A 57159-nucleotide genomic window follows, 5' to 3' on the forward strand; every position below is an offset into this window, starting at 1 on the left:
ACGGTGCCGAAATCGGTGTGCGGGCCGATGCGGAACTGGCCGGGTTCGGGCGGGCCGACTTCGGTCAGCGGCGGGTAGTGGTTGATATTGCAGGTCCAGGTGGGGCGGCTCGCCAGATCCTGGAAAGGGTTGTGCGGCAGGTCGAGTGCGGCGGCGAAGAGGGCCAGTAGTTCGTCGGAGAGGGTGCGCATGGCCGCGGTGTAGGCGAGGAACAGCTCGCGCAGTTCGCTCACCTCGGCGGGCCACACGTTGTCGAGGAACCACACGTCGTCGACCAGGGCGTCGCCGGTGCGGGTGTCCGCGCCGATCGCGAAGGTCTCCTTGAGATCGGGTGGGGTCGGCGTGCCCTCGGCGTAGCCGTTGGCCTCCAGGCCGGGACCGATCCAGCCGCGCCCGCCGACGGAGACCGCGTAGTGCTGCTTCACTTCCGGCGGCAGCGCGAAGAACCGGCGGGCCGCCGCGCGCAGGTCGGCCGGAAGTCCTTCCGGCACACCGTGTCCGCGCACCAGCAGGAAGCCGGCCCGCTGCATGCCGGCGTCCACCTCGCGCAGCACCCGGGCGGCGGAGGCCCCGCCTGCGCGCCACTCGTTCAAATCGACGGTCGCGATCGCGTTCATTGCGCCACTCCGCTCACTCCGCCACCCCGATGTCCTCGTTCCACAGCTCCGGTCGCTCCGCGATGAAGCGGGTCATCATGTCGACGCAGGCCGGATCGTCGAGGACGGTGATCGAAACACCGTGCGCGGCAAGCCAATCGTGGCCGCCGGTGAAGGTGCGGGATTCGCCGACGATGACCGCGCCGATGCCGAACTGGCGGACCAGGCCGCTGCAGTACCAGCACGGGGACAGCGTGGTGACCATGATGGTGTCGCGGTAGTCGCGGCGGCGGCCGGCATTGCGGAAGGCGTCGGTCTCGGCGTGCACGCTGGGGTCGTCGTTCTGGACCCGGCGATTGTGGCCGCGGCCCAGCAGGTTTCCGTCGCTGTCGAACAGGGCCGCACCGATAGGGATGCCGCCCTCGCGGAGTCCCAGTTGCGCCTCGTCGTAGGCGGCGACCAGCAGATCCTGTGCATTGATCATGCCGATCATGCTGCCACCGCCTGCTTGGAAATCCGGGAGCGGTTGAGCAGCAGATAGCCCGCGCCCGCGAGCAGGAAGCCGACGAAGAAGGTGATGTCACCCAATTGCGGCAGCGCCTTGGCGACCGGGCCGACGAACTTCTCCTGGTTGGAGAACAGCACGACCGACACCACCAGGCCGAACACGAAGGCCGCCAGCCCGCCCCAATTGGTGTGCGTGCGATCGTAGAGCAGGTGGTCGACGCGCTGCCCGCGGCGCAGGTACTCGTCGGCGAACACCACGCCCAGCCACGGGCCGATCCAGTACGCGACGATGAGCAGGAAGCCCTCGTAACTGGCCGCCGCGTCCGGCAGCGCCCACCAGGCGACCAGGAATCCGAGCACCCCGAAGGCCGCCGACACCATGGCGCGCTGGGTGCCGACCGAGAATTTGAAGCCCATGGTCACGAATGCCATCGCGCCGGAATACACATTGAGCGCGTTGGCGGCCACCGCGCCGACCGCGATGGCCAGCAGGGTCAGATCCTTCAGCGGCGTGGGCAGATTCGCGGTGAACACGTCGGTGGGGCTGCCCTGCGCGGTGCCGGTCACCGTCGCCGAGGCCGCGCCGACTACGGTCAGCCAGAAGCAGGACAGGAACAGTCCGGCCGAGGCGTAACCGCCGGTCGCCAGGCGGGAGGCGGAGGCGGGCAGATAGCGGGAGTAGTCCGCAGCGTAAGGATTCCAGCCCGCGGCGTAGCCGAACGCGGTGCCGACGGTCAGCAGGAATCCGCCCATCCCGCCCACGCCGCCCGCGGGTGCGGGCGCGCCCAGCTGCGCCTTACTGAAGATCACCACGGTGACGATGGCGAACACGATCGCCAGCAGCGGGAAGGCGATGCGCTCCACCGCCTGCACCAGGTTGTGGCCGAAGAACGCGAACGCGGTCTGCACCACCACGATCACCAGCAGGGCGGTCAGTTTCGGCATGCCGGTCAGGGAGTTCAATGCGAACGCGCCGCTGACCGAGTTGGTGGCGAACCAGCCGACCCCGCACATCACCGACATGAACGCCGCGGGCAGCGCATTGCCGCGATAGCCGAAGGCCAAGCGCCCCAACACCATTTGCGGGACCCCGTGCAACGGGCCACGCGCGGAGAGCAGATAGTGCGCGACCGCGCCGATCGCGGTGCCGACGGCCAGACCGAGCGTCGCCTGCCAGAAGTTCATGCCGTAGGCGGTGACGGCGAGCACGCCGACGAAGACGGTCGCGAACTCCATGTTCGGAGACATCCACGTCCAGAACAGTTTTCGCGGAGTCCCGTGGCGGGCGTCCTCCGGAATGTAGTCGTCGCCGCCGGGCTCGACGGCGATCACGCGATCCCCGTAGGCCGACCGGGTGTGCGTCTCGGTCATGGGAGGAATTGTGGGGTCCGGAATGTTGCCGGGACATCAAACCGCGTTACCACTGGATACCAAGTGCGCGAACCGGATCTGGCTTCAGTTCGCTGAACTCAGCGGCTAGGGTGGGGTGCATGGACAATGCGTTCGCTCGCGACATGTGGCGGGTGCTGGAACCGCTGCACGCCGTCACCTACTTCGCCGCCGACTGTACGGCCGCCAACAAAGCCGTTGGCCTGCGCGGATATTGGATGGGCTACTTCGCGGCGCGCTCGGCCCCGCTGGGGGCGGTGGGGCCGTCGGTGGTGGAGGCCACCTTCTACAACTTCCACCCGGCGATGATCCGGCGCGCGATTCCCGACGCCTGGGGGTTCGCCACACCCGACGCGGTCATCGCGACCCGCACCATCGCGGCCGCCGCGGTACTGCGCACCGTGGTGCCCGATATCGCGACCGTCGCCGCGCGAGCCGTCCCGCACCTGCGCGCGGCCATCGACGCCGCGCCCGCGTCGGGCCGCCCGCTCTTCGCCGCCAACCGCGACCTGCCCACCCCCGGCGATTCCGTGCACGCACTCTGGCAGGCCGCCACCACCCTGCGCGAGCATCGCGGTGACGGGCACGTGGCATGCCTGCTCTCGGAGGGCATCGACGGCTGCGAAGCGCACGTCCTGTTCTCCGCCTCGACCGGCACCCCCGAACAGCTCTGGCGCGACAACCGCGGCTGGAGCGACACCGACTGGCAGGCCGCCCGCGACCGCCTCACCCACCGCGACCTCCTCGACAGCAACGGCGTCACCGAATCCGGCCGCGCCCTGCGCGACCACATCGAATCCCGCACCGATGCCCTCGCCATGACCGCCTACCGCGACCTCCCCGGCATGGTCGAAACCCTCGCCGTCCTCACCCCCGCCGCCCGCGCCGTAGTCCGCGCCGGCGAAGTCCCCTACCCCAACCCCATGGGCGCCGACCCCGCCTGACTCAGTAGAGGCCGGGGACCAGGCGTTTGGTGGTGTGGCGGTAGGTCTCGTAGGGGGTGCCGAGGGTTTCGAGGAGGGTTTGTTCCTCGAGGCGGATGCGGCGGAGGAAGGCGTAGGTCGGGATGATCGTGGTCAGGAGGAGGGAGGGGTAGTTGGCGGAGGCTATGCCGAAGCCGATGGTGATCATCAGGACGCCCGTGTAGGAGGGGTGGCGGATCCAGTGGTAGGGGCCGTTGCTGATGACGGGCTGGTCGGCGTCTACCTCGACGGTGGTGCGGAAGTGCTTGCCCAGGACCGTGATTGCCCAGACGCGAATCACCAGACCGGCCCACATGAGCGCGATACCGGCGACCTGCCAGGGGACCACGGGGCCGGGGAAGCGTAGGGGGCTGTCGGCCGGGAGGAAGATTCCGGTGAAGCTGGCCACCGTCATGGCGGCCGCTACCAGCAGCATGATGGCGAGCCTGGTGCCGCCGTCGCCCGCGGTCGAGCCGGTGCCGCGCACTCGATCCCGCACGCGCAGGGCGATCTCGAATGCCAGCCACACCCAGGTGGTGTACACGGCGATAGTCACGTCGGCCGTCCTTCCCGCTCTACTGTCCGATTCGTTGAGATTTCCATCCAACGGCACGGGCGCACATCCGGGATCCACCCGGAGAATGAGAACCCGCCGCCCCGGGTCAACCCCGGGGCCGAGCTCGGGGAGCACTCAGTACGTCTGAAGTCGAATGGCGTTGGCGGCCTTCTCGATCGGCTTGATGATGGGGCGCAGCGCCAGGCCCTTCCACGGCATCCAGCGCAGCATGCGCATCATGGTCAGCTGCATCTTCAGCGCCTTGGCGTCACCGGCGACCATCTGGGTGGCATTGTTCCAGCCCAGGGTGAGGTTCTCGTGGACGTAGTCACGCATGCGCTCCTGGTAGGCGGGGAAGGCGACCCGGTGATCGCCCGCGGCGGCACGCAACTCGCCCGCCAGCACGTACGCGCCGACCAGCGCCATGCTGGTGCCCTGACCCGAGAGCGGAGACGGGCAGTAGGCGGCGTCACCGACCAGCGCGACGCGGCCCGAGGACCAGTGCTCGAGGTGGATCTGGCTGACGGTGTCGAAATAGAAGTCCGGCGACTCCGGCATGGCGGCCAGCAGATCGGGGACCACCCAGCCGCTCTCGGCGTAGGCGTCGGCGACCAGACGCTGCTGCGCGGCCGTATCGCGGCGGTCGGGCAACTGCTCGGGGGCCGGGAAGATGAACTGCGCCTTGGCCGCCGAACGGTGCGTGCTGTACACCTGCGCCACCTTGCCGGGGGCCGCGTGGATGAGCTCCCAGTGATCGAGGTGCAGGCTGTTGGGCACCGAGATGACGCAGGCGGCCATCCCCGTGTGGCGGGCGAACTGCTCCTCCGCGCCGAATACGCTGCGGCGCACCGTGGAATGCATGCCGTCCGCGCCGATCACCAGATCGAACACCTGGGGCGCGGCATGGCGGAAGTGGACCTCGACGCCGTCGGCGTGCTCGATGAGCTCGGTGATCGCGTCACCGAAACGGTAGTCGACACCGAACTTGGTGGCGTCGAACAGGATCCGCGCCAGATCGCCGCGCAGCACCTCGTCGTCACCGGGCGAACGCATGCCGATCAGGTCCGGGCCGAGGGTGGCGACGGCCTTACCCGACTCGTCCACCCAGGAACCGCCGCGCATATCGGTGGAGGCCTTGCGGACCTCGTCGCTCAGGCCCATCCGGTCGATGACTTCCATTGCCACACCCCGGATATCGACCTTGTAGCCACCCTCGCGCAGGGCCGGAGCCTGCTCGACGACGGTGACGGTGAAGCCGTACTCCCGCAGCCAGAAGGCGAGAGCCGGGCCGGCGACGCTGGCGCCGGAGATGAGGACGGTCTTGTTGGCAAACTGCTGTGTGCTGGTCATGACACAAACCTTCGCCGGAGGCCCTCACCAAACCCTCACCGTCCCCTCACCACCCCTCACCGAGGCCCAGACCTGCGATATCGCCGGGTTCAGGCGTTTCCCAGCAGTGCGAGCCCGGCGTGTGCGCGCTCGTGCGCCTCGAGAACATTGGGTGAGCCCGCAGCCGGGATCTCCAGGACGGCGGCGTAATAGCGACGCGCTGCTGCCGGATCCTCGGCCCGCGCGACATCACCCAGCCCACGCAACGCACCGGCGTACATGTCGATCGCACCGGTGGATCGTGCCAGGTCGGCCGCCCGCTGATAGTCCGCGCGCGCCGCCTCAGTATCTCGGCCCTCAGCCCCGAGGAGGATGTCGCCGCGGCGAGTCAGTAGGTCGGCCATATCTGCGGCCCAACCTAATTCGGCGTTCACCGCTACGGCCTCGTCTATGAGGGCCAGGGAGGTGGTGTGGTCACCGCGCTGCTCGGTGACGGCGGCCAGTTTGTCCAAGGTGGCCGCGATGGCCCACCGGTCCCCGATAGCGCGGAAACCCGCCAAGGCGGCGGTGAACTCGGGCTCGGATTCCTCGGCGTGGCCGGACATGAGCAGCCCCATGCCGTCGCCCATCCGGAGGAACGCCTGCGACCAGGCATCAGGGCCGAACAGGCGGCGCAGATCCGCGGGCTCGCCGGGCAGCATGCCGCCTGCCATGGCCAGCAGCAGCACCAGATGTGGCTGCCGCAGTGGGGATTTCAGCGCAACGATCCCCGCTGCCGCGCGCTCGGCCTCCGCGACGAGGTCGCTCCGCCCGCGCGCCGCCACGGCGACACACAGGGCATACCGCTCCGGGTCGCCCCCTCTCCCCACCATGGCGGCGGCAACCGCCGGGTCCAGTTGCGGCAGTACGTGGCTGGCGAGGGCCGAGGCGTCGCCGGGGCGGCCGGTGAGCCACCAGTACCAGGCTTGGGCGGCGATCAGGCGGGCCGCCAGGTGGGGGTCGGCGGTGGCGGACCAGTGCAGGGCGGATTGGAGGTTGTCGTAGTCGGCGGTGAGGAGGTGCAGGTGGTCGAGTTGAGTTGCGGTGCGCAGCAGGGGGTCCGAGGATTCGGCGAGGGCGGTGAAGTATTCGGCGTGGGCGCGTTGGGTTTCGGCATGGTCGCCGGACTCCAGGGCGCGGGTGCGGGCGAATTCGCGGATGGTCTCGAGCATGCGGTAGCGGCCGCCGGTGACGTCGAGCAGGGACTTGTCGGCGAGATCTGCGAGGAGGTCGTCGATATCGTCCAGAGCGCCATTGCCATCCTCAGCGTGGCGGCCGTCCGGGCCGCAGACGTACCGGGCGGCGGCCGCTGTCGCACCACCGGCGAAGACCGAGAAGTGCTGGGCCAGTCGCTGTTCGGCGGGGTCGAGGAGGTCCCAACTCCACGCGACCACGGCTTGGAGAGTTTGGTGGCGGGGTTGGGCGGTGCGGTCGCCGCGCGCCAGCAGGCGGAAACGGTCCGACAGGCGGGCGTCGATCTCGGGGAGGTCGAGGGTGCGCAGGCGGGCAGCGGCGAGTTCGATGGCGAGCGGCAGACCGTCGAGGCGGGCGCAGATGCGCGCGACCACCGCGATGGTGCCCGCGTCGACGGCGAAGCCGGGGCGGACGGCGGCGGCACGGTCGGCGAACAGCCGGATCGCGGGGGCCGAGAGCTGTTCGGCCAGGGTCGAATCCGTGGGGGCGGTGGGTAGTTGCGGGACCGGGAACAGCGTTTCGCCGGTGACGCGCAGCGCTTCCCGACTGGTGGCGAGAATCCGCAGCCCGGGGCAAGCGGTGAGAAGCCGGTGGGCAAGACGTGCGATGCCGAGCACGACGTGCTCGCAGTTGTCGAGAATCAGCAGCATCGGGCGGTCGGCCAGCATCGCGATCAGCTGAGATTCGGGGTCGCGTGGACCGCGCTCGGATGGCTCACGGCCGCCGAGGGCGGCCGCGACAGCCGAGACCACCTGCGTATCGTCCAGCAGCGCGGCCAATTCGACGAAGCACACGTCGGTGCGAACCCGGCCGCCGGCGGCGAGCGAGAGCCGGGTCTTGCCGGTGCCGCCCGGTCCGATCAGCGTGACGAGCCGGGATTGCGCGATCAGCGGGACCAGCCGCGCCAACTCGTCCGCACGACCCACGAAGCTGGTGAGTGGGGTCGGCAGCCGCCGATTCGATGCTCCCGCAACCTCATCCGCACGCAGGATCGCCAGATGGGCTTCCATCAACTCGGCGGAGGGATCGGCCCCCAGCTCATCGGCGAGCAGCCGCCGCCCCTCCTCGAAGCATTCCAGCGCCTCGGCCTGCCGCCCCGCCGCGTACAGCCCGCGCATGAGCAGCGCCCGCGCCCGTTCCCGAAGTGGCTGCGCCGCAACCAATTCCGTCAAGGCCGCCAGCACCGATTCCGGCTCCCCCACCGCCAGAGCGGCTTCGGCCCGATCCTCTTCGACGGCCGAGCGCGCCTCGGCCAGCCGCGCCGCCGCTTCCTCGGCGAACGGCGCATCCCGCACATCCGCCAGCGCCGGACCCCGCCAGAGCCCGAGCGCCTCTTCCAGCAATGTCACCGCCGCGGCGGGATCCCCCTCCCGCAACGACTTCCGGCCGAGCTCGGCCAGTCGCGCGAACCGCAGCGCGTCCACCGACTCCGCCGCGACCGCCAATCGATATCCCGCACCGCCAGATTCGACGAACTCCCCGTCCGCGCCCGCGTTCCGCAACGCCCGCCGCAACCGCGAGACCTGCGACTGCAACGCGTGCCCCGCATCCCCCGGCGCGTCCTCCCCGTACAACTCGTCGATCAGCCGCTCCCGCCCGACCACCCGGCTCGCGTCCAATGCCAACGCCGCCAACAGGGCCCGCACCTGCGGCCCACCGACCGGAAACGGACTCCCATCCGCCCGCCGAACCTCAACAGGCCCCAACACCCCGAACTCCACCCCGCCAGTATGCCCGCCCCCAACGCTCCTCAGAACCGCCGACGTCTCCGCGAGAATGCGCGGGTGCACAGGCCCTCTCGGCGTATGCCTGCGCCAGTGCATTCTCGGCGGGGTGTATATCCGGCCGATCGCGAGCGCGCGACACCGCCCGATCAGCGGCCGGCTAGGGGCGGGGTGCGAGGAGGTCTCGGATGAGCAGGGCGGTGTGGAGGGAGGTTCGGGTTTCGCCGTCGTCGAGGTCCACGGCGAGGATGCGTTCGATCCGGGCGAGGCGGTCGTAGAGGGTGGGACGGCTGATGGTGAGGCGTTTTGCCAGTTCGGTTTTGTTGCCTGCCAGGTCGAGGTATTGACGCAGGGTGGTGGTGAGGTCGGTGGAGTTGCGGATGTCGTGGCGTAAGAGGGCGCTGAGTTCGGTTTCGGCGAAGCGTTGGACGCCGGGCTCGTCGCGGATGAGGGCGAGCAGGCCGCGCAGCCGGATGTCGCCGCTGCGATAGAAGGGGCGGGGGCGGGAGGAGGCCAGGGCGAGAGCCACTTCGGATACGTGGGCGGCGTGGGAGAGTTCGCGGGCGGTGTCGAGCAGGGAGTCCGAGGCATGGGCCGCGCCGATGACCGCGTGGGTGACGCCTGCTACGCGGCGGATTTCGGCGAGCATGGCGGTGCAGACCGCGGTGAGGGCGGTATCGAGGTCACCGCTGCGGGAGATGGCCAGTAGCAGGATGATTCGGTTGCCGTGCTCGGGAGCGGCCAGGGCGGTCGCCTTGGACAGTGCGATGCCGTGCTGAGCGGCGTCCAGCAGGGCAGCCGTACGGCGTTGCTGCGCAACCGGATCCGATGCGGATCCACCCTCGAGTTCGGCCGCCGCGAAATCCACGGCGAGAGGGACGTATCGGGCGCGGCGAGCGAGACCGAGAGCGGCGGCCAAGGCGACGGCGTCGCGCTCATCACCGAGGCGGCCGGTGACCATGTCGTCGATGAGCCCGGTCTGCGCCTGCCGATGCAGGCCGAAGCGGTCCCGCTCGATCATGCGGTGCAGCGTCAAGGTCTGCGCCGCCCGCTCCAGCACCATCCGGGCGCGGGCGGTCGACCCTATGGCGCCGCCGGATACGGACTCCACGCCGCCGTTCGCGAGCGATGAGGGTGCCGGGCGGAGGATGAGGCGCCCCCAGGGCTGGGTGTGCGGGCCTACCGGGACGACGTTCGGGTCGGTGTCGGGGAGTAGCCGGGAGACGTGTTCCCACTGTTCGAGGAGGGCGGGGGTGCCGGTGTGACGGGCGGTCAGAGCCAGCACGCGGTGGGTCAGGTCTTCCAGGACGATCGAGGTGTCCAGCATTCCGGCAGCGGTCTTCACGATTTCGGCCAGCGAGGCGCGGCGAACGCTGAGAGCGGTGAAGGTTTCGTGGACGGTACGGGCGAATTCGAGTTCGTCGTACTGGTCGGCCACGATCACGCGGTGCACCGCCTCGGTGATCTCCACGAATCGCACCACGCGCTGCAGCGCGACCACGGGCAGGCCGAGGCGGTCGGCGGTCGAGATCACGACGGACGGCAATCTCCGCAGGTAGGTGCCCAATTCGACGACCAGCCCCGAAACTCCGGCGGCGGCCAGCGATTCCAGATAGGCGACGGTCGCCGCGTCGGCGCCCGCCAGCGCCTGCCCGGTGGTGAGGATCAGCTCCCGCCCGACCAGCAGTTCGGCGACCTCCGGCAGCTCGCTCACATGCACCCAGCGCACCGGCCGATCCAGCGAGCCACCGCCCGCCAGCTCGGGCTGCCCGGCCTGCACCACGGGCATGGCTACGATGTCGGCAACGGTGAGGAGCACCGACGAATCGTAAAACGAAGTTCGAAATCGCGCACAAAATGTCGGGGGTCAACCGGCGGGTAATGGCGCAGAGTATGGGCATGAACACCATCGGACACTGGCTCGACGGCAAATCCTTCGCCGGTTCGAGCACCGCGAGCGCCCCCGTCACCAATCCCGCCACCGGCGTGGTGACCGGACAGGTCGCCTTGGCTTCCGCGGCCGATGTGCGCACGGTCGTCGAGGCCGCCGTCGCCGCCTTCCCGGGCTGGCGCGACGCCTCCCTGGCCCGGCGCACCCAGGTACTGTTCCGCTTCCGTGAACTGCTCAACGAGCGCAAGGAAGAACTCGCCGCGCTCATCACCGCCGAGCACGGCAAGGTGCTCGCCGACGCCCTCGGCGAGGTGACCCGCGGACTGGAAGTGGTGGAATTCGCCTGCGGCATACCGCATCTGCTCAAGGGCGGCTACACCGAGAACGCCTCCACCAAGGTCGACATCTTCTCGGTACGACAGGCTTTGGGACCGGTGGCGATCATCTCGCCGTTCAACTTCCCGGCCATGGTGCCCATGTGGTTCTTCCCCCTCGCCATCGCGGCCGGGAACACCGTGGTGCTCAAGCCGAGCGAGAAGGATCCGTCGGCATCGCTGTGGCTGGCCGAACTCTGGCAGGAGGCCGGACTGCCCGACGGCGTGTTCAACGTGGTGCAGGGCGACAAGGTCGCGGTCGACGAACTGCTGGAAAACCCTGCGATCAAGGCGATCTCGTTCGTCGGCTCGACCCCGATCGCCAAGTACGTCTACGAGCACGGCACCGCCAACGGCAAGCGGGTGCAGGCGCTGGGCGGAGCGAAGAACCACATGGTGGTGCTGCCGGACGCCGATCTGGACCTGGCCGCCGACGCCGCCGTCAATGCCGGGTTCGGCTCGGCGGGCGAACGCTGCATGGCCATCAGCGCACTGGTGGCGGTGGGCGAGATCGCCGACGACCTCGTCGAGCGAATCAATCAGCGCGCCAAGACCATTCGCACCGGCGACGGTACGCGTGGCACCGATATGGGTCCGCTGGTCACCCGGGTGCACCGTGACAAGGTGGCGAGCTATATCGCGGCGGGCGAAACGGCCGGGGCCACGGTGGTTCTCGACGGACGCACCATCGACGCCGACGGTGCCGCCGACGGATTCTGGCTCGGCCCCACCATTCTCGACCACGTCACCCCCGACATGAGCGTCTACACCGATGAGATCTTCGGGCCGGTGCTGTCGGTGGTCCGCGTCGAAACCTACGACGAGGCGATGGCGCTCATCAGCGCCAACCCGTACGGCAACGGCACCGCACTGTTCACCAATGACGGTGGGGCGGCGCGACGCTTCCACAACGAGGTGGAGGTCGGCATGGTCGGGATCAACGTCCCGATTCCGGTGCCCATGGCCTACTACAGTTTCGGCGGCTGGAAGAACTCCCTGTTCGGCGATTCGCATGCGCACGGCACCGACGGCGTGCACTTCTTCACCCGCACCAAGGCCGTCACCACCCGCTGGCTCGACCCCAGCCACGGCGGCCTGAACCTCGGTTTCCCACAGAACCACTAAGACTGAGACACCCAAGGACATTCCATGACACTGCCCAATGGTTTGACCCCCGAGGCGGCTCGCGAAAAGGCCGCTCGCGCCTACGAATTGGACCGCAAGCACGTCTTCCACTCCTGGTCGGCGCAGAAGTCGCTGAACCCCATGGTGATCACGGCCGCCCAGGGCAGCTATGTGTGGGACGGCGACGGCAATCGGCTGCTGGATTTCTCCAGCCAGATGGTGAATACCAATATCGGACACCAGCATCCGAAGGTGGTGGCCGCCATCCAGCAGCAGGCGGCCACGCTGTGCACCATCGGCCCGGCGTTCGTCAACGATGCTCGCTCCGAGGCCGCGCGGCTGATCACCGAACGCACTCCCGGTGAGCTGAATCGGATCTTCTTCACCAATGGCGGCGCGGACGCGGTCGAGCACGCGGTGCGCATGGCCCGGCTGCACACCGGGCGCTACAAGGTGCTCTCGCGCTACCGGTCGTATCACGGCGGCACCGAGACCGCGGTCAACCTCACCGGCGACCCGCGCCGCTGGCCCAACGACCACGGCAATACCGGGACCGTGCACTTCTTCGGGCCGTTCCTGTACCGCTCGCAATTCCACGCCACCACCGAGGCCGAGGAGTGCGAGCGGGCGCTGCAGCATCTCGAGCAGACCATCGTGTTCGAAGGGCCCAGCACCATTGCCGCGATCATCCTGGAGTCGGTGCCGGGTACGGCCGGGATCATGGTGCCGCCGCCGGGGTATCTGGCCGGGGTGCGGGAACTGTGCGATCGGTACGGCATCGTGTTCATCGCCGACGAGGTGATGGCGGGCTTCGGCCGCACCGGAAAGTGGTTCGCCATCGACCATTTCCCCGGTGTGGTCCCCGATCTGCTCACCTTCGCCAAGGGCGTGAACTCCGGTTATGTGCCGCTCGGTGGCGTCGCCATCGCACCGCACATTGCCGCGACCTTCGATGATCGGGCCTATCCGGGTGGGCTCACCTACTCCGGGCATCCGCTGGCCACGGCCGCCGCCGTCGCGACCATCAATGCGATGGCGGAGGAAGGCATCGTCGAGAATGCCGCCGACATGAGCGACCGCGTCATCGGCCCCGCCCTGCGCGAATTGGCAGAGCGGCACCCGAGCATCGGCGAGGTCCGGGGGCTGGGCGTGTTCTGGGCGATCGAGCTGGTCCGCGACCGGGCCACTCGTGAACCGCTCGCCCCGTACGGCGGGACCAGCGCGGCCATGACCGAGACCGTCGCCGCGGCGAAGGCGGCCGGACTGCTGCTGTTCGTGAACTTCAACCGCCTGCACGTGGTGCCGCCCTGCACCATCTCCGAGGCCGAGGCCAAGGAGGGCCTGGCCATTCTCGATCATGCGCTGACCGTCGCGGACGGGCATACGGTGTGAGCGTGACGGATCAGCGGGAACTGCAATACATCGGCGGCGCACGGCAATCCGGTTCGGGTGCGCCGCTGACGATCACGGCTCCAGCTACCGGTGACGAGATAGTCACCGGCGCGGGTGCGAACGCCGCAGATGTGGAGACGGCCGTGGCCGCCGCGCAGGCGGCCTTCCCCGGCTGGGCCGGGCTCACGCCGGGCGCACGATCGGACCTCATGCACGAGTGGGCGCGGGTATTGCGCACTCGCGCCGACGAATTCGCGGCGGTCGAAAGCGAGAACGCGGGCAAGCCGATCCGGCTGGCCACCGAGTTCGACGTGCCCGGCACCATCGACAACACCGCTTTCTTCGCCGGTGCCGCAAGGCATCTCGAAGGCAAGGCGACAGGCGAGTACTCCGGCGATCACACCTCCTCGATCCGCCGGGAGCCGCTCGGCGTCATCGGGTCCATCGCGCCGTGGAACTATCCGCTGCAGATGGCGGCCTGGAAGATCCTGCCCGCCGTCGCGGCGGGAAACACGGTGGTGCTCAAGCCTTCCGAGCTGACCCCGCTCACCTCGCTGTTGTTCGCCGAAGCCGCCACGGCGGCGGGCATCCCGCCCGGTGTCATCAACGTCCTCACCGGGACCGGGGCCGAGGCCGGGCAACCGCTGGTGGAACACCCTGCCGTGGCGATGATTTCGTTCACCGGCTCCACCGCCGTCGGCAGACGCGTCGCCGCCACCGCCGCCGGCGCGGTCAAACGGGTGCACCTCGAACTCGGCGGCAAGGCACCGTTCGTGGTGTTCGACGACGCCGACCCGGAGGCCGCCGCGCGCGGTGCGGTCGCCGGTGCGTTGATCAATGCCGGTCAGGACTGCACCGCCGCCACCCGCGCATACGTGCAAAGGCCCCTGTTCGAGGAATTCGTCGGCCGCGTCGCCGAGCTCATGGATCAGGTCCGGCTGGGACCGGTCCAGGATCCGGACACCGATATGGGCTCCCTGATCTCCCGGACCCACCGGGACCGAGTAATCGGCATGGTGGAACGCGCCCGCGAATCCGGCGCGAAAATCGTCCGCGGCGGCCGCATTCCGGACCACACCCCGGACGCGGGCGCGTACTACGAACCCACGCTGATCACCGGCGCTGACCAGCAGTCGGAGATCGTGCAGCACGAGATCTTCGGCCCGGTCCTGGTGGTCCTGCCCTTCGACACCGACGACGAAGCCATCACCCTGGCCAACGACACCCCCTACGGCCTGGCCGCCTCAGCCTGGTCGCGCAGCGTATTTCGCACCCAGCGCGCCGCGCGCGAAATCCGCTCGGGCTGCGTCTGGATCAACGACCACATCCCCATCGTCAGCGAGATGCCGCACGGCGGCTTCAAGGCCTCCGGTTTCGGAAAAGACATGTCCACCTACGCCTTCGAGGAATACACGAACACCAAACACGTCATGTCGGCCATCACCCCAGCCCCCCACAAACCCTGGCACGACGTCATCTTTCGCACCAACTGACAGCGACAGCCCCTAGGGACCGATCCGATCCCCAGGGGCCGCGCCGTCGCGTAAGTCTCTACCTGGGTGACACGGTCAGTTGAAGACGGTCATATCGACGTGTGCGCGGTCGGGCCATGATTCGTCGATGACCAGGTCTTCGATGATGGTCCGACTGGCGCCGGCGGCGATGTGGACGGTGCCCACTTTATGGTCCTGCTCCGATTCGTCGAGTTCGTCCTTGGTGTAGAGCACGATGTCGTAGGCGAGATCGATGGAATCGTCTGTGTACCACTGGATATTGAAGTTGATGATCACACCTACTTCGTCGCCGTCGTCTTGCTGGAAGTAGAAGAACGCCCATGGATCGTCGGCCCCAAGTTCCACGGTATTGCCGAACTGTGGGTGTGCCCAGATGTCGTGGCCGATGGCAACGCGGTCCACCATGTCCGTGTGGCCCTGCACCCGGACCGTGTGCCGATGGCCATCGGTGCCGTTGAGCTGTCGACGCCACACCGACCAGCCCTCGGTCGCGGCAAAAAGGAAATGGGCTCCGCTGGGATCGCGGACGAAGACCAGATCCCGGATGCGCGGCGCGGCGGGCAAACCTGCCGAGATGTCGTCCCAGTTCAGGCCGCTGTCGCGGGTGACGAAGACCTGGGTCGCCGTCGCGACGAACACTGCTTCCGGATACCCGGTCGTGTCGGTCGCCAGGCCGACGAAATCACCTGGAGCGGCAGGCGGACCCGGCAACTGTGTCCAGGTCGACTCCCGAAAGACCCACAGCTGCTGTCCTGCTGCGATCGCGAACGCGTAGTACCGCGTGTGCACCACCAGACGGGCGATGGTGCCGGGCAACGGTTTCGGCGTGGTGTCGTGCACATGCCAGCTGTCGGGCATGAGCTGCAGCAGCCGCCCGGTGCTGGTGCCGACGATGATGCCGTCGCCATCTCCGGAACCGATCGCCGTCGCGAATTCCGCCCCCGGCCCGACTCCGTGACGCCACAGGCTCAGGGTCGCGAGGCGCTTCCAATAGGGGTTCGGCGCGCCGGCGAACATCCCGTACAACGCCTGGTCCTTCACCGCGACCGCGACAAGCAGTTCGCCACTACTGTTCGCCCAGCTCGGTGCGGTGACGGCGGCGAGCACGTCCGGCGACCCGAGGCCGTCGGCGACACCGTCCAGCGGGACCACGCCGTCGGACAGCGGCTGCGTGGGAAAGATCGAGAGGTTGGTGAAAGTGCCGGACGGCCGATCGAACCACGCTTCACGCACGCGATTGCCGAACTCCACGTTGTTCTGGTCGACCGTCGAGAAGTCGCGGTAGAGCAGATTCCCGTCGTGTAGCAGCGCCACCTGTTCGCCGTCGCCCTCGTCCAGCGGCCGCCACGGTTGGTCCGCCGGGTACAACGAGATGTAGGCATCCCCGTTGTCCTGCAGGCTCATTGCCATGACGCCCGCGGTCCCGCCGCGCGCTGTCAGGAACCCGCGTTCGGTGGTCTGGTGGTTGCGGTCCACGCAGCGGGCCTCGAGGTTCGGTAGTTTCCGATTCGTGAGGGAGGAGTGGGTTGCTCCCAGGTCCGTCGTCACGGCCATGCCGCCGTCGCTGCAGATGAACAGGGTGCGCTCGTTGGGATCGAGGTCGTCGAACGCGACCGCGTGCACGCCTGTGTGCAGGTGCGGTGTGGTGCCGGGGATCATCGTCCACGCTTCGCCGCGGTTTTCGGAGACGAAATAGCCGTTGCGCCAACCGACGACGACCACATCGGGGCTCGCTCCCACGGCAATGCAGTTGTTGCGGGCCTGCTGATCGCCGGGTGTATTGGTCGTCGGGTAGCCGAACAACGGCGAATGGTGCACCACGTTGTTACCGGTCGCCGCCCATGATCGACCACCGTCGCCGGACCGCAATACCTGGTAGATGCTGTCGCGCGTGCCGTGGTATTCCCCGGCTACGGCGTACATCATGACGCGATCGTTCGGGCAGCTCGCGATGGAGGTGCGCATGAACATCTGGTTGTCGGTATCGCCCAGGTATTTGGCTTCGCTGAAGACGAGTGGGCCGGTGAGACTCTGCCATTCGCCCACGAACAGTCCGCCGCGCGGTGGCACGTCCTGCGGAGTGCCCCAAGCCGCGGCCACCACTGTCCGTTGGGGTCCGAGCGCGATGCCGCTGAACGGGCCGACGGTCAGATTGAGGGCGGTGTCGAAGGCGTAGGCGCTGCCGGCGATCGGAATCTCGGCCCAGTAGACCCCGGTCTGACACGCAAGCACGATGGTGTTCGGTTCGGGCACGATCACCAGGTCATAGATGACGCCGGTATTCAATGGCGTGCCCGTCGCATCCACGATCGGAATTTCGCGCCACGCGAAGAGCGGCATGCTGTCGGTCGTGTCGGTTTCCCAGAGCGCGTCCCCGGCGGCGAACACGTGCCGAGACCCGTGCACGCCGCGCCGGATCACGTTGAGCCCCGGCCGATCCCAGGTGGTGCTCAACGGGATGGCGTCGCCGCCGTCGACTTCCACCAACCAGACGCCGCTGTACTGGGCGGCAGCCAGGATCACCGGAACCGGTTCTTCGTCCAGCCGCACGACGCTGTTCAGCTGACCGGCGGCGAAAGAGATATCGGGATCATTGAGTTCGGTGCCGGTGGCCAGGACTCCCCAGAAGCTCGCCGGATGCCAGACGTTACCCATCGCGTACCCCCGTAACACAGCGGAATGAGCACTCTCAGTACAGCACTGTCGACGCCTTCTTGGTGCGGAAACCGCAGCTCGTCGCCGTGCTCAGTTACGCGGAAAGCGGTCGAGCGGATAGTCGGCCATCCGCCGCCGGATCGCTGGCTTGTCCGACTGCGGTTCAGCACCTGGGGTGATGGTGGGCCTTGGTTCTGCCACATGACGGCACGGCGAAGACCCGTTCGGATCTGTGATCCGGACGGGTCTTGGGCCGGGGGACCGCCGCGGGTCAGGCGGGGTGGCGGGGGGTGTTGTAGGGGTGGGTGGTGGTTAGGGTGCGGCCGTCGGGGCTGAAATCGAGTAGGACGCGCCAGAGTTGGCGGACTCGGTGGTCGGACCAGAGGCCGCGTTGGGGTTGGATTCGGTAGAAGACTTGTTGGCCTTGGTCGGGGAGTTTGATGTTGTTGTAGAGGGATGTGTCTGCGAGCCAGGGGAATTGCTCGAAGCTCAGTTGCACCGCTCGCTGGAGTTCGGCGGGGTCGGTGACCAGGGTGGCGTGGCCTTGGATTTGCAGGGAGCGGATGTCGGCGCGGCCGGCGTAGCCGTCGGGTGGGAAGTAGCTCGCTACGTAGCTGACGTTTGGATTCTGTTGCATGTGGGCGTGTTTGCGGTTGGATTGGAACGTGTGCATGTAGGCGATGAGGCCGTCGGCCGCGATGTGCATGGCCGAGGTGGAGGGTGCGCCCTGCGCGTCGATGGTCGCGAGGGCGGCGAGTTGCTCGGTGCGGAGCAGGTCGATGATCGCGTCCTGGATCTCGGGCAGGGTGGGTTCGGGGGTGGCCATCAGACCGGGAAACTCAGGCCGAGATCCGCGAGCACGGCGAAGGCCGCGGCCCGCGCGCCGCCGGTGACGCCCTGGCCGGGGTGGGTGGAGGGGCCGACGAGGTAGAAGCCCTCGGCGGGGAGGCGGTAGCCCATGTTCGGGAGTGGACGGAAGCCCATGAATTGGAACAGCTGGCAGCCGAAGTGGCCCGCGTCGCCGTCCACCCACGCCTCGTTGTAGCGGGCCATGTCCAAGGGGCTGTGGACGATGCGGGAAAGCACCTGGGCGGCACCGATATTGGTGGTCATCTCGCAGAAGGTCGTGAAGACCCGGTCGAAGATCTCTTCCTTGCGGGCATCCCAATCACCCTCGGCGAGCTCCATGGGGGCGTAACCGAGCAGGTACAGGGTGTGGTGCCCGTCCGGGGCGCGGGTGGCATCCCAGCGGGTGGCGGTGGAGACCGTCGGGATGGTGTGGACCGGCTCGCCGTACTTCAATTGATCGAAGGTGCGCAGCAATTCGGGCAGCGGCAGGGTGATCTCCTGGAAGCCGGCCTCGGTGACCGCGGGGCCCGCCCGGAACTCCGGCGGCTCACTCAGCACGATATGGCCCGCCACCAACCGGAAGCTGGCCGGCTTGATGCGATCGACCTTGCGCTCCCATTCCGCACCGAAACGATGGTCGACCATGGCGGGGATCTGCTTGATATTGAGATCGGCCAAAACCGCACGGCGAGCGGTGAATTCGGTGCCGTCCGCGCAGCGCACGCCCACCACCCGGTCGCCGTCGAAGCGGAACCGCTCGACCTTCATGCCCGTGCGAATACTGCCCCCGCGCGCAGCCAAGGACGCCGCCAGCGCATCCGACAGCGACTGCGATCCGCCGACCGCCAGCCCCATGCCGTACCGGTGGATGAACGGCACCATCAGCAACAGGAAGGCCCCGGTGCCGCCCTCGTCCGGCGCGACGAGCAGTTCCGACACCCAGCGCACCAGGGCGGCTTTGACTTTCGGGTGCTCGAACCATTCGTTGCAGACGTCGAGATAGCTCATCATGAGCACTCGCATGGTCTCCCGGCCGATCTCGGACTGCTCCAATTGCGCGAACAACGCGCCCAGCGGTGCGGGCGGGACGAACAGCGACGGCAGCAGCTGATCCAGCAGCGGACTCGCGAATTCGTAGAAGCGCAGATAGTTTTCGGCATCCACCGGGGAGATCCGGGCAATGGTTTCGGCCGTCTTGTGCACATCGGAGTAGAAGGCGATGAAATCATCGTCCGGGAACACCACCGACATGCTCGGGTCGGGGTAGACGTAGCTGAGTCCGTGCTCGGCGATCAGCCCGAGCTCGTCCTCGCGAATCATGGGATTGCCCTGGATGAAGATATGCGCCGCGGCGTGCAGGTCGTGATGGTGACCGGGCAGGGTCACCTCCTCGCTGACCACGCCGCCGCCGATCTCCGACTTCGATTCCAGCACCAGCACATCCAGCCCGGCGGCGGCGAGATACGCCGCCGCGGTCAGACCGTTGTGTCCCGCGCCCACCACGATCACATCGTGCTCAGCCATGCTGTCCTCCGAGTCCGAAGCCGCCGTCGATATCCCAGACCGAACCGGTGACAAAACCGCTGGCCGCGGGGTCCAGCAGGGTGAGCACCGGTCCCGCCACCTCCTCGGCGGTCGCGATGCGCTTGATCACATTGGTGGCGAGCACGGCCTGTTCGAGCCCGGGAATCGCCTCCGCACCCGCGCGGAAGCCAGGGGTTTCGGTAATGCCCGCGCACACCCCGTTGACGCGAATGCCCATGGGCCCCAGCTCACTTGCCCAGGTCGGAATCAGGTAGTGCAGTGCCGCTTTGGTCGCGCCGTAGACCCCGGTGCCCGCTGCAGGCTTGCGGCCGATGGACGAGGAGATCACCACGATCGCCGAGGACGGCTGTTTCGCCAATGCCGGTGCGGCCGCCGCGACGGTGGCGATGGTGCCGCGCAGATTCACGTCGATGATGCGGTCGACCTCCGCCATGGGCTGCGCGAAAACCACACCGGGAATGAGGATTCCGGCATTGCACACCACCAGGTCCAAGCTGTCGCCGATCTGGAGTGCGTGATCGACGGCCCGCTGCGCCGCCTCCGGGGCGGAAATATCCCCGCTGGACCAGGACGCTCCCGCCCCGAGCCGCCCGGCGGCGGCGGTCAGCGCCGATTCTCGTCGCGCGGTCAGGATCACCTTCGCGCCCTCGGCCACCAGTGCGGCCGCGATGGCGAAGCCGATGCCTTCGCTGGATCCGGTGATCAGCGCGGTCTTACCCTCGAAGCGCATGACGCTCCTGTACTGCTGTGTTGTTCATCGTTCCTTCTCGGAGTCGATATCGATCGGTGCGGCGGCAGAGGCGCCGCCGGTCTTGCGCCACTGCACAATTCGGCCGTTGTCGGGATCGGTGCGAATGGTCAGCAGGTCGTCGGCCAGCTCTGCCACCCGAATCTGTTCCACGCCCACCCAGTCCGGGCGGGAGCAGACCAGAATCTGGTGGCGCAGCACGCCGTCGGTGAGATGCCAGCGGCCGCCATACCCCATGTAGTCGGGACCCGCACCGGGTGCGGTGCGCATCATGCCGACCGCGAGGTGCCCGCAGGCGGTGTACAGCAGGAACCCGGAGGGATCCTCGCCGAGCGGGCCGGTGATCGGCCCGCCGCCGGCGTCGGTGTCGTGGAAGGATTCCAGCCGCCACGCACCCACGAGTTCATCGGGACGCGGCATGTCCTATCGCCAGCCGCGCGGATTGCGGAAGCCGGTGCGCGCGTCCGGAATCCGGCGCGGGGACGAATCGGCATCCGGCCCGTCGTCCGGTAGCAGCACCAGGGCGATCGCCGCGATGAGCTCATCGCTGAGTTCGGCATCGAGATCGAAAACTGTTATCGGGTGGATCATCTGAACTCCTCGATTACAGGGGCGGGTTGCCGTGTTTGCGGGCGGGTAGGTCGGCATGCTTGGCGCGCAGCATGGTCAGCGACCGGATCAGCACCGCGCGGGTGTCGGCCGGATCGATCACGTCGTCGATCAATCCGCGTTCTGCGCCGTAGTAGGGATGCATGAGTTCGCGCGCGTAGCGGGCGACGAGTTCGCTGCGCGTGGCCGCCGGATCCGCCGCGGTGGCGATCTGCTTGCGGAACACCACGTTCGCCGCGCCCTCGGCTCCCATGACCGCGATCTCATTGGTGGGCCAGGCCAGCGCGAGATCCGCGCCGACACTGCGCGAATCCATCACGATGTACGCACCGCCGTAGGCCTTGCGCAGCACGATCGAGATGCGCGGCACGGTGGCATTGCAGTACGCGTACAGCAGTTTCGCGCCGTGCCGGATGATCCCGCCGTGCTCCTGACCGACACCGGGCAGGAATCCCGGCACGTCCAGGAGGGTGATCAGCGGAATGTTCATGGCATCGCACATCTGCACGAAGCGCGCAGCCTTCTCGCTGGCACTGATGTCGAGGGTGCCGGCCAGACAGTTCGGCTGATTGGCCACGAATCCCACGGTGTGCCCGTCCATCCGAGCCAGGGCGACGATCACATTGCCCGCCCAGCGTTCGTGAACCTCCAGAAAGGCTCCGTCATCCGCGATTTCGGCGATCACCTCGCGCATGTCGTAGGGCACGGTGCCGATCTCGGGCACCAGATCGGTGAGTGCGGGACAGCACCGATCGGCCGGATCATCGGTCGGCACCACCGGTGGCAGCTCCCGATTGTGTTGGGGCAGAAAGGAGAGCAGGTAGCGCACATCGGCGAGACAGGCGGCCTCGTCATCGTGCACGAAATGCGCGACCCCGGACTGTTCGGCGTGCACATCCGCGCCGCCCAGCCCCTCCAAGGTCACCGATTCGCCGGTGACCGCGGTAACCACCTCCGGCCCGGTGATGAACATCTGCGAGATACCGCGCACCATGAGCACGAAGTCGGTCAGCGCGGGCGCGTACGCCGCACCGCCGGCACACGGCCCCAGCATGACGCTGATCTGCGGAATCACCCCGGAGGCAGCGGTATTGCGCCGGAAGATGCCGCCGTAACCGGCCAGCGCCGTCACACCCTCCTGGATGCGCGCGCCCGCACCGTCGTTGAGCGAGACCAGCGGCGCACCGGCCGAGAGCGCCAAATCCATGAGCTTGTGGATCTTCTCGGCATGCGCCTCGCCCAGCGAACCACCGAAGATGCGGAAGTCGTGGGCGTAGACGAAGACGGTCCGCCCGTCCACCGTCCCCCACCCGGTGATCACCCCATCGGTGTACGGCTGCTGTTCGAGTCCGAATCCGATGGCACGATGCCGCCGCAACGCCTCGATCTCGGTGAACGAATCCGGATCGAGCAGTAGTGAAATACGTTCCCGTGCGGTCAATTTCCCTTTGGCGTGCTGTCGCTCGGTGGCGGCAGCGCCGGGCCCGGCCGCGGCCAGTTCCTTGCGGAGGCGCAGTTCGTCGACGCGATCGAAGGTCTCCGCCTCGGCGGGGCGCGGCAGCGTGGATTCCTCGGTCATGGCTGGTCCTCCTCGGTCAGGCGGCGGCGCGGTCGAGCAGGCACGTTTCGAAGAAGGCCAGCGCACCGGCGTGGTACGCGCGCGCCGCCCAGCCGAGGCTGATGTTGTGGCCCGCGTGCGGTATCCGGGCGACGCTGACCCGGGGCGCTGATGCGAACAGGGCGGGCAGTTCGTCGAGGGTGGCGGCATCGGTGCGCCACCACCGTTCCTGTTCGGCGAAGCTGAGCCGCACCGGAATCCGGATCCGAGCGGCCGCCTCGGCGAAGGCCGCCGGCCACCCCAGCGCCTCGGCCAACTCCAGCGGCGGCGGGGTATCCACCGCAGAGCCCGCCTGCCGGAAGGTCTGCGGCGGATACAGTTGCAGGTCGCCCCAATTGCGTTTCCAGAGTTTGGCGTCCGCAGCGAGGGGCGCGAAGCGATGCCCGCACCCGGACACCTCCACACCGCCGAATTCGTCGTCCCCGGCGAGCGCGAGCGCGAGTTTGCCACCGAAGGAATGCCCGAGCAGGAACAGCCCGGCCCCGATGTCATGGTGGGCGGTGAAGTCGGCCAGGGCGGTGCGCACCGTCTCCACCTGCCCGGCGAGTAATTGCCCGTCCGGCAGCTGTTCGGCGGACGCACCGTACCCGGGCCGGTCCAGGGCGAGCACCGCGTAACCCATTCGGGTGGCGGTGGTGAGCAGGGAGACGTCGGGGTGCGCCAGCCCGTGGAAGTAGGCCCCGGACATCCCCGCCCCGTGCAGGGCCACGATGGTGGCGCGCGGCAGATCCAGTGCGGGGGTGCTGAACAACGCCGACAACGTAATACCATTGGCGTCCAGCAGTATTCGGTGCACGCCGGGCGACACCACCCGCACCGCCTCGCCCCGGCTCATGATCTGGCCTCGGCATACTGTTTGGCATGCCGCAGCGTCGCCAGGCTGTTGGTGCTCAAGGCCCGCTGCACGTACGCCTTGGCCTCGGCGATGCCGGCGTCGGGCCCCAGTACCGTGGCGATGTTCTCGGTGTTGATCACCACACTGTGCTGCGAGGACACCGACACCCCCGCCGCGAGCGGCCGCACCGTCCAGTACCCGGTGTGCAGCGTCATCAGGGCGGGCATGGTGAGCTGCTTGTAGGCGATCTTGTGCGACGGGAACACGATTCGGTAGGACATGGTGGTGTGCTGGGAACCGTCGACGGCGACGGTATCCATCGACAGCGACTGGATGCCCGGCCCCGGCTCGGTCAGCGACACCCCCGCCACATGCGGCAGCCGCTCCGGCCACAACTGCGCCTCACTGAGGAACCCGAACACGTCCTCGGCCGAACCCAGCACCTCGACGGTGTCCTCGAACGAGAACGCCGCTTCCGAGCCCGCGACGCCGAGTTCGACATTCGCCTTCAGCGCGGCGAGTTCGGTGCGCGAATTGCGGTCGACCACGTCGTCGATCCAGCCCAGCCGGTCCGCGCTGACCGCCCGATAATCGTGCAGCAGGCGGACGTGGGAGCGGTCGTCGGGCAGCGCGTCGACGATCCAGGTGCCACCCATCGCCGCCACCGGGTCGCTGCTGACCTCCTGACGGAATTCGATGCGCCGCAGCGCCGGATCGAGCACGCGCCGCGAGATCCAATGCTTGACGCCGTCGCCCGCGGTGGCCCAGATCCGAATGCGCTGTTCGTGCTCGTCGTGCTCCAGATAGTCGGCGAAAATGGTGGGCGGGAACAACTGCGGCCAGTTCCCCACCTCGGCCAGCAGTGCGTAGACGGTGGCCGCGGGCGCGGCGATCTCGATGCTGTGCTCGGTCTGCCCGGTGACGGATTCGATGGTCTCCGTGGTTGATTCGGCCATGATGGCTTCCCTTCAGAAGTTCCCGAGCCCGCCGCAGACGTTCAATGCCTGCGCGGTGATGGATGCGGCGGTGTCGGAGGCCAGGTAGCCCACCAGCCCCGCCACCTCCTCCGGCGTGCAGTAGCGGCCGAGTGGAATCTTGGCGGTGAACTTCGCCATCACGGCATCTTCGGTGGTCTGCTGGAGCGTGGCGTAGTTCTTGCGAACCTGCTGTGCCATAGGCGTTTCCACGTAGCCGGGGCAGACGGCGTTCACGGTGATGCCGGTCGGGGCGAGCTCATTGCCCAGCGCCTTGGTGAAGCCGACCACCCCGTGCTTGGACGCGGAGTACGGCGCACCGAGCACCACGCCCTGTTTGCCGGCGGTCGAGGCGATATTGATGATGCGCCCGCGCTCGAGCCCGCGCATACCACCGGTATTGAGCACCTCCCGGGTCATCCGGAAGACACTGTTGAGATTGGTCTCGATGACGTTGTCCCAGACCTCGTCCCCGAGATCGGCGGTGACGCCGCCACCGCTGATGCCCGCATTGTTGACCAGGACGTCGACCGGGCCGAAGCACGCGGCGGCGGCGGTGACGAACTCACGCACCGAATCACCGTCCCGCACATCGACCGCGGCGCCGTCCACCTCGAGGCCCGTCTCGCGCAGTTGCTTCACCGTGGTGGCGACATTCTCGGCGGTCCGTGCCCCGAGGTAGACCCGATGCCCGGCGGCCCCGAGCAGTTGGGCGACGGCCAGGCCGATTCCGCTGGTCGCTCCGGTGACCAGGGCGTGGCGTTGCGACATGGTGACTCCTGCTAGGTGGTGGGGACGGGGATGAGCGCGTTCACCGCGGCCAGGAAGGTGCGCGGGGTGGTGGCGTCGATGACGGTCGAATCCTCCAGCGTCACACCGAATTCGCGTTCGACCCGGCTGGCCGTCTCGAGCATGGCCAGGGAGTCGTAGCCGAGATCCTCGAAGGTGCGGTCGAGAATGCCGGACGCCAGGTCCACGCCCTCGGGGGCGCCGGAACCCTCCTCGAGAATGCGGGTGAGGTCGTCGAGGGTGAATGTCATGGTCTCTTCCTTCCATCGGGGCCGAACAGGACGACGGCGGAGTTGAATCCGCCTTGGCCGCGGGCGAGCACGAGCGCGGCACGCACCGTTGCGCGCCGCGCCCCACCGACCACCAGATCCAGCGGTGAGTCGGAGCTCGGGGTGACATTGACGGTCGGCGGGATCTCCCCGGCCGCCATGGCCAGCAGCGCGGTGGCCACATCGAGGGGGCCGGCACCCGAATACAGCCGTCCCGTCATGGTTTTCGGTGCGGTGACCGGGACCGCGCGGTAGCCGAAGGTGTCGGCGATCGCATCGGCCTCGATGCGATCGAGTTCGGGGATGCCGGCGGCGTCGGCGAAGACGACGTCGATGTCGCTCGCGGCCACCCCGGCGTCGGCCAAGGCCATGTCGATGGCCGCGGCCAGACCGGGCTCCCGCTGCGCGTGCGGCGGGGCATCGAAAGTCGCGGCGTAACCGGCGATTTCGCCGTAGCTGTGCGCACCGCGGGCGCGGGCGGTGGCCGCGGATTCCATGATCAGGATCGCACCCCCCTCGCCCGGTACGTGCCCGGAGGCCCGCGGATCGAACGGGAGGTACGCGCGCTCGGGATCGCTGCCGGCGTGCACCCGGCCGCTGGTCCACAGGGCCGCCCAGCCCCACGGGCACAGGGAGGCGTCCATCCCGCCCGACACCATCAACGGGGTGGCCTTGCGAATCTGCCTGCGGGCGTGCCCGATCGCGTCGAGGCCGCCGGCCTGATCGCTCACCACGACACCGCTGGGCCCCTTGAGCCCGTGTCGGATGGAGATCTGCCCGCTGTTGACCGCGTAGAACCACGCGAAGGACTGATAGGCGCTCACATACTGACTGCCGCGACTCCACAGGCTGCACAGCTCACGCTGCGCGAATTCGAAACCGCCCGAACCGGACGCGGTCAGCACACCCATATCGAATTCCGCGAGTGCGGTGGTGTCGATCCCGGCGTCGGCGAGCGCCCATTCCGCCGCGACCAAGGCAAGGCGGGTGACCTGATCGGTCTGCGGCAGCAGACGATTGGGGAGATGCTCCGCCGCTTCGAAGCCCGGCACCTCACCGGCCAGGGTCGCTGGATACCCGGAGGGATCGAAACGGGTGATGCGGCCGATACCGCTGCGCCCGGCCCGGACCGCCTCCCAATACTCCTGCTTACCAAGGCCGTTCGGTGCGGTGATGCCGATCCCGGTGATCACCGCGGTGGTCGCGTCGAGGTCGGCGTCGCGCCCTAGGTCGGCTCCATTGATCAGCGTGCCGGTCATGCCGCGGCTCCCGTCACCGAGGTCAGCACCATGGCGCTCTGGAAGCCGCCGAAGCCACTGCCCACGGTCAGCACCGTGTCGGTGCGGTGGTCGCGCGCGATGAGCGGCACATAATCCAGGTCGCATTCCGGATCGGGGTTGCGCAGATTCGCCGTCGGCGGCACCACATTCGCGCCGATCGCCAGCACCGAGGCCGCGATCTCGATGGACCCGATCGCGCCCAGCGAATGCCCGACCATGGATTTGATCGAACTCACCGGAACCAGGTAGGCGTGTGCGCCCAGGCTCCGCTTGAAGGCCGCGGTCTCGTGCCGATCGTTCTGCTTGGTGCCCGACCCGTGCGCGTTGATGTAGTCCACCGATTCGCCCGGCAGCCCGGCCTCGCGCAACGCCACCCGGATGGCCTCCGCCATTTCCTTACCGTCCGACCGCAATCCGGTCATGTGGTAGGCGTTGGATCGGGTGGCGTAGCCGGCGATCTCGGCGTAGATGTGCGCGCCGCGCCGCCGGGCCGCGTGCAGTTCCTCCAGCACGAACATGGCCGTGCCCTCGCCGAGTACGAAACCGTTGCGGGTGGCATCGAAAGGGCGCGAGGCGCATTCGGGTGCGTCGTGGCGCGGCGTGGTCGCCTTGATGGCGTCGAAGCAGGCCATGGTGATCGGCGAGATGGGCGCATCCGAAGCCCCGGTGACCATGACATCGGCCGAGCCGTCGGCAATGAGCTGCACGGCATAACCGACCGAGTCCAGCCCGGAGGTACAGCCGGAGGACACCACCGTGACCGGACCCTGCGCGCCGACGGTCAGCGCCACCTCGGCGGCCAGCGAACTGGGGATGAGGTGCTGATAGAGATGCTGGTCGGCGTACTTCTGATCGACCAGGTGCAGCCGTCCACCATTGCTGATGACCCGATAGTCCTGTTCGAGTCGCATGGTCGCGCCGACCGCACTGCCCAGGGCCACCCCGATGCGGTACGGGTCCAGGGTGTCGAATTCCAGCCCGCTGTCGGCGACCGCATTGCGCGCGCCCACCACCGCGAATTGCCCGGTGCGGTCCAGGCGTTGGATCTCCTGCGGGGTGAGGCCGTGGCGCTCCGGATCGAAATCGACCTCCGCGGCGACCCGGGAGCGGAACTGGTCCGGGTCGAAGAAACTGATCCGCCGGGTGGCGGTGCGGCCGGAGGTGAGCAGCTCCCAGAACTGTTTGGTACCGACCCCGCCGGGGGCGATCACCTCGAGTCCGGTAATGACGACACGGCGGGCGTTCATGCTTTCTCCCAGTGGTAGAAGCGTTGTGCGACGGCGTCGGCGGGCTTGCGCCAGGTGGCCACGTCGTACTTCTCGATCAACGGGTCGAGGTCGTCGCAGATCTGAATGAAGCGCGGATCGGCCTGCTTCCACGCCTGGGCGATCACCTCGCCGCCGTCGGGGGTCTCGAAATCCTGGAGGTGGAAATAGACACCGGAGTAGGCGAACAACTGCCGCCGCCGGGTACCCATACGATGCGGGACCTCGGTGGTGTCGAAGTCCGCGAACAGGCTCGCGACCTGCGGGCGACGGGCCGGGGTCAGCCGGTTCACCACCAGCGTGCTGTACATGCTCGGATGCACCGGGCCGGGCAGCCAGTGGTAGTAGCGCTGTGCGGCCGGACGAAACGGGGTCGCGGCACCGTCGTATCCGCTCAACTCCGTTGTCAGCTCCGGACCGGTGGGTGCGCCGTCCCTCTGCTCGGCGAATTCAACAGGGGGTGCGTCACTGTCGACGACCTGGATGAGCAGCTCGTCGTGGTAGTGAAAGAGTTGTCGCCGAAGGATTTTCGGCTCGGCCGGGGAGTCCGCGGCATCGAAATCCGCGAACCCGGCGGCGACGCGATCGCGCGCCGTGACGGTCATCCTGGCGACCGTGACAGTGGTGTGCATGCCTTCGGCTCCCTCAGTGCTGGATTCGGAGTTCAGTTCTGGATTCGGCAGAGCACGGCGCCGGTGCCGATGCTCCGCCCGATCTCGGTGATCAGCCCGACCACGGTGCCCGCCTTGTGGGCGGTGATCGGCTGCTCCATCTTCATCGCCTCGATCACCGCGATGAGCTGGCCGGAGGTGACCGAGTCGCCTTCTGTGGCAGCGACTTTCACCAGCGTTCCGGACATCGGTGCGGTCAGGGTGTCGCCGCTGGGCCGCGCTGCCGAGCCGGCTCGCGCGGCTCGTGACACGGGGCGAGCGGCGGGTTTCGCGCCGCGCGCGGGGACGGTCACCTCGACCCGCCTGCCGCGCACCTCCACCACCACGGTCTCGCGACGCTCCGGAATATCCTCCGCCGCAACGGCTTCGGTATGCGCGGCGATGGTGTTGCGGAACTCGGTCTCGATCCAGCGGGTATGCACCCGGAAGGGCGCACCGGTGAAGTCCGGATCCGACACCACCGCGCGGTGCAGGGGCAAGGTGGTCGGCAGGCCGTCGATCTCGAATTCCGCCAGCGCGCGAGCCGCCCGCTGCAGCGCCTGCGCCCGATCCTCGCCGGTGACAATGAGTTTGGCCAGCAACGAATCCCACTGCGCGCCGACCACGCTACCGGCCTCGATGCCGGAGTCCAGGCGCACGCCGGGCCCGCTCGGCGGCCGATAGCGGGACACGACGCCGGGGCCGGGCAGGAAGTTGCGGCCGGCGTCCTCGCAATTGATGCGGAACTCGATGGAATGCCCGCGCGGGGTGGGATCGGGGTAGTCGAGCAGTCCGCCATCGGCCAGGCGCAGCTGCTCCCGCACCAGATCGATGCCCGTAACCTCCTCGGTGACCGGGTGTTCCACCTGGAGCCGGGTATTGACCTCCAGGAACGACAGCGCGCCATCGGCCCCGACCAGGAACTCACAGGTGCCCGCGCCCCGGTAGCCCGCCGTCCGCAGGATCGACTTGGAAGCGTCGACCAGCGCCGCCCGCTGCAGTGCGGTCAGGAACGGGGCGGGCGCTTCCTCCACGAGCTTCTGATGCCGCCGTTGCAGCGAGCAGTCCCGGGACGAGACCACGACCACGGTGCCCGCCATATCGGCCAGGCACTGGGTCTCCACATGCCGGGGCCGGTCCAGATACCGCTCCACGAAGCACTCACCACGCCCGAACGCGGCCCGCGCCTCGCGCACCGCGGAGTCGAAGCACTCCGGGATTTCCGCCAGTGTGCGTGCCACTTTCAGTCCACGGCCGCCACCGCCGAACGCCGCCTTGATCGCGACCGGCAATCCGTGCTTGCGCGCGAAGGCGATGACTTCGTCGGCATCCGAGACCGGGCCGGGACTCCCGGCCACGATCGGCGCACCGGCCGCGGCGGCGATGCGCCGGGCGGTCACCTTGTCGCCGAGATCGCGAATGACCTGCGCGGGCGGGCCGATCCAGAGCAGTCCCGCCGCCAGCGCCGCCGCGGCGAAATCGGCGTTCTCGGAAAGGAATCCGTAACCCGGGTGGACGGCGTCCGCGCCGGCCGCACGCGCCGCGGCGAGGACCGCCTCGATATTCAGGTAGCTGGTCGTGGCCGTATCGCCGCCGAGCGCGTAGGCCTCGTCGGCGGCGCGCACATGAACGGCATCGCGATCGGGGGTCGCGTACACCGCGACCGAGGTGATCCCGGCATCCCGGCACGCTCGCACGATGCGCACCGCGATCTCACCGCGGTTGGCGATCAACACTTTTCGCACGGTGTCTCCTGAAAGTCGTTGGGGTTCAGGGACAATCGTGGGTAAGCAAGATCGACGCGGGGTGAACGGCGGGTCCGGGAACCTTCAGAAGCTGCATGGCCGATCGCCTCGAGAGTTCGGAGTTAGTCCGATTCCTCCGGTGCGCTTCAATTTCTTCTCCGCCCGATTGCCGCGCGGGCCGGTCACCCCTACGATGCCGACCCCACCCCCGTCACCAGGCGTTTCTCCAGCGGTCGCCATTACATGGCTTGCCATGTATTCTCGAGTTCAGCTCGTGAACATCGAGGGAAGGTGGGCATGGAACCGCTCGGGACGCTGCCGATGGATCGGCGCACCTCACTGGGATACGTGATCAATCACCTCGCCCGGCTCATGGAGCAGGCGTTGCGCGACCGGATCGCCGAACACGGGGTGGTGCCAGGACAATTCGCGCAACTGCTGGCGCTGTACGAGAAGGACGGCGTCACGCAGAACGAGCTCTGCGAGAAGGTGCGCATCGACCAGTCGACCATGGCCCACACGCTCAAACGGATGGAACGTGACGGGCTGATCCGGCGCACCGCCGACCCCGCGGACGGGCGACGGGCGCTGATCCACCTCACCGCACGTGCCCAGGAACTGCGTGCCGCCCTGGTCGCGGCCGCGCTCGAGGTGAATGACATTGCCACCGCCGGGTTTCCGGACACCCGGGAAGAAGACTTCCTCCGGATGGCCCGACAGGCCATCGGCAACCTCGAAGCCGATCGGGCCACCTGACCGACAAAGAGAGGTAACCCATGCTCTCCCGCATTCATCCCATCGCGGGCGCACTCGGACTGACCACCATCCTCATCTTCTGGCTCTCGACCGTGCTGACGGAGATCTTCGGATCCAAGCACGACATCACCACCCTGAAGCAGACCATTCCCTGGGCCCTGCCCATCCTCGTCCTGGCCCTGGCGATCACCGGGGCCAGCGGCTTTCGAATGTCGGCCGGAGCCACCGCGCCGACCATCCTCGCCAAGAAGCGCCGGATGCCCTTCATCGCGGCCAATGGCCTGCTTGTTCTCGTTCCCTCCGCGATCACCCTGGCCGTACTCGCCGGCGACGGTGACTTCGGCGTCACCTTCTACTGCGTGCAGGCCATCGAACTGATCGCGGGGGCGACCAATATCGCGCTGATGTCGTTGAACATTCGCGACGGGCTCCGGCTCACCGGCCGATTCGGCATGACAAATTCGGATCCAACCGTTGCCGCGGGTAGCGGATAATTTCAGGGATGAACAATGCGAAACAATGTCGAAATCGAACTCCGCGACGAGATCGCGGCCTTGCGCCTCGAAGTTCGCGAACTGCGCGATCAGCGTGATATCGCGGCGCTTTTCGATACCTTCTTTTTCTTCGAGGACCGCAAGTCCATGAATGACGAATGGGCCGAATCCATCTTCACCAGCGACGTCCTGCTGGAATTGCCGCCCGAGGATTATCGGGGCATCGACGGACTCGCCGAGCACATGACCGAAGTGGTCGCGCTGTTCGGCCCGACCCATCACGTCACCACCGATTGCCATGCCGATGTCCACGGCGATATCGCGGTGGTCCGGCTGAATCTCACCGCGACACACCGGCACGTGACGGCGGACTCGCCGCCACTGCTGGTCTGGGGCTATATCGAAGCGGACGCCCGCCGCACCTTCGCGGGCTGGCGGCTGAGTCGAATGAAACTGACCAAGGTGCTGCGCACCGGTGAAGCCCCCGCCGGTTACCTCTTCGACGAGAACTTGAACGTCATCGCCGTGGGGGAATGATGCGAACGGCCGCCGGCTCCCCGATCCGGCGGCCATCGTCATGCCGAGATCTCGGCGGAGGGCATCAGCTTGAATCCGATACCGCGGACCGCGACGATCCAGTCGCTCGAACCCAATTTCGCGCGCAGGCTGCTCACGTGGGTGTCCACGGTGTGCTGCGACCACGACCCGTCCCACACCTCACTGAGGATCTGCTGCCGCGGCACCACGACTCCGGGTCGCCGCGACAGCAGGCTCAGCAGGTCGAATTCCTTCCTGGTCAACACGATCGGCCTGCCGTACAGCGTCACTTCGCGGGCCATATCGTCGATTCGCAGCGATCCGCAGCGGGTCACCGAGGGGGCCTCCACCAGGGGGTCCGGGCAGGCACGACGCATGACGGATTCGATTCTCGCCATGAGTTCCCGGATGCCGAACGGCCGGGTGAGATAGTCGTCGGCGCCCGAGCGCAGACCGAGTACACAATCCAGCTCGGAGGTGCGATCGGTGATCACGATGATCGGCAGGGCATGTCGTTCGCGAATCGATCGACAGACCGCGAAACCGTCGAAGTCGGTGAGATCCGGATCGAGCAGCAGCAGATCGGCGCGATCGGACAGCTTCATGGCCATTCTTCCGGTATCGACCGTGGCCACCTGATGACCGTAGCGCGGCAACTCCTGGATCAAACCCCCGCAGTCGCCCGTACTCGTCGCTATCAGAATTCGCCAGGATCTTTCCAGGGCCGAGATATGAGTCATATTCGGAATCCACCACCGTCTAGGACACGAAGCGTCGCGCTGACGACCACACTTCCACGGGCGGCCGGGTGTTTCAATTCTCTCGAGAATAGGCGATCTTCCGGCCGGGTTCAAATCGAAGCGGATTGTTCAAGAAAGTAGTGAGGTATCTAACAATATCGAGAATATTGAACCGCAACGCATTCTCGAAAATAGAGGCCGATCGGTATGTATTTCTGGAGCATCACTAAATTACGAATTGAAGGATTCCCATGACAAACACTGGCAAATCGGCATCGGATAGTGTCGCCGTCCACCGATCGCGCGATCTGAGCGACCTGCTGCTGGACCAGTTCTTCACCACGGGACTGATCTCGGAAACCGAGCGAATCGCCGCCCGCGCGCACCGAATTCGCATCGCGGGCCAGACGCTCCGGCAATCGGACTGGCTGCGCGGCCAGCACGTCCGGGTCGCCACCGGCGACAGCGCGGCCGACGGGGTGCTGGCGCGGGTCGGCGATCTGCGCACGTATTCGGTGTGGCATTTCGATCGCGAGAGCGGCGAACTGGACCTGTGCGTGCTTGATCACGGCGATGGACCGGGAGCGCGCTGGGGGCGCAATGCCGTTGTCGGCCAACGGGTTCGATTCCGTGGCCCCGAAGGCTCGTTCACCCTGCGGGCCGCCGCGCCCTATCACCTGTTCGCCGGCGAGGAGACCGCCTCGGTCGCACTCGGGGCCATGCTCGGTGCGGTGCCCGCCGAGGTCGCCGTCTACGGTGCGATCGAAACGGCCACCGCCGAGGATCGGCTGCCCCTGCCCCGGGCGGCCGAGTTGGCCCACCCGCTGCGCGGGACGGCCTCGGCCGCTCGTTCGGAAATCCTGGTCGACGCGGTCCGCGAACTCGAGTTGCCGCACACCCCGGGCAACGCCTACCTCGCCGGGGAGGCCCGCACGATTCAGATGCTGGTGAAACACCTTGTACAAGAGCGGCATTGGCCGCGCCGTGCGATCCACACCAAGCCCTTCTGGACGCCGGGCCGCCGCGGCATGGACTGAAATCCACCCCGCTACCGGCCGGGTAACAGCGTCGACACGGTCGGTCCCGGTTCCGATATTCCCTCCGAACATGGGCTATCCTCACGGCACACATCACGTTCTGAGGTGGTTGACCGTGGAAACCCGCACCGCCGGGTTGGACCCGAGGCTGCAGCACGCAGCCCTGAATATCGCCGGGCAGCTGCGCATGCGCCGCCGCTGCGACGATCGCGCCGCCACCAGCTGACCCCATCCTCGACCGCCGGTCGTCCATTCGTGGACCGACCGGCGGTCTTTTGACATACCCGGGTCGGGGTTTTCGCATTTCTGCACACACGGATGGCACCACCATCCCCGGAGAAGGAGTTGATCGGCCATGTCGGCCAAAGGAAGCAAACTGTCGGCGTCGGCGCTCATCGATGCGGTGCCGACGCCTTACTGGACCGATCGGCCCGAACGGCCGACCCCTACCGATCCCCTGACCACCGCCACCGAGGCGGATCTGGCCGTCATCGGCGGCGGCTACAGCGGACTGTGGACCGCGCTGCTGGCCAAGGAACGCAATCCCGGCACCGACGTGGTGCTGCTGGAATCCGGGCTGTGCGGGCACGCCGCCTCCGGGCGCAACGGCGGATTCTGTTCCGCCAGCCTCACCCACGGCCTCGCGAATGGCATGGAACGCTTCCCCGACGAGATCGACCAGCTCGAACGGCTCGGCCGCTCCAACCTCGACGATATCGAGAAGGCCATGCTGCGCTACGGCATCGACTGCGATTTCGAGCGCACCGGGGAGATGGAGGTCGCCACCGCACCACACGAGGTCGACTGGCTGCGCGAGAGTCACGACGCGGCCGAATCCCTCGGCTACCGCACCGAATTGCTGGATGCCGGGCAGATGCAGGGCATGGTGCACTCCCCCACCTATCTCGGCGGGTGGTGGGATCGCGACGGCGTGGCCATGCTGGATCCGGCGCGGCTGGCATGGGGATTGCGGCGGGCCTGTATCGAATCGGGGGTGCGGATCTACGAAGGCACTCCCGTGCAACGCATTTCGAAATCCTGTGCGGGGACCCTGACCCTGCACACGCCGCACGGGGAGCTGCGTGCGCCCCGGGTTGCGTTGTGCACCAGCGCTTTCGCGGGCCCACTGCCCAAGGTGTCACGGCATGTGGTGCCCGTCTACGACTACGCGCTGATGACCGAACCGCTGACCGCCGAACAGCTCGACAGCATCGGCTGGCGCACCCGCATGGGACTCGGCGACGCCTCCTACCGTTTCCACTACTACCGGTTGACCAGCGACAACCGCATCCTGTTCGGCGGCTACGACGCGATCTACCACTTCGGCAACCGCATCGCCCCGACCCTGGAGTACAACGAGGCCACCTTCGAAACCCTGGCGGCGCACTTCTTCCAGACCTTCCCGCAACTCGACGGGCTGCGCTTCACGCATCGCTGGGGCGGCGTGATCGACACCTGCGGCCGCTTCTGCGCCTTCTTCGGCTCGGCCTACAAGGGCAAACTCGCCTACGCCGCCGGCTACACCGGACTGGGCGTGGGCGCGACCCGCTTCGGCGCGGAAGTCATGCTCGACCGCCTCTGGAACCTCGACACCGAACGCACCCGCCTGCGCCTGGTCCGCTCCCGCCCCCTCCCCCTGCCCCCGGAACCGTTGCGCTCCGCGGGAATTCACCTCACCCGCTGGTCCCTGGCCCGCGCCGACGCCCACCAGGGACGGCGCAACCTGTGGCTGAAAACCCTGGACTACACGGGCTTGGGGTTCGACAGCTGAATGGCCGACTACTTGGGGGTGCGGAGGATCAGGACGGTGATTTCGCTCGGAGCGAAGAGGCGCAACTGCGGACCCCAGAAGCCGGTGCCGCGGCTGGTGTAGAGCTGGGTGTGGTCGCCGTGGCGGGAGAGACCCGCCACTACCGGCTGATCGAGGCGGACCAGGTAGCGGAAGGGCCAGATCTGGCCGCCGTGGGTGTGGCCCGAAATCTGCAGGGCCACACCGGCGGAAACCGCGTCGGTGACCTGCTTGGGCTGATGAGCCAGCAGGACGACCGGCAAGGCCGGGTCTGCGTCGGCGAGGGCCGTGCGGATGTCGGGGCCGTGGCCGGGCAGCGCCGCGCCGGTGGGGTCGTCGATGCCCGCGAGCACCAGGCTGTCGCCATTGCGGGTGATGACCTGGTGTTCGTTGCGCAGCGGACGCCAGCCCAGGCCGGACATGTGGTCGATCCAGCCGGGGGCGTCACCGAAGTATTCGTGATTGCCGGTGATGTAGAAGCGGCCGTACTCGGCCTCGACCTTGCCCAGCGGGTCGACCTGCGCCTTGCGCGCGGCCACCGACCCGTCGGCGAGATCGCCCGCGTGACAGGCGATATCGGGACGCTGCGCGTTCACCTCGTCGACCACCCGCTCCGACCAGCGCAGCCGATCCGTCGCGGCGAAATGGGTGTCGGTGACCACGACCAGCCGCAAACCGTCCAGTCCCGCACCGAGATTCGGGATGTCGACCTCGACCGTGCGCACCCGCGGCAGCCGCCGCGCCTCGTAGATCGCGTGCGCGGTCAGCACCGCCCACACGGCCAGCACCCCGACCGCCACGACACGCGAGCGCGCCGGATCGTCCACGCCCGCGACCGCGAGCACCCCGCGCACCACCGCACCGATCGCCGACCAGGTGAAACCCACCCACATCACGCCCAGCAGCGTGTCCCCGATCAGGGACGCGGCATCCGACTGCCGCGGGCCGTGCCCGAGCAGCATGCCCGCCGGCAGCGCGAGATAGCCGAGCGCGAACACCGCGGTACCCAGCCAGAACGCGGGCCCGGACAGGGTGGTGTACACCAGCAGCCACCACGGCAGGGCGAACAGGAGCGCGGGAATCACGAGGAACAGAACCGCGCGCGGAACGTACTTCACGGGAGATCATCCTTACCGGACCGAAAGCGCCGGATTCGGCGTGCTATCCAACGTACCGTGCCCAGCGGGAAGGATGATCTCTCGTGACCGATCAGACCCGGGGAGCCCCCATCCTCGACGACCTCTCCAAGCGGATCATCGCCCAATTGCAGGAGGACGGGCGCCGCGCCTACGCCACCATCGGCAAGTCGGTCGGCCTGTCGGAAGCGGCGGTCCGCCAGCGCGTCCAGAAGCTCGCCGACGCCGGTGTCATCCAGATCGTGGCGGTCACCGACCCCCTGCAAGTCGGCCTGTTCCGCCAAGCCATGATCGCGATCACCGTCGACGGCCCCGTCCAACCGGTCGCCGACACCCTCGCCACCATCGAGGAAATCAACTACGTAGTGGTCTGCGCCGGCCGCTACGACATCCTCTGCGAAGCGGTCTGCCCCGACGACGAAGCCCTCCTGGACCTGGTCTCCAACCGAATCCGCGGCCTGGCCGGAGTCCGCCACGCCGAAATCATGGTCTACCTGAAACTCCGCAAACAAACCTACAAATACGGGACTCGTTAGTCGGTGAGCGCCGCGATTTCGGCGGAGAGGTTCACCCGGGCGGCGGTTTCGTAGCGGGCGCGGGCGATGGGGGTGCGGAACAGGTCCGGCTGTTCGGCCAGGGCTTTCAGCACCGCGGCGCGGCCGGGGCGGAAGAGGTTGTCGGGGACGTGGGCGTATTCGGCGCGGACATTGACGGCGTAGGCGGCGTAGACGGCGGGGGCGGCCGCGAGGATGGCCAGGTCGGCGTCGCAGAGGACGGCGCCGTTGCGGTCGGCGGGGTCGGGGTGGTGGCCGCCGGTCAGCCGGACCAGGCGGGCCACCTCGGCGACCGTTTCGGCGTCGACACCCAGTGTGGGCAGGGTGGTTTCGGCCAGGCGGGCGCTGGCTTCCTCGTTGTCCGTGCCGTCCATGGCGTAGACGGCGTCGTGGAAGAAGGCGGCGTAGCGGACGGCGTCCAGGTCGTCGGCGTCGGCGGCCAGGTCGTCGATGACGGCGAGCATGGCGGCCAGGTGTTCGACGGTGTGGTAGCGGCGGTGTGGCTCGCTGTAGCGGCGGATCAGGTCCTCGCCGACCGGGCGTGCTTGCGGCCCGGCCAATTTCGTCCAACGGTCCAGCAGATCCGCGTGCAGGCTATTCCCCATCGGGGCAGTGTGACCGAACTTCGGTCCGGAGAAAACCCCCTCGGCTGGGTGGTTTTCGCCACGGAGCAAGATCAGTCGGTGCCCAGGGTCAGGTAGCGCTGAATGGTCGGCCCGATATCGGCGACCACCTGCTCGGGGGTGAGCGCCACCACCGGGGGCAGCCGCAATACGTAGCGGCACAGGGCCAATCCCAGGATCTGGGTGGCGATCAGGCCCGCCCGGTGCGGCGCGTCCGCCGGATCGCCGAAACGCAGTACGGCGGGCATGAGCTGACCGGTGAAGATGCGCTGCATCCGCTCGTGCACCTCCTCGTCGGTCACCGCCGAACGCAGCAGGGTCAGCAGGATGTCGCTGGTCGGTGGCTGTTCCCACAGCTCGAGGAAGCGACCCGCCAGCAGCGCGCCCAGCGAATCCGATGCGGCGGCACCGAGATCCGGTAGCTCCAGGTCGACATCCAGTGCGGCGTCGAACAATCCGTCCTTGTTGCCGTAGTAGCGCATCACCATCGACGGATCGATGCCGGCGTCGGCGGCGATGGCGCGAATGGTCGCCTTGCGATAGCCGTCCTCGGCGAAGCGGCGGCGGGCGGCCTCCAAGATGGCGGCCCGGGTGGCGTCCGAACGCCGGGGAGTCGTCTCCACATTCATGCCCACAAGCGTAGGCCAACATCTGTTGACAGACAAACGGCCCCCGCGCTACCGTCAGTGCCAACAGACGTTGACCAACGCTTGTTGGCACTGAAAATGCTTGCGCAGTAAGGACGAAACGATGAACGACCAGACCCGCGAACTCGCCGAGCGGCCGCAGGACTACCTCGGCCCCAACCTCAACCCCGCCGGACTGGAACTGCAGCCGCACGAGATCGGGCCGGGCGTGCACGCGCTGCTGGCCAATATCCCACCCAAGGACAACAACGGGGTGATCGTCGGACGCGGCGCCGCACTGGTCATCGACGCGGGCATCAATGGCGCAGTGTCCCAGCAGATTCAGGGGATCGTCGCGCGGCTCACCGACAAACCGCTGCGCTACCTGGTCAATACGACCTATCACGGGGACCACACCTTCGGGAACGCCGCCTTCCCCGAGTCGGTCACCATCATCAGTTCACGCGCCAATCGCGACAGCATGCGCGACCTCGACTACGAGAAGCAGATGCGCTTCGGCAACATGCGCGGCGACCAGAACCCCCTCGCCACCGTCACCGTCTGGCGCAAGCCGGAGGTGGTCTTCGACCGGTACGCCGAGATCGACCTGGGCGGAAAGACCGTGCAGCTGTGGCACTTCGGGCCCGGCAACGGCCCCGGCGACACCATCGTCTTCGAACCCGAGACCGCCACCGCGTGGACCGGCAATTTCCTGATGAGCGCCGGGCTGCCGCCGATGCTGCTGGAGGGCGGGCCGGGACCGTATCTGGAGAGTCTGCGCGCCATGCAGCAGACGCTGCCGGTGAAGCTGGTGGTACCCGGTCACGGCCCGATGGGTGACGGCCCGGCGGCGCTGCGCAACTTCATCGAGTACCTCGAGCTGCTGCGCGACGAGGTCGGCAAGGCCGTCGCGGCGGGCTGGACGGTCGAGGAGACGATCGAGCGCATCCCCACCCCGGCGCTGCTGCGGCTGCCCGCGAATGTGCATGCGACCCCGGAGTTCGAACAGTTGCTGGGCCATCTGCACCGGCTGAACGTGCTGGCGGCCTACCGCGATTCGCAGCCCTGAGCGACATTCCGATCGGTATCCACGACGCGCGCGGGGGTGTTGGATGAAGTCATGTCTATGCAGCCCCGACGCTGGACGCCGCCCAAGGCGACGCCGCGCGCGCACGAAAGTCACAGCGAGCCACCGATGCCGCCGGTGAGATTGCTCGAAGTACCCGGCACCGGGCCCGAAGATGTGGTGGTCGCCGCCGACGGCAGAGTGATCGCCGGACTCGCCGAGGGCACACTGGTCGCCGTCGATCCCCGCGACGGGACGGTCGAAGAGATCGGGCACACCGGCGGCCGGCCGCTCGGGTTGCACGCGAATCCCGATGGGTCACTGCTGATCTGCGACGCCGAACGCGGACTGCTACGCCTCGACAAACCCGGTGGACAGTTCGAGGTACTGGTCAGCGAGGTCGACGGGGTGCCGTTGAACTTCACCAGCAATGTGTTCGCCGACGGCGACACCATCTACTTCTCCGAGTCGACCCGACGCTGGAAGCTCGAGCAGTACATGGGCGACATCATCGAGCACTCCGAAACCGGGCGGCTGCTGCGGCGCAATCCGGACGGCAGCGTCGAAACCCTCGTCGACGGACTGAAATTCGCCAATGGCATCGTGCTGGCCCCGGACCGGTCGTGCGTGCTCGTCGCCGAGACCGGCGGCTACAGCATCACCCGGTATTGGCTGACCGGGCCGAAGGCGGGCACCCACGACTACTTCACCGAGAACCTGCCCGCCTTCCCCGACAATATGGGGCTCGGCAGCGACGGGCTGATCTGGGTGGCGCTGGTATCGCTGCGAAATCCGCTGCTGGACATGCTGCTTCCGCTGCCCGGCGTGCTGCGCCAGTTGGTCTGGGCGATTCCCGACCGCCTGCAACCGAAACCGGTGCGCACGGTGTGGGTGCAGGCCTTCGACTTCGACGGCAGGCTGATTCACGACCTGCAGCGCGAGGGCACCGACTATGCGCTCGTCACCGGGGTTGCCGAACAGGATGGAGTGATCTACCTGGGCAGCCTCAGCGAATCGGCGATAGCGGTCACCTCGCTGCCTTAATTCTTCTGGGCCTCGTCCTGCGCGTGCTGGGCCTGGGCCAGTTGGGCGGGCGTGTAGCGCAAGGTCAATGCGAGCACACCCATGATCGCGGTGCCCAGCGCGCACACCAGCAGGACGAAGGTGTACCCGTGGCCGAGCGCGTCGATCGCGTGCGGCGACATCTCGCTCACCTTGCCCTTCGCGCTCTTGTCCAGCGACAGCGTGCGCGAGAGGGCGACCGGGCTCAGAATGCCGACCGCGAACGGGGTGCCCATGTTCATGAACATCTGCCCGACCGCCGACAGCGGGCCGATATGGGCCATGTCCACGCCCACCAGCACACACAGCGGCAGGATCACGATGGCCACGCCGATGCAGAAGCCGACGATCGACATCATCACCAGCAGGGTCGGGAAGTAGTCGGCCGAACTGTCCAGGGTGGAACCGAAATACAGGGCACCCGACAACACCGTCGCCGCGGCCAGCAGCAGCCAGCGCGCCTTGACGTACATGCACGCCTTGGACGCCACCGCGGTGCCGACGCCCGCGCCGAGGGTGAACGGGATGCTGGCCAGACCGGCCTGCAAAGGGCTGTAGCGCAACACGTTCTGCAGGAACTGGGCGACGAAGAAGGTGGTCGCGCCGAGCACGCCGGAAGCCAGGAAGATGGCGGCGAAGGTGATCACGCGGTCGCGGCTGTCGAACAGCGACCACGGCAGCAGCGGGTTCTGCACATCGCGCTCGGCGAAGACGAACACCAGCAGCAGGACCAGGCCGCCGATCAGCGCGCCCAGGATCACCGGACTGTCCCAACCCATTTCGGGTCCCTCGGTGGCACCGAAGACGATCGACACACAGGCGACCGTGCCCAGGATCGCGCCGCGCACATCCATCGACATGCGCTGGTGCGCGGTGTCGCGCAGCTGGGAGATCGCACCCCACACGATGAGCGCGCCGATCGGCACGTTGATCCAGAAGATCCAGCGCCAGTCGACCTGGGTGAGCGCGCCGCCGATGACCAGACCGCCGACCGAGCCGACGCCGACCATGGATCCGAAGATGGCGACCGCCTGATTGCGGGCCGGACCGGGCGCGTAGGTGCTGGCCACCAGCGCGAACGCGGTCGGCGCGGCGATCGCGGCACCCGTGCCCTGCAGGGCGCGGGCGGCGATCAGCCAGGCTTCGTTCTGCGCGGTGCCGCACAGGGCGGAGGCGAGCGTGAACAGGGCGACGCCCAGGATCAGCATCCGCTTGCGGCCGAACGAGTCGCCGAGTCGTCCGCCCAGGAGCATCAGGCCCGCGAACGGGAGACCGTAGGCGGTGACCGTCCACGCACTACCCGCGCTGGACAGGCCGAGCTGCTCCTGTAGTCGCGGGAGCGCCAGGATCATGACGGTGCCGTCGAGCACCACCATCAGCTGCAACCCGCTCAAGACGAGAATGGCGAGCCCGAACGCCCGCTTGGTCACCGGATACTGCATCGTCGCAGCGGGATTATCGAGCACCCGCCCACTGTAATGGATGCAGTGGGCGGGGCATGGGCCTCGCTGTGTGCAGTCAGGACCGGTCGGATTCTGGTGCGCCTGCCGTGAATCCGGCGGTTGGGCCGATGACGATGATCGCGGGCGGGCGGATGCCTTCGCTGCGGACACTTTCGGCGATGGTGGCCAGGTCAGCGCGCAAAATACGCTGCGTACGGAGGCTGCCTTCCTGGATCACCGTGGCCGGGGTGTCCGCGGTGCGGCCACCGGCCATGAGGGCGTCGGCGAACTTTTCGATGCGCTCGACGGCCATCAGCAGGACGATGGTGCCGCGCAGTTTGGCCAGGGCGGGCCAATCGACCAAGGAATCCGGGTGATCGGGCGCGACATGGCCGCTGACCACCACGAACTCGTGGGTGACGCCGCGATGCGTGACCGGGATGCCGGCGAGGGCCGGGACCGAGATGGCGCTGGTGACGCCCGGGACGACCGTGACCGGGATGCCCGCGTCGACGCAGGCTTCGAGTTCTTCGTAGCCGCGGCCGAAGACGTAGTTGTCGCCGCCCTTGAGGCGGACCACGAACTTGCCGGCCTTCGCGCCCTCGATGAGGGCGGCGTTGATGTGTTCCTGGGCCATGGCGCGGCCGTAGGGGATCTTGGCGGCGTCGATGACCTCGACGTCGGGGCCGAGTTCGGCGAGCAGTTCCGGGGGTGCGAGGCGGTCGGCGACAACGAGATTCGCGCGGGCCAGCAGGCGGCGGCCGCGCACGGTGATCAGGTCGGGGTCGCCGGGGCCGCCGCCGACCAGGGCGACGCCGGGGGTGACGGGAGCCGAATCATCGGTCACCACACCGGATTGCAGCGCCTCGAGCAGGGCATTGCGCACGGCTGCGGAGCGGCGGTGGGCGCCGCCCGCGAGGACGCCGAGGGTCATGCCGTCGTAGCGGGCGGTCGCCGGGGTGACGGCGGTGCCGAGGCGGGCGGTGTCGGCGCGCACGCAGAAGACGCGGCGGCGGGTGGCCTCCGCGACCACGGCCGCATTGGTCTCGGGTTCGTCGGTGCAGGCCATCACGTACCAGGCGCCGTCCAGATCGCCGTCGGCGTAGGCGCGCAATTCGACGGTGAGCTGGCCGGAGGTGGCCATGCCCTCGACCGCCGGGGTCACTTCCCGGCTGATCACGTGCACGGCCGCACCGGAGGCGATGAGCAGCCCGAGCCGCCGCTGCGCGACCGTGCCGCCGCCGACCACGACCACGCGGCGACCGTTCAGATCGAGGCCGACCAGGTAGTTCGGGTCACCGGACGGGGCTTGCGAATCCGGAACCGGCTGGTCATCGGGGGTGGCTGAGGCGTTCTGCACAAGGATTCAGCCTACGGCGTGCCCGGCGGCGGCCGATAATCGCCCGGCTGCTGTCCAGCAAACCGAAGTGCGATCGAGAGGAACTTCACCTTCGCGGCTCGCCCGTGAGGAGAACCCGCCGTCTTGCGACGAGAACCCGCCACCGTTCTTATGCTGAATAGCTATGACCCGCTGCGCCGCGCTGATTCGCAGTTTCCTGCTCGCCGCGCTGTTCGTCTTCGGGGTGCCCGCGGTGACAGGGCACGCGGATTCGACAGTGGAAGCACACTATTCGCAAGCCGGGCCGTGGGCGGTGACCGCGCAGCACGCCTTCGCCTGCTGCGATTCCACCGGCTCGGCCTACGACATCTGGTATCCGACCGACCTGGGGGCCAACGGATTCCGCCATCCCATCCTCACCTGGGGCGACGGGACCAACGCGCATCCGAGCCAATACGACTACCTGCTGCGGCATTTCGCGTCCTGGGGTTTCGTGGTAATCGCCACCGAGAACGCGGCCACCGGATCCGGCGTCGATATCGCCGGCGCGGTCGACAAACTGCTGGCGCTGGCAGACGATCCGGCGAGCGTGTTCCACGACCGGCTGGACGCGAACGCGATTGGGGCGGTAGGGCACTCGCAGGGAGCCACCGGCGCACTGAACGCCATGGCGAATTCCGGCGGCCGGATCCGCACCGCGATACCGATCGAACTTCCGGCGCAGGTCTGGTGTCTCGGCGGATCCTGCGCGGATACCAGCCGTATCGCCGGTGATTCGGTGTTCTTCGTGAACGGCTCGGCGGACATCCCCATCTCACCCTCTGAACAGGCGCTGCCGCGGCAGGTCGCCGGCCTGCAGTCGATACGCGCCTACTACGACGCGGTGCCAAGCGGAACACCGAAAGCCTGGGGGACGCTGGTCGGGCCGAATCACAATGATGTGCAGGGCGAACCGGACTGCGCGACCGCATCTTGGCCCTGCACCTCCGGCGTATTCGGGTACCTCGGTTATCCGACCGCCTGGCTGGCCGCCCGTCTACTCGGCCGCGAGGACGCCCGGCTCGCCTTCGCGGCGGGCGGTGAGTTCACGACACCGAATCCGTTGTGGACCAACCAGGCCGACGACATCACTCCCCCATGAGCTTGCCGAAGTTCGCGTCCTCCTGGATCAGGTGCAGGCCGTGGCCCGCCCGCAACGGCAGGCTGCCGAGATCGACCTGATCGAACTCGATGGTGACCGCATGCCCGTCGAGCCGACCGTCGAGCACCAGCCGATTCGGAGTCGGCTGTGTATAGCCGAGATCGGCGAGATCCGTGTCCGTCTTCATCGAGTGCAGCACCACCCGATGTGTGCCGGTGTCGATTCGCGCGCCCAATGCCGTCATCTCATCGTCCATCCCTTGTACGACGGCAAGTTGGGGCTGATCGAAAACCAGTCGCCGCCAACGGGTCTGATCGGTCAGCAGCGGTGGCACCGGCTGGCCGTCACGGGCGAACTCGGTGACCGTCCAGATGCCGTAGAGCTCGGATTTCGCGCTGCCGCCACCGTATTGGCGCCAGTTGTCCGACGCGATCCAGGCGTAGCCCGCCGAGAACCACAGCACCAGCAGCACCTGCGCGGCCGCCGCCACGCGCATCGCGCGGCGGGTCCGGAACGGTTGCGGGGTGGCGGCCGGACCGGCGGCGCGACCGGTCAGCAGGGCGGCCAGCCGCGGCATTTCGGGCACCAGCAGCACCAGGCACAGCAGCAACAGGTGGAACGACAGCAGCTTCACCGGCACATCGAAGGTCATGTTCAGCACCCACACCTGAGCCATGCTCACCAGGCTCAGCAGCACCCCGGCCAGATGGGTGCGCGGCAGCAGGAGCAGCACGCCGCCCAGGATCTCGGCGGTGCCGAGCAGGGTTTCGTAGACCGGTGACACCCCGACCTGAGTCCACAGCACGCTCATCGGGGCGAAGTCGCCGTAGGGGGTGAGCAGGGTGGCCAGGCCGGGTTCGGGCATCTGGGTCGGAATCGCCTTGGCGAAGCCGTAGCCGAGCATCTGCCCCGCCAGGCAAACCCGGATGAAGAGCAGGAACCACGCCGACAGCCGGGGGTATCCGGCTCGCCCGCGGTCCAGCACGGACCACAGCACGGTCCCGGCCGCGGCGATCACGAGCACGCAGAACAGCAGGATCCAGAACACCTCCTGGTCGCCGCTGCCCGTGTCGTGCAGCACCACGTCGGCCCCGAAGACGGTGTGGCCCACCCACTTCACCACCGGCAGGGACGGGCTCATCCACAGGCGTGGCCAGTCCCGCGGTAGCCAATGCTGCAGCGGTCCCACCAAGTCGATCAGCAATTGCGGGTAGGTGAGACAGAAGAGCCCGAAATACAGGAATCCGAATCGGAAGAGAACGCGCCCGATCGGATTCCAGGACCGGGCGGGTTCGGTATGTCGGTCATCCGGCGCGACAGCGATATCGATTGACTGCACCCTTCGACGCTAGGGAGCGTGACCTCCTCGGCACTTCCAGGATTTCCCCCGGTCCGACCCGGAATATGCCTGATAGGAACTACTTCTCGAGGCGTACGTGCCAGCACGACCAACCCTGAGTGACCAACCAGCATCCCGGTCACCGGTACTGGTGAAACAGGTCTCCCCGATCCCCTTACGTGGACATTTAGAACGGGTTACATTTCCCTCGACGCGCCGACCGGGCTTACCACATCGGCCTCACCCGTGCAGGGAGGACACCATGACTTCGGCCAATGCCGATCCCAACCAGCGGATGGAACTCACCGTCTCCGACCAGAACCTCGACGAACTCGCGGAAGAACTCGCGCAGTGGCTCGGGACCAAGGTCGAAGCCGACGAGCCGCCGCGGGTCACCTCGATCACCCGCCCCCAGACGGGTGGCATGTCGAGCACCACGCTGCTCTTCGACGCGGAGTGGACGGAGAAGGGTGAAGCGGCCGGTGGATCCTTCGTCGCGCGGCTCGCGCCCGACAAGGACTCCTTCCCGGTGTTCGAGAACTACGACCTGGCAACGCAATTCGCCGTGATCGCGGGCGTCGCCGAGGCCACCGATCTGCCGGTGCCGCCGCTGGCCTGGCTCGAGACCAGCGCCGACAATGTGCTGGGCGCACCGTTCTTCGTCATGCGCCGGGTGACCGGTCGGGTGCCCGAGGACAATCCGCCCTACGTGTTCCTCGGCTGGCTCTACGACGCGACGCCGGAACAGCGGCATCAGGTGACCCGCCACACCGTCGAGATCATCGCCAAGGTGCACTCGATTCCCGATCCGGCACAACGGTTCCCGATGTTCGACGGCGAAGGCTCCGCGCTGCGCAGGCATTTCGACGCGCAGAAGGCGTGGTACGACTGGGCGCTCGCCCGCGACGGATACCGGATTCCGCTGCTGGAGCGCACTTTCCAGTGGCTGGAGGACAACTTCCCCACCGACACCGGACCCGACGTGCTCAGCTGGGGCGATGCCCGCCCGGGCAATGTCATGTTCGACGAATTCGATCCGGTCGCGGTGCTGGACTGGGAGATGGCGGCCATCGGCCCGCGCGAACTCGACGTGGCCTGGACCATCCTGATCCACCGGTTCTTCCAAGACATCGCCACCCGCTTCGACCAGCCGGGCCTGGCCGACTACATGCGGCGCGCCGACGTGGAGCAGCTCTACGAGGACGCCAGCGGGCACGCGCCGCGCGATATGGACTGGTACCTCATGTATTCCGCGCTGCGGCACGGCATCGTGATGGCCCGGATCCGCCGCCGGATGATCCATTTCGGCGAGGCCGCGGACAACGACGACCGCGACGACTACGTGATGCACCGCCAGTTGCTCGAAGCCATGCTCGACGGCACCTACTCGTGGGATTGAGAGATGACGCAGAATCAGATCAACTCGCTCGACGAATACCCGATCCATCAGACCCCGCTGTCCATGTCGCGGGTCGCGACCAGTGATCGGAACTTCTACGACCGCAACTACTTCAACGCCCTCGACAAGGGCAGCGACACCTTCCTGGTGACCGGGTTCGGCGTCTACCCGAACCTGGGCGTCACCGATGCGTTCGCGACCGTGCGCCGCGGCGACACCCAGCGGGCGGTGCGGTTCTCCGACGCGCTGGGCGAACGCAGCCTGGACCCGAAGGTCGGCGGGTACCGCATCGAGATCGTGGAGCCGCTGCAGAAACTGCGGGTGGTGTGCGAGCACGACGACCTGTCGTTCGACCTCACCTGGGAGGGTTCCTTCCCGGCGGTGGCCGAGCAGCCGCACACCATTCTCACCGGCGTGCACCGGCCGATCATCGACGCGCAGCGCTTCGCGCAGCTCGGAACCTGGTCGGGCACACTGAATGTCGACGGCAGCGATATCGCCGTCGAGCCGTCCGCGTGGTGTGGCTCGCGTGACCGCTCGTGGGGTATCCGCCCGGTCGGCGAATCCGATCATCCGGGCCGGCTGGCCTCCGAACCGTCCGAGGGCTTCTGGTGGCTGTACGTGCCGCTGCTGTTCGACGAGTTCTCGATCATCGTCATCGTGCAGGAGGAGCCCAACGGGTTCCGCACGTTGAACGACGCCACCCGCATCTGGAAGGACGGGCGCGTCGAGCAATTGGGTTGGCCGCGTGTGCATCTCACCTACAAGCCCGGCACCCGCATCCCGACCAAGGTGCGCCTGGACCTCACCACCGGCGAGGGCAAGCCGCTGGAACTCGAGGTCGAGGCGGGCACCTTCATGGCGCTCAATGTCGGCTGCGGCTACGGCGGCGACCCGGACTGGCAGCACGGGCAGTGGAAGGGCCGCGAATGGGTCGAGAGCAAGCTCTACGACCTGACCGACCCGGCCATCGCCGGGCGCATCCCGTTCGGCGTCATCGACCACGTCGGCAAGGCCCGCTGCGGTGACGCCGAGGGCTGGGGCCTGTTCGAGCACGGCACCATGGGCCGCCACGACCCGACCGGCTTCGCCGACTGGGGCTCGGTCGCGCCCTGACGCGCGGACCATCGCCACACCGATACTCGCGGCCCCTGCCGGAACCAACCACACGGCAGGGGCTGCGGGCTCGGAGCTCGCGGGTGCGGGTTCCGCTGTCCTACCAATCCAGTACGGCACCCGGTCTCGTACTGTATCCGCAGTACCCGCCACGGCCTCCTCTCGCCCGATGTGGACTACAGCGCCGCTCGGCGAGGCTGGCGAGCATGGCCAAATTCTTGTACCGGGTGGGCCGCTTCGCCTTCGAGAAGCGCCGCCTCGTCGTCACGCTCTGGTTGGGCATCCTGGCCGCCGCCGTGGTCGGCGCCGCCAGTGCTCCCACCCCGCCCCCCGACTCCTTCTCGATTCCCGGCACCGAGTCCCAGCAGGCGTTCGACCTGCTCGCGCAGCGGTTCCCGGGTACCAAATCCGATGGGGCGCAGGCCCGAATCGTGTTCGTCGCACCCGACGGGCAGCAGATCGGCTCCGACGAGAATCGGGCGAAGGTCGAGCAGATCGTCGCGAGCGCCGCGAGCGGCGGACAGGTCAAGGGCGTACTCGATCCCTTCCAGACCGGGGCGGTGAGCAAGAACGGCACCACCGCGTACGCCACCGTCAGCTACGGCGCGACCAGCGCGGACCTCACCGACGCCACCAAGGACGCGCTGACCTCGGCGGTCGACAAGGGCCGCGCCGACGGACTCACCGTCGAGATCGGCGGAACGGCATTGCAGGCAAAGCCCGATATGGGCGGAGCCACCGAAGCCATCGGCCTCGCGATCGCCGCGATCGTGCTGATGATCACCTTCGGCGCGGTGGCGGCGGCCGGACTGCCGCTGATCACCGCGCTGATCGGGCTCGGCGTCGGCATCGCCGCGATCATGACGATCGGAATGTCGACCACCACAACCACACTCGCCATGATGCTCGGGCTCGCGGTCGGTATCGATTACGCGCTGTTCATCGTGTCGCGCTATCGCACCGAGCGACGCGAGGGATACAGCCCCGAGGAAGCCGCGGGGCGTGCGGTCGGAACCGCCGGATCCGCAGTGGTTTTCGCGGGACTCACCGTCGTCATCGCCTTGGCCGGACTCTCCGTGGTCGGCATCCCGATGCTCACCAAGATGGGCTTGGCCGCCGCGGGCACCGTCGCCATCGCGGTCGCCGTCGCGCTGACCCTGCTGCCCGCCCTGCTCGGGTTCTTCCAGAAGGCCGTCATGCCCAAGGCCTTCCGTAAGAGCCTGCGCGCCGAAGAGATTCCCGCACGCCACGACGCGAAGCCGAACATGGGCACCCGATGGGCCCGGTTCGTGGTCCGGCGTCCGGTCGCGGTGCTGGTGCTGGGCCTGCTCGGCCTGGGCGTGCTGGTCTTACCGGTGTCCAGCCTCGATCTCGGTATCCCCGGCGATGAATCGCAGCCCACCTCGACCACGCAACGCCGCGCCTACGACGACCTCGCGGCAGGGTTCGGCGCAGGCTTCAACGGGCCGTTGAGCATTGTCATCGACGCGAAGAACGCCGCCGATCCGAAGGCCGCGGTCGAGAAAGCGTCGCAGACCCTGGCCGCCACGCCGGGCGTCGTCACGCTCACACCCGCCATGTTCAATCAAGCCGGGGACACGGCCATGCTGACGGCCATTCCGGCGACCGGTCCCTCCACCACCGCGACCAAGGACCTCGTGCACACGCTGCGCGGTGAGGCCGGTGGGCTGAAGGCGGCGACCGGCGCGACCGTCCTGGTCACCGGAACGACCGCGATGAATATCGATATGTCGCAGAAGATGCAGGACGCGCTGCTGCCGTATCTCGCGGTGGTGGTCGGGCTGGCGGTCATCCTGCTGATGCTGGTGTTCCGGTCCATCGCGGTGCCGATCAAGGCGGCGCTCGGCTTCCTGCTGTCGGTCGGCGCGGCCTTCGGTGTCATCGTCGCCGTCTTCCAATGGGGTTGGCTGGCAAGCCTGCTCGGCGTGCACCAGACCGGGCCGATCATGAGCATGATGCCGATCTTCCTGATCGGCGTGGTATTCGGGCTCGCCATGGACTACGAGGTCTTCCTGGTGACCCGCATGCGAGAAGCGTTCGCGCACGGGTCGAGTGCCGAGGACGCCATCGTTACCGGATTCCAGCACAGCGCGCGGGTGGTGGTCGCGGCGGCGGCCATCATGATCGCGGTGTTCTCCGGCTTCATCGGCGGCGGCGAAGCCATGATCAAGATGATGGGGCTCGGGCTCGCGGCGGCGGTGTTCTTCGATGCCTTCGTCGTGCGCATGACGATCGTCCCGGCCGTGCTGGCGCTGCTCGGCGACAAGGCGTGGTGGCTGCCGCGCTGGCTGGACAAGATCCTGCCCAACGTGGACGTGGAGGGCGAGAGCCTGGAACGTCGCGAACCGGAGAAGGAGCCCGAACCAGCGCTGGTCTGAGGCGTTATCGCAGCGGTAGGCCGTCCCGGGTGGGCGGCCTACCGTCGTCTCGGGCGAGACAGTTTAGGGTCGGAACAACAGGTAAGGAGCCGAGATGACCGCCGGATGGTCGCACTGGCCGGCGCGCCACAGCCGATTCGTCGACGTGGCCACGGCCGTGCTGCTGTGCGCGCTGGCCACCTACGCCAGCGCCATCGCCAACCATCCCGGCGAGGGCAGCACGATCGTGTATCGGACGCCCTCGCTGGCGGTCTTCCTGCTCTCCGGGCTGGCCTCGCTGGCGCTGCTGTGGCGACGGCAGTATCCGCTTGCCGTGCTGGTGGTGACCACCGGATGCGGGATCGCGATCGGCGCTTTGGGTTTCGAGCTCTCGGTGATCAACACCGGTGCTGCGTTCGTGGCCATGTACACGGTGGGAAGCTGGCTCGAGCCACGCACTGTCAAGATCACGGCCCCGCCTGCGGTACTCGCACTGTTGATCGCATCCTTCCTGCACCAGCCGACGCCGATCCTCACCGGGGCCCGCATCAGCGTGGTCGCGGGCTTCTTGGTCGCCGGGGCGCTGTCGGAGGCGACCCGCAATCGGCGCAACTATCTGGCTGCCCTGCACGCCCGAGCCGAACTCGCCGAACGCACCCGCGAAGACGAGGCGCAGCGGCGGGTCGGTGAGGAGCGCGTGCGGATCGCACGGGAACTGCACGATATCGTCGCCCACCACATGGCCCTCGCCCACGCCCAAGCCTCCACCGCCGCATACCTTTTGCAGAGCAAACCCGATCAGGCACAGGAGATGCTCGACCAACTCGCGAATACCACCTCGACGGCGCTTCGGGAACTCAAGGCGACCGTCGGCCTGCTGCGGGAGGACGACGGTGACGCGCCGCTGGAGCCCACACCCGGACTCGATCAGCTACCCGAGTTGCTGACATCGTTCGAACGTGCCGGGCTGGCGACGACATTGATCGTGAACGGCGCGCCACGCCCGCTCTCGTCCGGCACCGATCTGACCGCCTATCGGATCATCCAGGAGGCGCTCACCAACGTCACCAAGCATGCGGGGACCGCGACCGCGACCGTCCGGCTCGCCTACTCCCGGCAACTGCTGACCATCAGTGTGGTCGACGACGGCACCGCCGAACTCGCACGAGGCGAGGAAGATTCGGAGATCACCGGGTACGGGCTGATCGGGATGAACGAGCGAGCCGCGTCCGTCGGCGGACACCTACACGCCGGGCGCAGGCCCGACGGCGGATTCGAAGTCACCACCGAACTTCCCTTGGAGCCACAAGCACTGGAGCCACAATGACGATTCGCGTACTCCTGGCCGATGATCAAGCCTTGCTGGCGGGCACCTTCCGGCTGCTGATCGATTCGGCCGACGATATGGAGGTCGTCGGGATCGCCGGAAACGGCCGGGAGGCAGTCGAATTGACGCGGGCCACCAAACCGGACGTGGTGGTCATGGACATTCGCATGCCCGGCATGGACGGACTCAGTGCCACCCAGGAGATCTGCGGTGACGAAGCCCTGCGCGACACCCGAGTGCTGATCCTCACCACGTTCGAGCTGGACGAGTATGTGGCGCAGGCGCTTCGAGCCGGAGCCAGCGGATTCCTCGGCAAGGGTGTCGGGCCGGAGGAGCTGCTGCGCTCCATCCGATCCATCGCGGCCGGGGATGCCTTGCTTTCCCCGGCCGCTACCCGGACCCTCATCGCACGCTATCTGTCTCGGCCCGAAAGCCGGGCCGCGGCCACCGATTCGCTCGACGTGCTCACCGCACGGGAACGTGAAGTGGTCGCCATGGTCGCCGAGGGGCTGTCCAATGAGGACATCGCCGAGAAGATGTACGTCAGTCCGTTGACGATTCGTACCCATGTGCAGCGGGCCATGTCCAAAGTGGGAGTACAGAATCGCGCGCAGTTGGTGGTGACCGCGTTCCAGTCGGGGCTGGTGCGAGTCGAGCCGCCGCGACGCGAACCCGGGCCGGGCCACCAGTAGCGGCGACCTACCGGCCGAGCAGTTGCCGGACCGCTTCGGCGATCGGTCCGGGTTGCTCGGCGGGGACGATGTGCTCGGAGTCCACCTCCTCGAACTGCGCGCCGACTTCCTCCGCGTAGCGCTGCTGATATTCGTGCAGGGTGTCGAAGTTGCGGGCCTGGAGTCGATTGGCTCGCGACGAGACGATGACGGTGACCGCACAGTGGGACGGCAATTGCGGTGGCCTGCTGCGGAATTCGCCGATCGCGTCAGCGACCGCCCGGATATCGTTGCGTGTCTGCGCGAGACCCGCGGGAGTGAAATCTTCCTCCAGCATCGTGGCGTAGGCGTCGGCGGGGAAGATGCGACTATAGGGGTGGGTCAGCAGGCGGGCTAGCGGGCGGACACGGAACAACACCTGCTGGACCGCGATGATGCGATCCGTCTTGGCGACCCGCGGCGACCAGTCGTCGTAGACCGGCGCAGTCTCGGGAGTGCCGTCGATCAACACCAGACCCAGCGGCGTTGGCGACATCTTCTCGATCGCACGCCGGACGACCAGCCCACCCATGCTGTGCGCCACCAGAATCAGACGTTTCGGCGCGAGCTCCGCCACCAGATCGACCAGGACAGCGGCCATCTCGTCGATACTCTGCGGATGGCCGGCCGGGCCGCTGCGGCCACGTCCCGCACGATCGTAGGTGACGGTGCGAGCGACATCCGTCAGCAGCGGAACCACCGAATCCCACATCGTCCGGCCCGCGCCCGCACCGGATTCGAACACCACGCAGGTGTCACCGTTCCCGGCCTCTTCCAGATAGATCTCCTTGCCGCCCACTGATACTCGGCGTCCCGGCACGTTTCTCATGACTCACCCTCCATGAACGATACCAACTTTGGAAACGGTACCAGAAGTGGGATAGTAAGCCTATGGATCCCACCGAGCTGCTGCTCCACCCCGTTCGACTGCGCATCGTCCGCGCACTCTCCGGCCGGACACTCAGCGCGACCGAACTGTGCGAACGCCTGCCCGACGTGCCCCGAACCAGCATCTACCGGCATCTCGGGTTCCTGGTCGAGGGCGGCATGCTCGAAGTCGCGGAGGAGCGGCGGGTGCGTGGTGCGGTCGAACGGTCCTACCGACTCGCTGCCGACCGTCCGACGGTCACGCCCGAGGACGGGGCGGCCATGACGCTCGACGAGCATCGCCGCGGATTCGCCACGTCGATGGCCGTATTGATCTCGGAGTTCAACACCTACCTCGATGAGGCGGGTACCGAGCTCTACAACGACGCCGTCATCTACCGGCAGGGCACCCTCTGGCTGAGCCCGGAGGAACTCGACGCCATGCTGAGCGGATTCCGGAAGATCACCGCGTCAGTCGCGGGCAACCAGCCTGGCGAAGGGCGTCGGCCCTACCTGCTCAGCCCGGTGCTGTTCCCTCAGGCGTTCGGCCACCAGTAGTCGGCGACCATATAGATGCTGAAGATCACGCCGCCGATGAAGACCGGGGTGGCGACGACAATGCCCCAGGCCGGAGTTCGGCGGCTGCGCAACGCGATTCGGCCGAGGCCCCAGGCGATCAGTCCGGCAAAGGCCCAGGCGTAGATGGGGAGCAGGCCCAGGGGGAGCAGGATCCATGGTGGGCAGGGGTGCCGCCAGCCGCAGTAGGCCGGGACACCCTCCATGTCGCTGATGATCACGAACGATAGGAAGAAGGTCAGGCAGAAACCGATGACACCCCAGAAGCGCCACCAGGTGAGGTAGGTGTGCCAGCGGTCGGGGGCGAGGGTGGGGTCTGCCACAAGACGTAAAGATATAAGAACCGAAAGATAAAAGCGGCCAGGAGGACGAGTCGCGAGGGGGCTGGGTTCGGGTTGCCCGCTCTCGTACCAGCTCATAGGGACAAAAGCCGAAATGAAAAGGACGCCTGGAGGAGGAGTTGGGAGGGGGCTAGGTTGGGCTCGCTCGCCGGCGGTTCCAGCCGGCTCGCCGACCGGCCGCGGATCGACTCGGTGTGGATGTCAAAGAATAAGAGCAACAACGAAAGACAAGAACCACGTCTTGCGGAGGACCGTTGCTGCGCGGGCAGGCGGCGAAGCCGCGTTTCCGCACCAGCTGGCGGGCACGGGCAGGCGGCACAGCCGCGTTCTCGGAATCGCTCGCAGGCCCCGGCGCGAATGAGGGCGCGTACGAGGAAGTCTTGCCGCCGCGACTTTTGTTGCGCTGTGCCACGAAGAGCAGGAGCTGTGCGCGAGGGGCGGTAGGTGTACGCGGGTGGCGGCGTAGCCGGTTTACGTTTCCGCACTAGCTGGCGGGCTCGAGTAGGCGGCGTAGCCGCGTTTACGGATCCGCTGGCAGGGGCGGGTGGGTGGGGCACCCGAGGCGGACCGACCGTTCGGTGGGCAATCGGTGCTCTGTGGAATCGGTGCTCTGTGGAGTTGTCAAAGAACCTCGAGATTGTCGCCGAAGGCACACTGCCCGATGGCTTTCGTCGAGTGGCACATTCCGGCGGTGTTTTGGGTGATTTGCCCGAGAAAATGTGCCACTCGGCGACCAGGGCGGCGGGGGTGGCGAGTCCTACCAGGAGATTTCGGCGTTGTTGTCTTGTTTTGTCTTGTTCTTGTTTGTTTTGTCTCGAGAAGGTGATGCGTGCAGTCCGTGGGCCGGGATCGGCGGGTCACGGCTCCCAACCCGGCGTCAGCCCAAGTCCGGTAGGGCAGGCGACGCAACCACACCTCCCCTGCCCTGCGAACGCCAGGGCCGCACCAGCCGTCCGGGTTTCACGCTGCCCGTGAACCCCACTGCCGGCAACTGGAATCCGCCGCAGCGGCACCCAACTCGCCCAAGTGATGACGCTGGTTGACCTTCGGCGTGCCGGTCGGATCCAGGTGCTTCGGCGCGATCCAGCCGCAGCGGCCGGGGTGGGCCGAATCCTTGGCCATGACTATGGTTTTCCAGCCGTCGACCGAATCGTTGACCAGGGCGTGGCAGTGATCGCACGCCAGAGCGAGATTCGACAGATCCGTCGGGCCACCGTCGGCCCAGTCGGTGATGTGGTGAACCGCGCACATCGAGGCAGGCGCATCACAACCCGGACGGGTGCAACCCTTGTCCCGCGCGATCAGGGCCAGGCGTTGCCCCGGGGAGGCGAGACGCTTGCCTCGGCCCAGGAACAGCGGGATGCCGTGCGGGTCAAGGACTGCCAGGACGGGGCGGGTGCCTGCAGCCATTTTCAGGGCTTCGTTGATGGAGACGTGGCCGCCGGTGGCGGTGGACGCCAGACCCGCGCCACGCTCCAGGTCGGCCAGCGACATGGTGAGGATGACCTGAGTCTTGAGACCACGGTGCTGACCGAATGCGGCGGCCGGAGTGACGGACTCACCGGATACGGCTACCGGGGCCGCAGTTTTGCCGGGCGAGGTGACAGGCTTGGCGGGGACAGTGGGCTGCAGCAGCGCGAAGAGGGCGTCGTGGGTGCGCTGACTCGCGTCGCGACGATCGCGGCGGGCAGCGGCCTCCAACACCTTCGAGTCGAACGACTTCGCCGACAGGGCAAGGGGTTCGGGGTCGTCGAGGTTGCACATGCCCGGGCGGGCGTACTTGGCGAAGAAGGCGTCCAAGTAGGCGCGCAGCTCCGGGGTCAGCCAACCCTCGATCTTGGACATGCCGTCCACACCCGGACGCGCCAGAGTGAGGCCGCGACGGCGGCGGCGGTCGGCATCGGAGATCACCGTGCCATCGGGGTCGAGGCGGGCGAGGATTTCGCGGCCCATCTTGGGCAGGTCGTCGGGCTGGCCGGTCAGGCAGTGCTCGACCAGGTGCTGCTCGGTCTCGGCGTAGGTCTCGGCCGGGAGATCGGCCGGCAGGTGCGTCATCACGTCCACGATGTTGCGGGCGTGGTCGCGCGAGATGTCGCCTGCCTCATACGCTTGCGCGGTCGCGGAGAGAGTGTCGGTGAGCGGCTGGCCCTTCGCGTCGAGCAGGCCACCGCAGGAGCGGGCGATCTTCACACGACCGGCCGCGTCGTAACGGGACAGGCCCAGGGTTTCACGCAGGAACGGGATCAGGGCACCGGCACCGCTCGACTGCGGCAGGCCACGCTCGCCGATTTCGATGATGAGGCGTGAATCCAGGGCGGAGAGTTGACGCTTGCAGGATTCG

General features: G+C 67.6%; 51 protein-coding genes (2 of these 51 cut by a window edge). 19 read left to right on the forward strand and 32 right to left on the reverse strand.

Annotation, left to right across the window (positions count from 1 at the left end; genetic code table 11):
* The 3 genes in view from ACFXHA_RS13700 to ACFXHA_RS13710 are tightly spaced (at most 13 nt apart) and all read right to left on the reverse strand, a layout consistent with a single transcriptional unit that may run on beyond the window.
* On the reverse strand, positions 1-617 hold the 5' portion of the coding sequence (locus ACFXHA_RS13700; protein ID WP_379356315.1) for an isopenicillin N synthase family dioxygenase. 343 nt of this gene lie to the left of the window's left edge; only the first 617 of its 960 coding nucleotides appear in the window; it begins with the start codon at positions 615-617; the stop codon falls past the left edge of the window.
* A 13-nt stretch (positions 618-630) separates the two neighbouring features.
* On the reverse strand, positions 631-1080 hold the full coding sequence (locus tag ACFXHA_RS13705; protein WP_379356317.1) for a nucleoside deaminase: 450 nt from the start codon (positions 1078-1080) through the stop codon (positions 631-633).
* A gap of 5 nt (positions 1081-1085) precedes the next feature.
* A complete protein-coding gene (locus ACFXHA_RS13710) occupies positions 1086-2474 on the reverse strand; it encodes a purine-cytosine permease family protein (protein WP_379356319.1) in 1389 nt (462 codons plus the stop codon).
* A 119-nt stretch (positions 2475-2593) separates the two neighbouring features.
* Between ACFXHA_RS13710 and ACFXHA_RS13715 the strand changes: the two genes are divergently transcribed.
* Entirely contained in the window at positions 2594-3436 is an 843-nt protein-coding gene (locus ACFXHA_RS13715; RefSeq protein WP_379356321.1) for a hypothetical protein, read from the forward strand.
* 1 nt (position 3437) lies between these two features.
* On the opposite strand, the gene ACFXHA_RS13720 is transcribed toward ACFXHA_RS13715, so the two are convergent.
* The 4 genes from ACFXHA_RS13720 to ACFXHA_RS13735 form a co-directional block, all read right to left on the reverse strand.
* The gene (locus tag ACFXHA_RS13720) at positions 3438-4010 is read right to left on the reverse strand and encodes a methyltransferase family protein (RefSeq protein WP_379356323.1); all 573 of its coding nucleotides are present in this window, start codon (positions 4008-4010) and stop codon (positions 3438-3440) included.
* A 135-nt stretch (positions 4011-4145) separates the two neighbouring features.
* Complete coding sequence (locus tag ACFXHA_RS13725) at positions 4146-5360, reverse strand: FAD-dependent monooxygenase (protein WP_379356325.1); 1215 nt, start codon at positions 5358-5360, stop codon at positions 4146-4148.
* A gap of 89 nt (positions 5361-5449) precedes the next feature.
* Positions 5450-8218 (reverse strand): BTAD domain-containing putative transcriptional regulator, encoded by a 2769-nt coding sequence (locus ACFXHA_RS13730; RefSeq protein ID WP_379356327.1) that lies wholly within the window; start codon positions 8216-8218, stop codon positions 5450-5452.
* 238 nt (positions 8219-8456) lie between these two features.
* Positions 8457-10115, reverse strand: a complete 1659-nt coding sequence (locus tag ACFXHA_RS13735; protein WP_379356329.1) for a PucR family transcriptional regulator — start codon at positions 10113-10115, stop codon at positions 8457-8459.
* A gap of 80 nt (positions 10116-10195) precedes the next feature.
* Between ACFXHA_RS13735 and ACFXHA_RS13740 the strand changes: the two genes are divergently transcribed.
* Genes ACFXHA_RS13740 through ACFXHA_RS13750 form a run of 3 tightly spaced genes read left to right on the forward strand, consistent with a single transcriptional unit; the run spans position 10196 to position 14571 of the window.
* Positions 10196-11686 carry a CoA-acylating methylmalonate-semialdehyde dehydrogenase gene (locus tag ACFXHA_RS13740; RefSeq protein WP_379356331.1) on the forward strand — a complete coding sequence of 497 codons (1491 nt, stop codon included), beginning with the start codon at positions 10196-10198 and terminating at the stop codon, positions 11684-11686.
* Between the two features lie 24 nt (positions 11687-11710).
* Positions 11711-13078: an aspartate aminotransferase family protein gene (locus ACFXHA_RS13745; RefSeq protein WP_379356332.1), complete on the forward strand. Its 1368-nt coding sequence runs from the start codon at positions 11711-11713 to the stop codon at positions 13076-13078.
* Positions 13075-14571, forward strand: a complete 1497-nt coding sequence (locus ACFXHA_RS13750; protein WP_379356334.1) for a gamma-aminobutyraldehyde dehydrogenase — start codon at positions 13075-13077, stop codon at positions 14569-14571. Before ACFXHA_RS13745 ends, ACFXHA_RS13750 begins: the two co-directional genes overlap by 4 nt.
* A gap of 75 nt (positions 14572-14646) precedes the next feature.
* Here the strand turns inward: ACFXHA_RS13750 and ACFXHA_RS13755 are convergent, their stop codons facing one another.
* The 15 genes from ACFXHA_RS13755 to ACFXHA_RS13825 form a co-directional block, all read right to left on the reverse strand.
* A complete protein-coding gene (locus ACFXHA_RS13755) occupies positions 14647-17247 on the reverse strand; it encodes a hypothetical protein (RefSeq protein ID WP_379356336.1) in 2601 nt (866 codons plus the stop codon).
* Between the two features lie 271 nt (positions 17248-17518).
* Entirely contained in the window at positions 17519-18073 is a 555-nt protein-coding gene (locus ACFXHA_RS13760; protein WP_379356338.1) for a pyridoxamine 5'-phosphate oxidase family protein, read from the reverse strand.
* The gene (locus tag ACFXHA_RS13765) at positions 18073-19620 is read right to left on the reverse strand and encodes a phytoene desaturase family protein (RefSeq protein ID WP_379356340.1); all 1548 of its coding nucleotides are present in this window, start codon (positions 19618-19620) and stop codon (positions 18073-18075) included. The genes ACFXHA_RS13760 and ACFXHA_RS13765 overlap by 1 nt, the downstream gene beginning before the upstream one ends.
* Complete coding sequence (locus ACFXHA_RS13770) at positions 19613-20371, reverse strand: SDR family NAD(P)-dependent oxidoreductase (protein ID WP_379356342.1); 759 nt, start codon at positions 20369-20371, stop codon at positions 19613-19615. The genes ACFXHA_RS13765 and ACFXHA_RS13770 overlap by 8 nt, the downstream gene beginning before the upstream one ends.
* 24 nt (positions 20372-20395) lie before the next feature.
* Positions 20396-20809, reverse strand: a complete 414-nt coding sequence (locus ACFXHA_RS13775; protein WP_379356344.1) for a lipocalin-like domain-containing protein — start codon at positions 20807-20809, stop codon at positions 20396-20398.
* A gap of 3 nt (positions 20810-20812) precedes the next feature.
* Positions 20813-20980, reverse strand: a complete 168-nt coding sequence (locus tag ACFXHA_RS13780; RefSeq protein ID WP_379356346.1) for a hypothetical protein — start codon at positions 20978-20980, stop codon at positions 20813-20815.
* Between the two features lie 13 nt (positions 20981-20993).
* On the reverse strand, positions 20994-22577 hold the full coding sequence (locus tag ACFXHA_RS13785) for an acyl-CoA carboxylase subunit beta (RefSeq protein WP_379356348.1): 1584 nt from the start codon (positions 22575-22577) through the stop codon (positions 20994-20996).
* 16 nt (positions 22578-22593) lie between these two features.
* Positions 22594-23451 (reverse strand): alpha/beta hydrolase, encoded by an 858-nt coding sequence (locus ACFXHA_RS13790; protein WP_379356350.1) that lies wholly within the window; start codon positions 23449-23451, stop codon positions 22594-22596.
* A complete protein-coding gene (locus ACFXHA_RS13795; RefSeq protein WP_379356352.1) occupies positions 23448-24407 on the reverse strand; it encodes an aromatase/cyclase in 960 nt (319 codons plus the stop codon). The genes ACFXHA_RS13790 and ACFXHA_RS13795 overlap by 4 nt, the downstream gene beginning before the upstream one ends.
* A 12-nt stretch (positions 24408-24419) precedes the next feature.
* The gene (gene fabG, locus ACFXHA_RS13800) at positions 24420-25196 is read right to left on the reverse strand and encodes a 3-oxoacyl-ACP reductase FabG (RefSeq protein WP_379356354.1); all 777 of its coding nucleotides are present in this window, start codon (positions 25194-25196) and stop codon (positions 24420-24422) included.
* 11 nt (positions 25197-25207) lie between these two features.
* Positions 25208-25465, reverse strand: coding sequence for an acyl carrier protein (locus ACFXHA_RS13805; RefSeq protein WP_379356356.1), 258 nt, complete (start codon positions 25463-25465; stop codon positions 25208-25210).
* Complete coding sequence (locus ACFXHA_RS13810) at positions 25462-26742, reverse strand: ketosynthase chain-length factor (protein WP_379356358.1); 1281 nt, start codon at positions 26740-26742, stop codon at positions 25462-25464. The genes ACFXHA_RS13805 and ACFXHA_RS13810 overlap by 4 nt, the downstream gene beginning before the upstream one ends.
* The gene (locus ACFXHA_RS13815) at positions 26739-28010 is read right to left on the reverse strand and encodes a beta-ketoacyl-[acyl-carrier-protein] synthase family protein (protein WP_379356360.1); all 1272 of its coding nucleotides are present in this window, start codon (positions 28008-28010) and stop codon (positions 26739-26741) included. Before ACFXHA_RS13815 ends, ACFXHA_RS13810 begins: the two co-directional genes overlap by 4 nt.
* Positions 28007-28660, reverse strand: a complete 654-nt coding sequence (locus ACFXHA_RS13820) for a TcmI family type II polyketide cyclase (protein WP_379356362.1) — start codon at positions 28658-28660, stop codon at positions 28007-28009. Before ACFXHA_RS13820 ends, ACFXHA_RS13815 begins: the two co-directional genes overlap by 4 nt.
* Before the next feature lie 32 nt (positions 28661-28692).
* Positions 28693-30423 (reverse strand): acetyl/propionyl/methylcrotonyl-CoA carboxylase subunit alpha, encoded by a 1731-nt coding sequence (locus ACFXHA_RS13825; protein WP_379356364.1) that lies wholly within the window; start codon positions 30421-30423, stop codon positions 28693-28695.
* Positions 30424-30720: 297 nt separating this feature from the next.
* Between ACFXHA_RS13825 and ACFXHA_RS13830 the strand changes: the two genes are divergently transcribed.
* Genes ACFXHA_RS13830 through ACFXHA_RS13840 form a run of 3 tightly spaced genes read left to right on the forward strand, consistent with a single transcriptional unit; the run spans position 30721 to position 32210 of the window.
* Positions 30721-31179 (forward strand): MarR family winged helix-turn-helix transcriptional regulator, encoded by a 459-nt coding sequence (locus ACFXHA_RS13830; protein WP_379356366.1) that lies wholly within the window; start codon positions 30721-30723, stop codon positions 31177-31179.
* Between the two features lie 20 nt (positions 31180-31199).
* The gene (locus ACFXHA_RS13835; RefSeq protein ID WP_379356368.1) at positions 31200-31673 is read left to right on the forward strand and encodes a hypothetical protein; all 474 of its coding nucleotides are present in this window, start codon (positions 31200-31202) and stop codon (positions 31671-31673) included.
* Between the two features lie 15 nt (positions 31674-31688).
* The gene (locus tag ACFXHA_RS13840) at positions 31689-32210 is read left to right on the forward strand and encodes a nuclear transport factor 2 family protein (protein ID WP_379356370.1); all 522 of its coding nucleotides are present in this window, start codon (positions 31689-31691) and stop codon (positions 32208-32210) included.
* Positions 32211-32248: 38 nt separating this feature from the next.
* On the opposite strand, the gene ACFXHA_RS13845 is transcribed toward ACFXHA_RS13840, so the two are convergent.
* A complete protein-coding gene (locus ACFXHA_RS13845; RefSeq protein WP_379356372.1) occupies positions 32249-32950 on the reverse strand; it encodes a response regulator transcription factor in 702 nt (233 codons plus the stop codon).
* Between the two features lie 251 nt (positions 32951-33201).
* Here ACFXHA_RS13845 and ACFXHA_RS13850 point away from each other — a divergent pair, with 251 nt between their 5' ends.
* Entirely contained in the window at positions 33202-33987 is a 786-nt protein-coding gene (locus ACFXHA_RS13850) for a siderophore-interacting protein (protein WP_379356374.1), read from the forward strand.
* 355 nt (positions 33988-34342) lie between these two features.
* A complete protein-coding gene (locus ACFXHA_RS13855) occupies positions 34343-35758 on the forward strand; it encodes an NAD(P)/FAD-dependent oxidoreductase (protein WP_379356376.1) in 1416 nt (471 codons plus the stop codon).
* 8 nt (positions 35759-35766) lie between these two features.
* Here ACFXHA_RS13855 and ACFXHA_RS13860 read toward each other — a convergent pair whose 3' ends face one another.
* Positions 35767-36894 carry a metallophosphoesterase gene (locus tag ACFXHA_RS13860; protein WP_379356378.1) on the reverse strand — a complete coding sequence of 376 codons (1128 nt, stop codon included), beginning with the start codon at positions 36892-36894 and terminating at the stop codon, positions 35767-35769.
* An 83-nt stretch (positions 36895-36977) separates the two neighbouring features.
* On the opposite strand from ACFXHA_RS13860, the gene ACFXHA_RS13865 reads away from it, so the two are divergent.
* Positions 36978-37448, forward strand: a complete 471-nt coding sequence (locus ACFXHA_RS13865) for an Lrp/AsnC family transcriptional regulator (RefSeq protein ID WP_379356380.1) — start codon at positions 36978-36980, stop codon at positions 37446-37448.
* Here ACFXHA_RS13865 and ACFXHA_RS13870 read toward each other — a convergent pair.
* Complete coding sequence (locus ACFXHA_RS13870) at positions 37445-38071, reverse strand: metal-dependent phosphohydrolase (protein WP_379356382.1); 627 nt, start codon at positions 38069-38071, stop codon at positions 37445-37447. The genes ACFXHA_RS13865 and ACFXHA_RS13870 overlap by 4 nt on opposite strands.
* A 71-nt stretch (positions 38072-38142) precedes the next feature.
* On the reverse strand, positions 38143-38718 hold the full coding sequence (locus ACFXHA_RS13875; protein WP_379356384.1) for a TetR family transcriptional regulator: 576 nt from the start codon (positions 38716-38718) through the stop codon (positions 38143-38145).
* 121 nt (positions 38719-38839) lie between these two features.
* Here ACFXHA_RS13875 and ACFXHA_RS13880 point away from each other — a divergent pair, with 121 nt between their 5' ends.
* Both ACFXHA_RS13880 and ACFXHA_RS13885 read left to right on the forward strand, forming a co-directional pair.
* Entirely contained in the window at positions 38840-39784 is a 945-nt protein-coding gene (locus ACFXHA_RS13880; protein ID WP_379356386.1) for an MBL fold metallo-hydrolase, read from the forward strand.
* Between the two features lie 51 nt (positions 39785-39835).
* Entirely contained in the window at positions 39836-40825 is a 990-nt protein-coding gene (locus ACFXHA_RS13885) for an SMP-30/gluconolactonase/LRE family protein (protein WP_379356388.1), read from the forward strand.
* On the opposite strand, the gene ACFXHA_RS13890 is transcribed toward ACFXHA_RS13885, so the two are convergent.
* Together ACFXHA_RS13890 and cobA are read right to left on the reverse strand one after the other, a co-directional pair.
* Entirely contained in the window at positions 40822-42309 is a 1488-nt protein-coding gene (locus ACFXHA_RS13890; protein WP_379356390.1) for an MFS transporter, read from the reverse strand. The genes ACFXHA_RS13885 and ACFXHA_RS13890 overlap by 4 nt on opposite strands.
* 52 nt (positions 42310-42361) lie before the next feature.
* Complete coding sequence (gene cobA / locus ACFXHA_RS13895) at positions 42362-43570, reverse strand: uroporphyrinogen-III C-methyltransferase (protein ID WP_379356687.1); 1209 nt, start codon at positions 43568-43570, stop codon at positions 42362-42364.
* A gap of 238 nt (positions 43571-43808) precedes the next feature.
* On the opposite strand from cobA, the gene ACFXHA_RS13900 reads away from it, so the two are divergent.
* Positions 43809-44765 (forward strand): hypothetical protein, encoded by a 957-nt coding sequence (locus ACFXHA_RS13900; RefSeq protein WP_379356392.1) that lies wholly within the window; start codon positions 43809-43811, stop codon positions 44763-44765.
* On the opposite strand, the gene ACFXHA_RS13905 is transcribed toward ACFXHA_RS13900, so the two are convergent.
* Positions 44752-46104, reverse strand: coding sequence for a DoxX family protein (locus tag ACFXHA_RS13905; protein WP_379356394.1), 1353 nt, complete (start codon positions 46102-46104; stop codon positions 44752-44754). The genes ACFXHA_RS13900 and ACFXHA_RS13905 overlap by 14 nt on opposite strands.
* 262 nt (positions 46105-46366) lie before the next feature.
* Between ACFXHA_RS13905 and ACFXHA_RS13910 the strand changes: the two genes are divergently transcribed.
* The 5 genes from ACFXHA_RS13910 to ACFXHA_RS13930 all read left to right on the forward strand — a co-directional run bounded on the left by ACFXHA_RS13910 (position 46367) and on the right by ACFXHA_RS13930 (position 53016).
* Positions 46367-47503 (forward strand): phosphotransferase family protein, encoded by a 1137-nt coding sequence (locus tag ACFXHA_RS13910; RefSeq protein WP_379356396.1) that lies wholly within the window; start codon positions 46367-46369, stop codon positions 47501-47503.
* A 3-nt stretch (positions 47504-47506) separates the two neighbouring features.
* Positions 47507-48619, forward strand: a complete 1113-nt coding sequence (locus ACFXHA_RS13915) for a hypothetical protein (RefSeq protein ID WP_379356398.1) — start codon at positions 47507-47509, stop codon at positions 48617-48619.
* A gap of 206 nt (positions 48620-48825) precedes the next feature.
* Positions 48826-51018, forward strand: coding sequence for an MMPL family transporter (locus tag ACFXHA_RS13920; protein ID WP_379356400.1), 2193 nt, complete (start codon positions 48826-48828; stop codon positions 51016-51018).
* 94 nt (positions 51019-51112) lie between these two features.
* Positions 51113-52324, forward strand: a complete 1212-nt coding sequence (locus ACFXHA_RS13925; protein ID WP_379356402.1) for a sensor histidine kinase — start codon at positions 51113-51115, stop codon at positions 52322-52324.
* Complete coding sequence (locus tag ACFXHA_RS13930) at positions 52321-53016, forward strand: response regulator (RefSeq protein ID WP_379356404.1); 696 nt, start codon at positions 52321-52323, stop codon at positions 53014-53016. Before ACFXHA_RS13925 ends, ACFXHA_RS13930 begins: the two co-directional genes overlap by 4 nt.
* A gap of 7 nt (positions 53017-53023) precedes the next feature.
* On the opposite strand, the gene ACFXHA_RS13935 is transcribed toward ACFXHA_RS13930, so the two are convergent.
* Positions 53024-53863: an alpha/beta fold hydrolase gene (locus ACFXHA_RS13935; protein ID WP_379356406.1), complete on the reverse strand. Its 840-nt coding sequence runs from the start codon at positions 53861-53863 to the stop codon at positions 53024-53026.
* Positions 53864-53925: 62 nt separating this feature from the next.
* On the opposite strand from ACFXHA_RS13935, the gene ACFXHA_RS13940 reads away from it, so the two are divergent.
* Positions 53926-54459 (forward strand): helix-turn-helix domain-containing protein, encoded by a 534-nt coding sequence (locus ACFXHA_RS13940; protein ID WP_379356408.1) that lies wholly within the window; start codon positions 53926-53928, stop codon positions 54457-54459.
* On the opposite strand, the gene ACFXHA_RS13945 is transcribed toward ACFXHA_RS13940, so the two are convergent.
* Together ACFXHA_RS13945 and ACFXHA_RS13950 are read right to left on the reverse strand one after the other, a co-directional pair.
* Positions 54438-54800 (reverse strand): hypothetical protein, encoded by a 363-nt coding sequence (locus tag ACFXHA_RS13945; protein WP_379356410.1) that lies wholly within the window; start codon positions 54798-54800, stop codon positions 54438-54440. The genes ACFXHA_RS13940 and ACFXHA_RS13945 overlap by 22 nt on opposite strands.
* A 978-nt stretch (positions 54801-55778) precedes the next feature.
* Positions 55779-57159, reverse strand: partial view of a DUF222 domain-containing protein gene (locus ACFXHA_RS13950; protein ID WP_379356412.1) — the 3' portion only. 140 nt of this gene lie beyond the right edge of the window; only the last 1381 of its 1521 coding nucleotides appear in the window; its start codon lies beyond the right edge, outside the window; it ends in the stop codon at positions 55779-55781.

The sequence above is a fragment of the Nocardia sp. NPDC059240 genome, assembly GCF_042753865.1.
GTDB lineage: Bacteria > Actinomycetota > Actinomycetes > Mycobacteriales > Mycobacteriaceae > Nocardia.

Excerpts from the sequence above, each read along its gene's own strand:
- ACFXHA_RS13795 (WP_379356352.1), bottom strand. The coding sequence starts at position 24,407 with ATGGCCGAATCAACCACGGAGACCATCGAATCCGTCACCGGGCAGACC.
- ACFXHA_RS13875 (WP_379356384.1), bottom strand. The coding sequence starts at position 38,718 with ATGAATGTGGAGACGACTCCCCGGCGTTCGGACGCCACCCGGGCCGCC.
- ACFXHA_RS13930 (WP_379356404.1), top strand. The coding sequence starts at position 52,321 with ATGACGATTCGCGTACTCCTGGCCGATGATCAAGCCTTGCTGGCGGGC.
- ACFXHA_RS13715 (WP_379356321.1), top strand. The coding sequence starts at position 2,594 with ATGGACAATGCGTTCGCTCGCGACATGTGGCGGGTGCTGGAACCGCTG.
- ACFXHA_RS13910 (WP_379356396.1), top strand. The coding sequence starts at position 46,367 with ATGACTTCGGCCAATGCCGATCCCAACCAGCGGATGGAACTCACCGTC.
- ACFXHA_RS13770 (WP_379356342.1), bottom strand. The coding sequence starts at position 20,371 with ATGCGCTTCGAGGGTAAGACCGCGCTGATCACCGGATCCAGCGAAGGC.
- ACFXHA_RS13760 (WP_379356338.1), bottom strand. The coding sequence starts at position 18,073 with ATGGCCACCCCCGAACCCACCCTGCCCGAGATCCAGGACGCGATCATC.
- ACFXHA_RS13765 (WP_379356340.1), bottom strand. The coding sequence starts at position 19,620 with ATGGCTGAGCACGATGTGATCGTGGTGGGCGCGGGACACAACGGTCTG.
- ACFXHA_RS13805 (WP_379356356.1), bottom strand. The coding sequence starts at position 25,465 with ATGACATTCACCCTCGACGACCTCACCCGCATTCTCGAGGAGGGTTCC.
- ACFXHA_RS13785 (WP_379356348.1), bottom strand. The coding sequence starts at position 22,577 with ATGACCGAGGAATCCACGCTGCCGCGCCCCGCCGAGGCGGAGACCTTC.
- ACFXHA_RS13915 (WP_379356398.1), top strand. The coding sequence starts at position 47,507 with ATGACGCAGAATCAGATCAACTCGCTCGACGAATACCCGATCCATCAG.
- ACFXHA_RS13855 (WP_379356376.1), top strand. The coding sequence starts at position 34,343 with ATGTCGGCCAAAGGAAGCAAACTGTCGGCGTCGGCGCTCATCGATGCG.
- ACFXHA_RS13710 (WP_379356319.1), bottom strand. The coding sequence starts at position 2,474 with ATGACCGAGACGCACACCCGGTCGGCCTACGGGGATCGCGTGATCGCC.
- ACFXHA_RS13815 (WP_379356360.1), bottom strand. The coding sequence starts at position 28,010 with ATGAACGCCCGCCGTGTCGTCATTACCGGACTCGAGGTGATCGCCCCC.
- ACFXHA_RS13740 (WP_379356331.1), top strand. The coding sequence starts at position 10,196 with ATGAACACCATCGGACACTGGCTCGACGGCAAATCCTTCGCCGGTTCG.
- ACFXHA_RS13940 (WP_379356408.1), top strand. The coding sequence starts at position 53,926 with ATGGATCCCACCGAGCTGCTGCTCCACCCCGTTCGACTGCGCATCGTC.
- ACFXHA_RS13705 (WP_379356317.1), bottom strand. The coding sequence starts at position 1,080 with ATGATCAATGCACAGGATCTGCTGGTCGCCGCCTACGACGAGGCGCAA.
- ACFXHA_RS13835 (WP_379356368.1), top strand. The coding sequence starts at position 31,200 with ATGCTCTCCCGCATTCATCCCATCGCGGGCGCACTCGGACTGACCACC.
- ACFXHA_RS13830 (WP_379356366.1), top strand. The coding sequence starts at position 30,721 with ATGGAACCGCTCGGGACGCTGCCGATGGATCGGCGCACCTCACTGGGA.
- ACFXHA_RS13920 (WP_379356400.1), top strand. The coding sequence starts at position 48,826 with ATGGCCAAATTCTTGTACCGGGTGGGCCGCTTCGCCTTCGAGAAGCGC.
- ACFXHA_RS13845 (WP_379356372.1), bottom strand. The coding sequence starts at position 32,950 with ATGACTCATATCTCGGCCCTGGAAAGATCCTGGCGAATTCTGATAGCG.
- ACFXHA_RS13850 (WP_379356374.1), top strand. The coding sequence starts at position 33,202 with ATGACAAACACTGGCAAATCGGCATCGGATAGTGTCGCCGTCCACCGA.
- ACFXHA_RS13870 (WP_379356382.1), bottom strand. The coding sequence starts at position 38,071 with ATGGGGAATAGCCTGCACGCGGATCTGCTGGACCGTTGGACGAAATTG.
- ACFXHA_RS13885 (WP_379356388.1), top strand. The coding sequence starts at position 39,836 with ATGTCTATGCAGCCCCGACGCTGGACGCCGCCCAAGGCGACGCCGCGC.
- fabG (WP_379356354.1), bottom strand. The coding sequence starts at position 25,196 with ATGTCGCAACGCCACGCCCTGGTCACCGGAGCGACCAGCGGAATCGGC.
- ACFXHA_RS13900 (WP_379356392.1), top strand. The coding sequence starts at position 43,809 with ATGACCCGCTGCGCCGCGCTGATTCGCAGTTTCCTGCTCGCCGCGCTG.
- ACFXHA_RS13810 (WP_379356358.1), bottom strand. The coding sequence starts at position 26,742 with ATGACCGGCACGCTGATCAATGGAGCCGACCTAGGGCGCGACGCCGAC.
- ACFXHA_RS13725 (WP_379356325.1), bottom strand. The coding sequence starts at position 5,360 with ATGACCAGCACACAGCAGTTTGCCAACAAGACCGTCCTCATCTCCGGC.
- ACFXHA_RS13745 (WP_379356332.1), top strand. The coding sequence starts at position 11,711 with ATGACACTGCCCAATGGTTTGACCCCCGAGGCGGCTCGCGAAAAGGCC.
- ACFXHA_RS13925 (WP_379356402.1), top strand. The coding sequence starts at position 51,113 with ATGACCGCCGGATGGTCGCACTGGCCGGCGCGCCACAGCCGATTCGTC.
- ACFXHA_RS13880 (WP_379356386.1), top strand. The coding sequence starts at position 38,840 with ATGAACGACCAGACCCGCGAACTCGCCGAGCGGCCGCAGGACTACCTC.
- ACFXHA_RS13790 (WP_379356350.1), bottom strand. The coding sequence starts at position 23,451 with ATGAGCCGGGGCGAGGCGGTGCGGGTGGTGTCGCCCGGCGTGCACCGA.
- ACFXHA_RS13780 (WP_379356346.1), bottom strand. The coding sequence starts at position 20,980 with ATGATCCACCCGATAACAGTTTTCGATCTCGATGCCGAACTCAGCGAT.
- ACFXHA_RS13840 (WP_379356370.1), top strand. The coding sequence starts at position 31,689 with ATGCGAAACAATGTCGAAATCGAACTCCGCGACGAGATCGCGGCCTTG.
- ACFXHA_RS13755 (WP_379356336.1), bottom strand. The coding sequence starts at position 17,247 with ATGGGTAACGTCTGGCATCCGGCGAGCTTCTGGGGAGTCCTGGCCACC.
- ACFXHA_RS13775 (WP_379356344.1), bottom strand. The coding sequence starts at position 20,809 with ATGCCGCGTCCCGATGAACTCGTGGGTGCGTGGCGGCTGGAATCCTTC.
- ACFXHA_RS13935 (WP_379356406.1), bottom strand. The coding sequence starts at position 53,863 with ATGAGAAACGTGCCGGGACGCCGAGTATCAGTGGGCGGCAAGGAGATC.
- ACFXHA_RS13820 (WP_379356362.1), bottom strand. The coding sequence starts at position 28,660 with ATGCACACCACTGTCACGGTCGCCAGGATGACCGTCACGGCGCGCGAT.